Source organism: Micromonospora sp. HM5-17 (assembly GCF_003762835.1).
Taxonomy (GTDB): Bacteria; Actinomycetota; Actinomycetes; order Mycobacteriales; family Micromonosporaceae; genus Plantactinospora.
The window spans coordinates 576,716-634,386 of record NZ_RJWA01000002.1 but is presented as its reverse complement, the minus strand read 5'-3'; the positions used below and the strand labels follow the sequence as shown (position 1 = coordinate 634,386).

The 57,671-nt window shown below is 72.4% G+C and carries 44 protein-coding genes (1 of these 44 cut by a window edge); 17 read left to right on the top strand and 27 right to left on the bottom strand.

Translation table 11 applies throughout. The annotated features are described in order from the left end of the window. The first annotated feature begins 15 nt into the window (after positions 1 to 15). From EF879_RS07995 to EF879_RS07975, 5 genes are all read left to right on the top strand, one after another. Positions 16 to 1,020 carry a LysR family transcriptional regulator gene (locus EF879_RS07995; RefSeq protein ID WP_123556308.1) on the top strand — a complete coding sequence of 335 codons (1,005 nt, stop codon included), beginning with the start codon at positions 16 to 18 and terminating at the stop codon, positions 1,018 to 1,020. 364 nt (positions 1,021 to 1,384) lie between these two features. Next, the gene (locus tag EF879_RS07990) at positions 1,385 to 2,392 is read left to right on the top strand and encodes a 2-dehydropantoate 2-reductase (protein WP_123556306.1); all 1,008 of its coding nucleotides are present in this window, start codon (positions 1,385 to 1,387) and stop codon (positions 2,390 to 2,392) included. Positions 2,393 to 2,703: 311 nt separating this feature from the next. Continuing rightward, positions 2,704 to 4,245 (top strand): aldehyde dehydrogenase family protein, encoded by a 1,542-nt coding sequence (locus EF879_RS07985; protein ID WP_123556304.1) that lies wholly within the window; start codon positions 2,704 to 2,706, stop codon positions 4,243 to 4,245. Positions 4,246 to 4,252: 7 nt separating this feature from the next. Continuing rightward, complete coding sequence (gene gcl, locus EF879_RS07980; protein ID WP_123556302.1) at positions 4,253 to 5,977, top strand: glyoxylate carboligase; 1,725 nt, start codon at positions 4,253 to 4,255, stop codon at positions 5,975 to 5,977. A gap of 366 nt (positions 5,978 to 6,343) precedes the next feature. Next, entirely contained in the window at positions 6,344 to 7,102 is a 759-nt protein-coding gene (locus tag EF879_RS07975) for a GntR family transcriptional regulator (RefSeq protein ID WP_123556300.1), read from the top strand. 269 nt (positions 7,103 to 7,371) lie between these two features. On the opposite strand, the gene oxc is transcribed toward EF879_RS07975, so the two are convergent. Then, complete coding sequence (gene oxc, locus EF879_RS07970; RefSeq protein WP_123556298.1) at positions 7,372 to 9,105, bottom strand: oxalyl-CoA decarboxylase; 1,734 nt, start codon at positions 9,103 to 9,105, stop codon at positions 7,372 to 7,374. Between the two features lie 694 nt (positions 9,106 to 9,799). Here oxc and EF879_RS07965 point away from each other — a divergent pair. Next, entirely contained in the window at positions 9,800 to 10,009 is a 210-nt protein-coding gene (locus tag EF879_RS07965; RefSeq protein ID WP_123556296.1) for a hypothetical protein, read from the top strand. 25 nt (positions 10,010 to 10,034) lie between these two features. Here EF879_RS07965 and EF879_RS07960 read toward each other — a convergent pair whose 3' ends face one another. From EF879_RS07960 to frc, 5 genes are all read right to left on the bottom strand, one after another. Then, positions 10,035 to 11,060 carry a TerC family protein gene (locus EF879_RS07960; protein WP_123556294.1) on the bottom strand — a complete coding sequence of 342 codons (1,026 nt, stop codon included), beginning with the start codon at positions 11,058 to 11,060 and terminating at the stop codon, positions 10,035 to 10,037. Next, complete coding sequence (locus tag EF879_RS07955) at positions 11,060 to 11,635, bottom strand: hypothetical protein (RefSeq protein WP_123556292.1); 576 nt, start codon at positions 11,633 to 11,635, stop codon at positions 11,060 to 11,062. The genes EF879_RS07960 and EF879_RS07955 overlap by 1 nt, the downstream gene beginning before the upstream one ends. A 16-nt stretch (positions 11,636 to 11,651) precedes the next feature. After that, entirely contained in the window at positions 11,652 to 13,205 is a 1,554-nt protein-coding gene (locus tag EF879_RS07950; protein WP_199736227.1) for an Nramp family divalent metal transporter, read from the bottom strand. Positions 13,206 to 13,440: 235 nt separating this feature from the next. Further along, complete coding sequence (locus tag EF879_RS07945) at positions 13,441 to 15,591, bottom strand: acetate--CoA ligase family protein (protein WP_123556290.1); 2,151 nt, start codon at positions 15,589 to 15,591, stop codon at positions 13,441 to 13,443. 93 nt (positions 15,592 to 15,684) lie between these two features. Next, complete coding sequence (gene frc / locus EF879_RS07940) at positions 15,685 to 16,914, bottom strand: formyl-CoA transferase (RefSeq protein WP_123556288.1); 1,230 nt, start codon at positions 16,912 to 16,914, stop codon at positions 15,685 to 15,687. Positions 16,915 to 17,425: 511 nt separating this feature from the next. Between frc and sucC the strand changes: the two genes are divergently transcribed. Together sucC and sucD are read left to right on the top strand one after the other, a co-directional pair. Further along, positions 17,426 to 18,604 (top strand): ADP-forming succinate--CoA ligase subunit beta, encoded by a 1,179-nt coding sequence (sucC, locus tag EF879_RS07935; RefSeq protein WP_123556286.1) that lies wholly within the window; start codon positions 17,426 to 17,428, stop codon positions 18,602 to 18,604. A 5-nt stretch (positions 18,605 to 18,609) separates the two neighbouring features. Continuing rightward, positions 18,610 to 19,485 carry a succinate--CoA ligase subunit alpha gene (gene sucD, locus EF879_RS07930; RefSeq protein WP_123556284.1) on the top strand — a complete coding sequence of 292 codons (876 nt, stop codon included), beginning with the start codon at positions 18,610 to 18,612 and terminating at the stop codon, positions 19,483 to 19,485. 192 nt (positions 19,486 to 19,677) lie between these two features. Here the strand turns inward: sucD and fdhD are convergent, their stop codons facing one another. Further along, on the bottom strand, positions 19,678 to 20,526 hold the full coding sequence (gene fdhD, locus EF879_RS07925; protein WP_123556282.1) for a formate dehydrogenase accessory sulfurtransferase FdhD: 849 nt from the start codon (positions 20,524 to 20,526) through the stop codon (positions 19,678 to 19,680). Positions 20,527 to 20,602: 76 nt separating this feature from the next. Then, positions 20,603 to 21,976, bottom strand: a complete 1,374-nt coding sequence (locus EF879_RS07920; RefSeq protein WP_123556280.1) for an OFA family MFS transporter — start codon at positions 21,974 to 21,976, stop codon at positions 20,603 to 20,605. Positions 21,977 to 22,094: 118 nt separating this feature from the next. On the opposite strand from EF879_RS07920, the gene EF879_RS07915 reads away from it, so the two are divergent. After that, positions 22,095 to 23,264 (top strand): molybdopterin molybdotransferase MoeA, encoded by a 1,170-nt coding sequence (locus tag EF879_RS07915; RefSeq protein WP_123556278.1) that lies wholly within the window; start codon positions 22,095 to 22,097, stop codon positions 23,262 to 23,264. Between the two features lie 7 nt (positions 23,265 to 23,271). Here EF879_RS07915 and EF879_RS07910 read toward each other — a convergent pair whose 3' ends face one another. The 7 genes from EF879_RS07910 to EF879_RS07880 all read right to left on the bottom strand — a co-directional run bounded on the left by EF879_RS07910 (position 23,272) and on the right by EF879_RS07880 (position 31,682). Continuing rightward, complete coding sequence (locus tag EF879_RS07910; RefSeq protein ID WP_123556276.1) at positions 23,272 to 24,519, bottom strand: glycerate kinase; 1,248 nt, start codon at positions 24,517 to 24,519, stop codon at positions 23,272 to 23,274. A 7-nt stretch (positions 24,520 to 24,526) separates the two neighbouring features. Continuing rightward, positions 24,527 to 25,411, bottom strand: coding sequence for a 2-hydroxy-3-oxopropionate reductase (locus EF879_RS07905; RefSeq protein WP_123556274.1), 885 nt, complete (start codon positions 25,409 to 25,411; stop codon positions 24,527 to 24,529). Between the two features lie 78 nt (positions 25,412 to 25,489). Continuing rightward, the gene (locus tag EF879_RS07900) at positions 25,490 to 26,311 is read right to left on the bottom strand and encodes a hydroxypyruvate isomerase family protein (RefSeq protein ID WP_123556272.1); all 822 of its coding nucleotides are present in this window, start codon (positions 26,309 to 26,311) and stop codon (positions 25,490 to 25,492) included. 179 nt (positions 26,312 to 26,490) lie between these two features. After that, positions 26,491 to 26,736, bottom strand: a complete 246-nt coding sequence (locus tag EF879_RS07895; protein WP_199736225.1) for a formate dehydrogenase subunit delta — start codon at positions 26,734 to 26,736, stop codon at positions 26,491 to 26,493. 19 nt (positions 26,737 to 26,755) lie between these two features. After that, the gene (fdhF, locus tag EF879_RS07890; protein WP_123556271.1) at positions 26,756 to 29,569 is read right to left on the bottom strand and encodes a formate dehydrogenase subunit alpha; all 2,814 of its coding nucleotides are present in this window, start codon (positions 29,567 to 29,569) and stop codon (positions 26,756 to 26,758) included. Continuing rightward, positions 29,566 to 31,158, bottom strand: coding sequence for an NADH-quinone oxidoreductase subunit NuoF (locus tag EF879_RS07885; protein WP_123556269.1), 1,593 nt, complete (start codon positions 31,156 to 31,158; stop codon positions 29,566 to 29,568). Before EF879_RS07885 ends, fdhF begins: the two co-directional genes overlap by 4 nt. Next, the gene (locus EF879_RS07880) at positions 31,155 to 31,682 is read right to left on the bottom strand and encodes a formate dehydrogenase subunit gamma (RefSeq protein WP_199736223.1); all 528 of its coding nucleotides are present in this window, start codon (positions 31,680 to 31,682) and stop codon (positions 31,155 to 31,157) included. The genes EF879_RS07885 and EF879_RS07880 overlap by 4 nt, the downstream gene beginning before the upstream one ends. Before the next feature lie 341 nt (positions 31,683 to 32,023). On the opposite strand from EF879_RS07880, the gene EF879_RS07875 reads away from it, so the two are divergent. Continuing rightward, positions 32,024 to 33,457 (top strand): MFS transporter, encoded by a 1,434-nt coding sequence (locus EF879_RS07875; protein ID WP_123556265.1) that lies wholly within the window; start codon positions 32,024 to 32,026, stop codon positions 33,455 to 33,457. A 31-nt stretch (positions 33,458 to 33,488) separates the two neighbouring features. On the opposite strand, the gene EF879_RS07870 is transcribed toward EF879_RS07875, so the two are convergent. The 7 genes from EF879_RS07870 to EF879_RS07840 all read right to left on the bottom strand — a co-directional run bounded on the left by EF879_RS07870 (position 33,489) and on the right by EF879_RS07840 (position 41,772). Next, on the bottom strand, positions 33,489 to 35,258 hold the full coding sequence (locus EF879_RS07870; RefSeq protein ID WP_123556263.1) for a beta-N-acetylhexosaminidase: 1,770 nt from the start codon (positions 35,256 to 35,258) through the stop codon (positions 33,489 to 33,491). Then, on the bottom strand, positions 35,258 to 36,241 hold the full coding sequence (locus EF879_RS07865) for a carbohydrate ABC transporter permease (protein ID WP_233604307.1): 984 nt from the start codon (positions 36,239 to 36,241) through the stop codon (positions 35,258 to 35,260). Before EF879_RS07865 ends, EF879_RS07870 begins: the two co-directional genes overlap by 1 nt. Before the next feature lie 73 nt (positions 36,242 to 36,314). Beyond that, complete coding sequence (locus EF879_RS07860; protein ID WP_233604306.1) at positions 36,315 to 37,208, bottom strand: carbohydrate ABC transporter permease; 894 nt, start codon at positions 37,206 to 37,208, stop codon at positions 36,315 to 36,317. Positions 37,209 to 37,214: 6 nt separating this feature from the next. After that, positions 37,215 to 38,402, bottom strand: a complete 1,188-nt coding sequence (locus EF879_RS07855; protein ID WP_233604305.1) for an extracellular solute-binding protein — start codon at positions 38,400 to 38,402, stop codon at positions 37,215 to 37,217. 315 nt (positions 38,403 to 38,717) lie between these two features. Further along, a complete protein-coding gene (locus tag EF879_RS07850; RefSeq protein ID WP_123556257.1) occupies positions 38,718 to 39,098 on the bottom strand; it encodes a RidA family protein in 381 nt (126 codons plus the stop codon). A gap of 2 nt (positions 39,099 to 39,100) precedes the next feature. After that, complete coding sequence (locus tag EF879_RS07845; RefSeq protein WP_233604304.1) at positions 39,101 to 40,378, bottom strand: amidohydrolase/deacetylase family metallohydrolase; 1,278 nt, start codon at positions 40,376 to 40,378, stop codon at positions 39,101 to 39,103. A gap of 95 nt (positions 40,379 to 40,473) precedes the next feature. Continuing rightward, a complete protein-coding gene (locus tag EF879_RS07840; protein WP_199736219.1) occupies positions 40,474 to 41,772 on the bottom strand; it encodes a helix-turn-helix domain-containing protein in 1,299 nt (432 codons plus the stop codon). A gap of 181 nt (positions 41,773 to 41,953) precedes the next feature. On the opposite strand from EF879_RS07840, the gene EF879_RS07835 reads away from it, so the two are divergent. The 3 genes from EF879_RS07835 (at position 41,954) to EF879_RS07825 (ending at position 44,549) form a co-directional block, all read left to right on the top strand. Continuing rightward, on the top strand, positions 41,954 to 43,222 hold the full coding sequence (locus EF879_RS07835; protein ID WP_123556255.1) for an alanine racemase: 1,269 nt from the start codon (positions 41,954 to 41,956) through the stop codon (positions 43,220 to 43,222). Between the two features lie 150 nt (positions 43,223 to 43,372). Beyond that, on the top strand, positions 43,373 to 43,495 hold the full coding sequence (locus tag EF879_RS07830; protein ID WP_123556905.1) for a ribosomal protein bL36: 123 nt from the start codon (positions 43,373 to 43,375) through the stop codon (positions 43,493 to 43,495). A 169-nt stretch (positions 43,496 to 43,664) separates the two neighbouring features. Next, positions 43,665 to 44,549 carry an ABC transporter substrate-binding protein gene (locus EF879_RS07825; RefSeq protein WP_123556253.1) on the top strand — a complete coding sequence of 295 codons (885 nt, stop codon included), beginning with the start codon at positions 43,665 to 43,667 and terminating at the stop codon, positions 44,547 to 44,549. A gap of 83 nt (positions 44,550 to 44,632) precedes the next feature. Here the strand turns inward: EF879_RS07825 and EF879_RS07820 are convergent, their stop codons facing one another. Then, positions 44,633 to 45,310, bottom strand: a complete 678-nt coding sequence (locus EF879_RS07820; RefSeq protein ID WP_123556251.1) for a response regulator transcription factor — start codon at positions 45,308 to 45,310, stop codon at positions 44,633 to 44,635. A 2-nt stretch (positions 45,311 to 45,312) separates the two neighbouring features. Then, positions 45,313 to 46,599 carry a sensor histidine kinase gene (locus EF879_RS07815; protein WP_158624131.1) on the bottom strand — a complete coding sequence of 429 codons (1,287 nt, stop codon included), beginning with the start codon at positions 46,597 to 46,599 and terminating at the stop codon, positions 45,313 to 45,315. 169 nt (positions 46,600 to 46,768) lie between these two features. On the opposite strand from EF879_RS07815, the gene EF879_RS07810 reads away from it, so the two are divergent. Then, positions 46,769 to 48,931 (top strand): MMPL family transporter, encoded by a 2,163-nt coding sequence (locus EF879_RS07810; RefSeq protein ID WP_123556247.1) that lies wholly within the window; start codon positions 46,769 to 46,771, stop codon positions 48,929 to 48,931. Positions 48,932 to 49,026: 95 nt separating this feature from the next. Here the strand turns inward: EF879_RS07810 and aceB are convergent, their stop codons facing one another. Together aceB and aceA are read right to left on the bottom strand one after the other, a co-directional pair. Beyond that, the gene (aceB, locus tag EF879_RS07805) at positions 49,027 to 50,616 is read right to left on the bottom strand and encodes a malate synthase A (RefSeq protein ID WP_123556245.1); all 1,590 of its coding nucleotides are present in this window, start codon (positions 50,614 to 50,616) and stop codon (positions 49,027 to 49,029) included. Then, a complete protein-coding gene (gene aceA / locus EF879_RS07800) occupies positions 50,613 to 51,962 on the bottom strand; it encodes an isocitrate lyase (protein ID WP_123556243.1) in 1,350 nt (449 codons plus the stop codon). The genes aceB and aceA overlap by 4 nt, the downstream gene beginning before the upstream one ends. Before the next feature lie 196 nt (positions 51,963 to 52,158). Between aceA and EF879_RS07795 the strand changes: the two genes are divergently transcribed. The 3 genes from EF879_RS07795 to EF879_RS07785 all read left to right on the top strand — a co-directional run bounded on the left by EF879_RS07795 (position 52,159) and on the right by EF879_RS07785 (position 56,647). After that, positions 52,159 to 53,550 (top strand): short-chain fatty acyl-CoA regulator family protein, encoded by a 1,392-nt coding sequence (locus EF879_RS07795; RefSeq protein ID WP_123556241.1) that lies wholly within the window; start codon positions 52,159 to 52,161, stop codon positions 53,548 to 53,550. A 179-nt stretch (positions 53,551 to 53,729) separates the two neighbouring features. Next, complete coding sequence (locus tag EF879_RS07790) at positions 53,730 to 55,880, top strand: MMPL family transporter (protein WP_123556903.1); 2,151 nt, start codon at positions 53,730 to 53,732, stop codon at positions 55,878 to 55,880. Between the two features lie 119 nt (positions 55,881 to 55,999). Next, entirely contained in the window at positions 56,000 to 56,647 is a 648-nt protein-coding gene (locus EF879_RS07785; RefSeq protein ID WP_233604303.1) for an acetoacetate decarboxylase family protein, read from the top strand. Between the two features lie 102 nt (positions 56,648 to 56,749). Here EF879_RS07785 and EF879_RS07780 read toward each other — a convergent pair whose 3' ends face one another. Next, positions 56,750 to 57,671, bottom strand: the 3' end of a protein-coding gene (locus EF879_RS07780) for a sorbosone dehydrogenase family protein (protein WP_123556899.1). The gene runs 1,160 nt beyond the window's last position; 922 of the gene's 2,082 nt are visible here — the last part of the coding sequence; the start codon falls outside the window, past its right edge; the stop codon is at positions 56,750 to 56,752.

Sequence of the window (57,671 nt, the reverse complement as noted above, 5' to 3'; positions counted from 1 at the left end):
GGAAGAGGTGGCCAGATGTTCCTTCGCCAGTTGGAGTACCTCACCGCGCTGGCGCGGGAGCAACACTTCGGCCGCGCGGCAGCGGCATGCTGGGTCAGCCAGCCCACGCTCTCGGACGGGATCCGCAAGCTGGAGGCCGAGTTCGGGGTCTCGGTGGTCCGGCGCGGCCACCGATTCGAGGGCTTCACCCCGGAGGGGGAACGACTGCTCGCCTGGGCCCGACGGCTCCTCGCCGACCGGGACCAACTCGTGGCCGAGTTCGGCCGGAGCAGTCACCAGGGTCTGACCGGACGGTTGCGGCTCGGCGCCGTACCCGCCTCGTTGCCGCCGGTCTCGCTGCTGACCGGCCCGTTCTGCGAACGGCACCCGGAAACCAGTCTCACCGTGCTCTCGTTGACCTCCGCCGAGATCCATCGCCGATTGATCGACTTCGAGCTGGACGCCGGGCTGACGTACCTCACCGGGGAACCGCTCACCGGGTTCCGCGCCATGCCGCTCTACCACGAGCGGTACGTGCTGCTGACCAGCCAGGGCGGCGAGTTCGCCGACCGTACCGAGGTGGGTTGGGCGGAGGTGGCGGAGCTTCCCCTCTGTCTGCTCACCCCGGACATGCAGCACCGACGCATCCTCGACGACCTCTTCCTCCAGGCCGGGGTGACGGTCACTCCCCGGATGGAGACGAACTCGGTCTCCACGCTCTGTTCACACGTCCGGAGTGGCAACTGGGCCAGTGTGATTCCGCAGGCCTGGCTGGGCCTGCTCGGCGTACCGCCGGGAACCCGGGTCCTGCCGTTGGTCGAGCCGACCGCGACCAGCACGGTCGGGCTGCTGGTGCTGGACCGCGATCCGCAGCCGCTGGTGACCAGCGCGCTGATCCGGGTGGCGGAGCGCCTCGATCTGCAACGCAGCATCGACGCGCTGGTACCGGTCGAGTCGACCGACCAGTCCGGTCCACCCGCCCCCCGGTCCGAGCCGACCTCGCCCCACGACCGGCCACACCCGGCTGACCAGGAACGATAGGCAGCACCGATCGACCGTTCGGCGACTGCTCATTGTCGCCGTCCACAGTGGTGCAGCACCCTGGAGTCGGGGCGTCACCGCTCGCGTCGCCCCCCCTCGGCCGCCGGCCGAGCAGCCGTCCGGCGGGGGCAGGGTTGGGCATTCGCCGGACCAGCGGGCCCGCGCCGGTGGACGGCCGGTGCGGGCCCTCGATCATGTGTGCCCGGATTCTCGTTCTACAACGGCAGCACGGCATCGAAGAACGTCGCCGAAATACGCGCGATGACCTGTGGCGGCAGCAGAAAGGCTTGCCACCCGTCCCGATAATTGCATACTGTACTCAACATAACGCATACGAGTAAGACCGCTGAGAAGGGAGCTGCCCGTGCGAGTTGCCGTGCTCGGAGCCGGCGCCATCGGCGCCTACGTCGGCGCGTCCCTGTGCCGGGCCGGAGTGGACGTCCATCTCATCGCCCGCGGCGCGCACCTCGCCGCGCTACGGGCCCGCGGGGTCCGGGTGCTCAGCCCACGGGGGGACTTCTCCGCGCATCCGCACGCCACCGACGACCCGTCCGAGATCGGACCGGTGGACTACGTCTTCCTCGGCCTCAAGGCACACTCGTACGCCTCGGCCGGGCCGCTGCTCGAACCGCTGCTGGGCCCGGAGACGGCGCTCGTCGCCGCCCAGAACGGCATTCCGTGGTGGTACTTCTACAAGCTCCCCGGGCCGTACGAGAACCACCGGATCGAGGCGGTCGACCCCGGCGGCGCGACCTCGGCGGTGATGCCGCCGGAACGGACGATCGGGTGTGTCGTCTACCCCGCAACCGTCATCGAGTCGCCCGGGGTGATCCGACACCTGGAGGGAACGCGCTTCTCGATCGGTGAGCCGGACGGGACGATCTCGGAGCGGTGCCGGCGGTTCAGCGAGGTGATGATCGCCGGCGGCCTGAAGTGTCCGGTCGAGCGGCAGCTCCGCGACGACATCTGGATCAAGCTGATGGGCAACGTCGCCCTGAACCCGCTCAGCGCGCTGACCCGGGCCACCATGCTGGAGATGTGCGAGCACGTCGGCACCCGCCGGGTAATCGCGCAGATCATGGAAGAGACGCTCGACATCGCCCGTCGGGTCGGCAGTACGCCGGAGATCTCGATCCAGAAGCGCATCGAGGGGGCCCGACGGGTCGGCCACCACAAGACCTCGATGCTGCAGGACCTCGAGGCTGGCAAGGAGATGGAGCTGGACGCCATCGCCGCGGCCGTGGTGGAGATGGCGGACATCACCGGCGCCCCCGCCCCCACGCTGCGCACCATCTACGCGGCGACGGACCTGCTCGCCCGGACCGCCCTCGCCCGGCGGGCCGACGCCCCGTCGGCCACCCGCGCGGCCTGACCACCGGGGGCGACAGCCGACCGCGCGCGCCCCGGCCGGCCGCGTCGCCGGCCGACGGCACCGCGATCAGCGGGGCACGATTCGACCGTCCGACCACCGGGTGCCCCGGCCGCGGATGGATCGGCACCACCCCCTTGCACCAGCAGTGCAGACCGCATACTGTATGCACACTCCCCGGCTCGTCTCCGCACCGCAGATCCGGTGCCGGTCACCACCGACGGGACGTCGGCGCCCCGGACCACCCATTCCTCCCCCTCCCGGCCCGACGAGCCCGCCCCATCCACCGGACCCCCGACGCTCTGGAGGCTCCCGTGCCCCTGATCCGTAAACCCGGTACCGCGTGGGAGGACTGCTACGCCCGCTGCCTCGAGGCGGCGCCCGAGGCCTTCCACCCCGACCGCCTCCTCAACTACTGGGGCCGGCAGTGGCGCCGGGACGGCGAGCCCGGCCCGGCCACCTCGCCGGTCGACGGTACGGCCATCGCCGGGCCGCCCCGGCTGGACGCGGCCACCGCCACCGCCGCCGTACGCGCCGCCGCCGACGCGCACCGGGACTGGGCTCGGGTGCCGCTGGCCGAACGGAAGGCCCGGGTCTCGGCCACGCTGGACGCCCTGACCGCGCACCGGGACCTGCTGGCCCTGCTGCTCGTCTGGGAGATCGGCAAGCCGTGGCGGCTGGCCACCGCCGACGTCGACCGCTGCATCGACGGGGTGCGCTGGTACGTCGACGAGATCGACGCCATGATGGTCGGCCGGTCGCCCCTACCCGGCCCAATCAGCAACATCTCCAGTTGGAACTACCCGATGAGCGTCATCATGCACTCGGTGCTGGTGCAGGTGCTCGCCGGGAACGCGGTGGTCGCCAAGGCTCCGACCGACGGTGGGGTGAGCTGCCTGACCCTGGCGTGTGCGCTCGCCGCCCGGCACGACCTGCCGGTGACGCTCATCAGTGGCGGCGGCGCGGACCTCTCCCCCGTCCTGGTCGCCGCGCCGGAGATCGCCTGCGTCTTCTTCGTCGGCGGTCGCAGCGCCGGCAGCCAGGTCGCCGCCGGGCTGGTCAACTCCGACAAGCGCCACGTGCTGGAGCAGGAGGGGCTCAACTGCTGGGGCGTCTGGGAGTTCAGCAACTGGGACCTGCTCGCCGGCATCATCCGCAGGTCCTTTGAGTACGGCAAGCAGCGCTGTACGGCGTACCCGCGCTACGTGGTGCAGCGGTCGCTCTTCGACCGCTTCCTCGCCACGTACCTGCCGGCGGTCCGGGGCGTCCGGTTCGGCCACCCGCTCGCCGTCGAACCCGGGCAGGAGGACCTCCCCGATCTCGACTTCGGTCCACTGATCAAGGACGCCAAGGTCAAGGAGCTGACCGACGCGGTCGACGCGGCGATCGCCCGGGGCGGCATCCCGCTGTACCGCGGCTCGCTGGACGACGGGCGATTCCTGCCGGGCCAGGACCGCTCCGCCTATCTGGCGCCGGTGGCGATCCTCGCCCCGCCGCCCTCCTCGCCACTGTTCCACGCCGAGCCGTTCGGTCCGGTCGACACGATCGTGCTGGTCGACACCGAGGCGGAGCTGCTGGCCGCGATGAACGCCAGCAACGGCGCCCTGGTCGCCTCCCTCGCCTGCGACGACGAGGCGACCGCACAGCGGCTCAGCGGCGAGTTGCAGGCGTTCAAGGTCGGCATCAACCGGCCCCGCTCCCGCGGTGACCGGCAGGAGGTCTTCGGCGGTCGGGGCGCCTCCTGGCGGGGCGCCTTCGTCGGCGGCGCGCTGCTGGTGCACGCGGTGACCGAGGGCCCCGCCGGCGAACGCCCCTACGGAAACTTCCCGACTCACGCCCACTACCCGGAGGTCTGACACCCCCATGGCCAAGATTCCCTGTATGGAGGCGGTGGTCGCCGTGCTCGCGTCCGAGGGCGTGGACGTCGCCTTCGGCTGCCCGGGCGCGGCGATCCTGCCGCTCTACGCCGCGCTCCGGAAGAGCGACATCCGGCACCTGATCGTCCGCCACGAGGAGGGCGCCACCCACATGGCGGACGGCTGGGCCCGGACGAACGGACGGGTCGGGGTGGCGATCGGCACCTCCGGTCCGGCCGGGACCAACATGATCACGGGCCTCTACACCGCCCAGGCGGACTCTATCCCGATCATCTGCATCACCGGGCAGGCGCCGACCAACAAGCTGCACCAGGAGGCGTTCCAGGCGGTCGACATCGTGGAGATCGCCAGGCCGGTGACGAAGTGGGCGGTGCAGGTCAAGGAGGCCGCCCAGGCTCCGTGGATCTTCCGAGAGGCGTTCCGGATCGCCCGCTCCGGCCGTCCGGGGCCGGTCCTGATCGACCTGCCGCTCGACGTCCAGCGACAGGAGATCGAGTGGGACCCCTCGATCGACGCGCCGCTGCCGGTGCCGACGGTGGAGCCGCACCCGCCCCGGGTCGAGCGGGCCCTGGACATGCTGCTGGCCGCCGAGCGGCCACTGATCCTGGCCGGCGGCGGCGTCATCATCGGCGAGGCCTGCGACCTGCTGCGCGAGGTCGCGGAGCTGGTGAACGTGCCGGTCCAGGTCACCCTGATGGGCAAGGGCGCGATCCCGGAGGACCACGACCTGTTCGCCGGGATGACCGGCATCCAGACCACCCAACGCTGGGGGAACGCCTCGTTCCTCGAGGCCGACCTGGTACTGGCGATCGGCGCCCGGTTCGGCGACCGGCACACCGGCGACCTGGAGACGTACCGGGGCAACCGGAAGTTCATCCACGTCGACATCGAGCCGACCCAGCTCGGCAAGGTCTTCGGCCCGGACCTCGGGGTGGTCTCGGACGCCCGGGCGTTCCTGGCGGCACTGCTCGACGCGGCGCGGCGCCGGGGGACGCTGCCGGACCGTACCGGATGGGTGGCGCGCGTCCGCCAGCTCCGCGAGACGCTCGGCCGGCGGGACGACTTCGACACGGTTCCGATCAAGGCACCGCGGGTCTTCCGGGAGATCAACGAGTTCTTCGGCCCGGACACCTACTTCGTCACCGCGATCGGTCTCTACCAGATCTGGTCGGGCCAGTTCCAGAAGGTCTTCAAGCCGCGGCACTACCAGGTCTGCGGCCAGGCCGGCCCGCTCGGCTGGGAGATCCCGGCGGCGATCGGGGTGAAGTGCGCCAAGCCCGACGCCGAGGTGGTCGGCGTCGTCGGCGACTACTCGTTCCAGTTCCTGGTGGAGGAGCTGGCGGTCGCCGCGCAGTACAACATCCCGTTCGTGCTCGTGATGTTGAACAACGAGTACCTGGGGCTGATCCGTCAGGCCGAGCTCGGCTACGGCATGAACTACGAGGTCGACATCCACTACGACGAGGTCGGCACGGACAACGTCAAGGTGATGGAGGCGTACGGCTGCTCCGGACGCCGGGTGACCCGACCCGACGAGATCGCCGACGCCCTCGCCTGGGCCCGCAAGGAGGCGCGGCGGACCAGCCGGCCGGTGCTGGTGGAGGTGATGATCGCCCGCGAGGACAACACGGCGCACGGGGTCTCCATCGCGCAGGTCAACGAGTTCGAGCCGGTGCCGGAGATCGAGTACCAGGACAGCCTCGCCGGCTGACGCCGGGACGGCCTGGGCGGGGCGGCATGCGGGCCGGCGCCGACCCGGTGCCGACCGCACCTTCGAGTCACCAGAGCCGGCGAAATCGGTGTCACCCCGCGGCTCGGCGATCCGCACGGTGGGACGTGTGGGCGTGGGCGCCGCGCAGGTCGGGGGGACACGTTCCGACCACCGATCGGGCGGGCGGCGTCGCCGCCCGCCCGATCGGCACCGGGAGAATCCGTTCGTCGTCAGGAGCCGATCTCGCCCGGGGAGTCGCCGCGGTCACCACCGCCGGCGCTTCATTGCATCTCGGCGACTGTATGCTATAGACCACGTTCGGGCGCGACGACGTCCGATCCGACCTATCGCAGCCGGAGGTAGTCGATGACAGATTGGGGAGGGTCGACCTCGTCCGCCACCAGCGGCGGCGGACGCCGCCGGCCCGCCGCCCGCGGCCAGACCCGCGCCGCGCGACAGCCGTTGGAGCGGCCCGCGCCGCTCCGTCAGGCGGTCTATGACGTCATCGCCGAAATGATCATCAATCGGGAGCTGCGCCCGGGCGAGCACCTGGTCGAGAACGAGCTCGCGGCCCAGCTCGGAGTCAGCCGTCAGCCCGTTCGGGAGGCCCTACAGCGGTTGCAGAGCGAGGGCTGGGTCGACCTGCGACCGGCCCTCGGCGCCTTCGTCCACGTACCCACCGAGGAGGAGGCGGACCAGCTCCTCGCCACCCGTACCCTGCTGGAGACCGAGTCCGCCCGGTTGGCCGCCAAGCACGCCACCCCCGAGCACGTCGAGCGGCTGCACGAGTTGCAGGCCGCCGGGGAGAAGGCACTCAGCGACAACGACCAGTCCGGGCTGGTCGCCGCCAACGCCGCGCTGCACGCGTACATCGTCGGGATGTCCGGCAACAAGGTCCTGGCCGAGCTGATCGCGATGGTGGACCGCCGGGTCCGGTGGTACTACGCCCCGATCGCGCAGTCCCGCGGCCGGGAGGCCTGGGACGAACACGCCGCCCTGATCGAGGTGATCGCCGCCAGGAACAGCCGACGCGCGGCCGAGCTGATGCGCAAGCACACCGAGCGGACCCGGGAGAGCTACCACCAGCGCCGTAAGGAGGCCGCCGAGCGGGACGCCCTCGCCTGACGTACGCATGGCGCGGTCGACGCCCGGCTCGTCGGCCGCGCCGATCCGTCCCCGGCGGCGGGACATCCCTGCGGCCGGGGACGGATCGGCGCGTTACATGAACAGTGACGACGGGGGATCGACCCGCGCCCACCCGCACGCGGGGCTGCCACAGTGGAGGCGGGCGTCGCCGCGGACGCGTGAGCCGGCCGAGGCGTCGAACGAGGTCGTCGGGCCGCCGCGGGCGGTACGGTCCGTCGCGCCCCCGGGCTCAGGGCGTCCGATCGTCCTCACCGCTGGACCGTGATGCCCTTCGGGTTGAGGTGGGAGATGTTGCCGCTCTCGGTCCCGTCGGCGGGGTCGATCACGCAGTCGATGAGCGCGGGCTGGCGCAGCGCCAGGGCCTCTCGCAGGGCGGCGGTGACCTCCACCGGCGTCGTCGCCCGGTAGCCCCTGCCGCCGAACGCGGCGATCATGAGGTCGTGACGGGCCCGGAGAGCGGTCGGTGCCGGGTCCCCGGACGCCGACACCTCGTCGCCGCGGTAGACACCGCTGTTGTTCAGCACGACCGTGACGATGGGCAGGTTGTAGCGGCAGATCGTCTCGATCTCCATGCCGCTGAACCCGAACGCGCTGTCGCCCTCGATGGCGACGACCGGGCCTCCGGTCTCGACCGCGGCGGCGATCGCGTACCCCATGCCGATGCCCATCACGCCCCAGGTGCCGCTGTCCAGGCGGTGTCGCGGCACCCGCATGCCGATCGTGTTGCGCGCCAGGTCCAGCGCGTTCGCGCCCTCGTTGACGACGTATGCCTGCGGGTGCTCACGCAGGACGTCACGGATGGCCTGCAGCGCGCCCAGGAACTTCATCGGATGTGCCGTCTCGGCGGCCTTGAGGCGCCTGGCCATCTTGGCGACGTTCTCCGCGGAGCGGGCCGCCAGCTCGTCGCGCCACTCGGTCGGGACCGCGATCTGGCCGGGCCTGATCCGCTCGACCAGGGCCTGCATCACCGAACCGATGTCACCGACGAGCGGCGCCGCGATGGGCTGGTTGCTGTCCAGCTCGGTGCTGGCGATGTCCACCTGGATGAAGGTGGCGTCGGGGCTCCACTGTGGTGCTTCGCCGTGCCCGAGCAGCCAGTTCAGGCGCGCACCGACGAGCATCACGACGTCGGCCCGGCGCAGGGCCAGTGACCGGGCGCTGGCCACCGACTGCGCGTGGTCGTCGGGCAGCAGGCCCTTCGCCATCGACATGGGCAGGTACGGCACACCGGTCAGCTCGACGAACCGGCGGATCTGGTCGTCCGCCTGCGCGTACGCGGCACCCTTGCCGAGCACGATGAGCGGCCGCCGGGCGCGCGCGAGCAGGCTGATCGCGCGGTCCAGGGCCGCGGGTTCGGGCATCTGACGCGGTGCCGGGTCGACGACCCGCCACAGTGACGCGGCACCCAGGTCCGCGTCGATGACCTCGCCGAGGACCGCGGCCGGGATGTCGAGGTAGACGCCGCCCGGTCGCCCGGACACGGCGGTACGGATCGCGCGGGCCACGCCGCGTCCGATGTCCTCCGCCCGGTGTACGCGGTATGCCGCCTTGGCGAACTGCCGGGCCGCCGCCAGCTGGTCCATCTCCTCGTAGTCGCCCCGCTGCAGATCGACGAGGTGCCGCTCGCTCGATCCGGAGATCTGCACCATCGGGAAGCAGTTCACCGTGGCGTTGGCCAGAGCCACCAACCCGTTGAGGAACCCCGGGGCGGACACCGTCAGGCAGATGCCCGGCCTCTTCGTCAGGAACCCGGCCGCCGCCGCGGCGTGCCCCGCGGCGCTCTCGTGCCGGAAGCCGATGAAGCGGATGCCGGACGCCTGCGCGAGCCGGGCCAGGTCGGTGATCGGGATGCCGACGACGCCGTAGATGGCCTCAACGTCGTTGAGCTTGAGCGCATCGACGACCAGATGGATCCCGTCGGTGAGTTCCTTCGCACGTACGGCGCCGCCAGCTTCTGATTCCTGGAGGGAAGCGGTGGTCATGGTCAGAGTCCTCCATCATGGTCTCTATGCATACAGTATACCGCTACTGGGCGTTGAGGCTGGCGAGGTCGGCAACAGCGGACACCGCGCGGAGGCGCACGCGGGAGGGCCACGTCCTTCCATCCTCGCCGCTCCGGGGAGTGCATACCGTATGTGGTAGGCAATAATCGTGGACCATGTGACAGCGGAGTGTCTAGGGGGTAGCAGAGACGTTTTCCGGGCAGCCGGACACGCACCGCCGAGGTGCTGGTCATGGCGGGACCGACCGGGACGGCGGTGGCTTTGGTCACTAGATCGTTTTTTGTATACCGAAGGCGGTATCCTGGGATCGTCACCGGGCCCGGAGGACGAAACCGACACGAAGCGGGTTTGTGATGGAGGGGCGTCGGGTAGCTCCACAAGAGAGGCCGGACGTACCGTTGACGCCGCCGCCACCCGGCACGCAACGACGCGGGAGTCCGGTCGCCGCGGGCATCCCCCGTCGGCCGCCGATCCGGTGGCAGACCCCGCCGCGCCAACCGACGAGACGTCGCGGCGGGCGATCCGGCGACCCCGGATGTGCCCGGCCCCACCAGGCACATCCGGGTGTCCTGCCGGACCACCGGGCCGTACGGCGCCGCGCCGCCGGCCCGGTGCGCACGATCCCGGGAGGCGCCGTTTCCCGGGAAGCCCAACAACCAGGGGTGATGGTGTCATGAATACCTGGCGAACGTTCACACGTGCCCTGAGCCGGTTCTCCGACCGGCTGGCCCTGCCGGGCGGGTTCCCGGCCGACGGCCGGTCCCTCGGTCTCGGCCTGGCGGCCGCGCTGGAGAACCAGCGGCGGGCCGCGGTGCCGAGCGACGAGGAGATCGCGCGCTTCCTCCGGGGTTCCGCATCCGAGGACGACCTGGCCACGGTCTGACACCCGGTCGCACCGGCCCCGGCGGTCAGTGCGGGTCCCGGTCCGCCGCCACGGCGCCGGTGGAAGCGGAGGTCTCCACCTCCGCCCCCACCGTGGCGGCGGACGGCCGTTCGAGCCGCTCCCGCCGGGAGGCGACCAGGCTGGCCACCGTGGTGACCACCAGCGTGCCGGTGATGACCCCGAGCGAGACCGCGATCGGCACCTCCGGCGCCCAGGACACCCCGTCGTGGTGCAGCGCCTCCAGTACCAGCTTGACGCCGATGAAGGCGAGGATGATCGCCAGTCCCTTGCTGAGGTGAACCAGCCGGTCCAGCAGCCCGCCGATCAGGAAGTAGAGCTGCCGCAGGCCCATCAACGCGAACGTGTTCGCGGTGAAGACCAGGTACGGCTCCTGGGTCAGCCCGAAGATCGCCGGAATCGAGTCGAGGGCGAAGAGCAGGTCGGTGGTGCCGATGGCGATCATCACGATCAACATCGGGGTCACCATCAGCCGGCCGTCCACCCGGGCCAGCACGGACGAGCCGCGGTAGCCGTCGGTGGTCGGCAGGATCCGCTTCATCGTCCGCAGCGCGATGTTCTCGGAGAACTCGTCCTCCTGCTGCGGCCCCACGAGCTTGATCGCCGTGTAGATCAGGAACGCGCCGAAGAGGTAGAAGAGCCAGTCGAACCGGGCGATGGCCTGGGCCCCGGCCGCGATGAAGACGCCCCGCATCAGCAGCGCCAGCACGATGCCGATCAGCAGCACCTTCTGCCGGTATCGGAGTGGTACCCCGAAGCGGCTCATGATGATGACGAAGACGAACAGGTTGTCGACGCTCAGCGAGTACTCGGTGAGCCAGCCGGCGAAGAACTGCCCGCCGTACGTCGAGCCCCGGGTCGCCATGATCGCGACTCCGAAGGCGATCGCCGCGCCGACGTAGAAGGTCACCCAGGCGATGCACTCCCGGAAGGAGGGATCACGTGGGTTCCGGGCGACCAGGTAGAAGTCGAAGGCGATCATCACGAGGAAGCCGACGATCGTCGCCGCCCACACCCAGACCGGAAGGTTCATCACTCCCCCTTGCTTCGAAACAGAGCCGGTCGGCCCGGTCCCCGGGCGGCGGCGCGGGCCCGCCGGCGGCTCTCCCGGGCGCGCCACTGCGCCTCGGCGTGGCGCAGGTAGCCGTCGTACAGCCATGCGGCGACGGGGTTGCGGTGCCGGACACGGCGCAGCCAGGTTGGCACGACCCGCTCGTGCAGCCAGCTGAACCCGATCGCGAAGCCGAGGCTGACGATCCCCTGGTAGGCGAGAAATCCCAGGACGTCCGCCGGCAGGGCCGGCCGGCCCGCGACGAGCAGGCCGACCAGCACCTCATGCGCCAACCGGGCGAGCGGGAACGCCACCAGCCAGTAGAGTGCCGCCGGGGCGAAGACGCCCGGGGTGAGGACCCCGGACGCCAACAACACCCCGTAGCCACCGCCGGCCAGGACCAACGGCAGCCCGAGCCCGAACCCGGTGGCGAGGGCCCAGTCGACCGGTTGGCCCGCCACCAGGGCGAGTCCGACGGCGGCCAGCCCGGCGACCGCGCCGATCCCGGCACCGGGCACGGCGAGTTCACCGAGGTGGCGTAGGCGCGTCGTGGTCATGACAACATCTCCCCGCTCAGTCGATGACCACGCCGAACCGGATCAGGCTGTAGAACAACATGCCCAGGTAGAACGTCGCGCCGAAGGCGATCACCGCGTTCTGCAGGAGGTTCGGGCGGATCCGTTTCGGCAGCATCCGGTTGTTGACCAGCAGCAGGACGACGCAGTACGCGCCCATCGCGAAGGTGGAGAGGAAGGCCAGGACGTCGAGAATCGCGGCCGGGCCGTCGGCGGGACCGAAGTTGAGGATCAGGATGCCGAAGATGATGACCCCCCAGAGGAAGGCGGCGTAGAGCTTCGACATGCTGAACCGCTTGGCCCCGGGAACGAAATGGTACGTCATGTCCGCCTGGCCCCGGGAGAACGAGTCGAACAGGCCCAGGGTGGCGTTGAGCCCGATCAGCGCGATGAACCCGAGGAATACGCCGTGCAGCACCGGTGCCCCGGCCGAGGCGAAGGCGTCCGCCATGGCGGTCAGCGCCGCCTCCCGCTCACCGTCCCGGATCACGTCCGCCACGCCCGGGTTCTCCCGGACGGCGGTCTGGGCGAGCACGGTGAACGAGATGGTGACCAGCATCGTGACGCCCCAGAAGAGCAGGAGCGCGTCGAAGGTCACCCAGCGCCGCCACCCCTTCCACTTCTTCATCTCCGCGGGGTTCTCGGTGTCGAACATGAAGCCGCGCGACGGCATGACCTCCTGCTCGCCGGCGTGCCGCAGGCCGCGGATCTTGGGAATGTGCGCCCCCATACCGGCGCCGGAATCCCGCAGATGCAGCGTGTACCACATCTGCTGCATGCCGGAGGGGCCGGCGAAGGCGATCGCCCCGACGATCACCGGGAACCAGGCCGCCGACATCGCCTCGTCCGGCAGGTACCCGAAGTGAAACATGCCGCCGACGGTCGCGGTGACGTCGCTCCACCGTCCGACGATGGAGGCGACGACCGCCGTGCCGAGCACGAGCACCCCGATCAGGATGCCGAGCAGGTTCTCCAACAGCGGATAGATCACCTTGGCCAGGCTGAAGATGACGCCGACCAGGATCAGACCGACACAGGCCGAGACGGTCCAGGGTATTCCGGTCACCTGCTCGAAGGCCGCAGCCCCGGTGGAGAGGTGGCCCGGCCAGATGTAGACCAGGATGGCGGTGACGAAGAAGAACCACATCAGCGGTTTGAAGACCCGGGCGGCACCGAAGAAGATGCTCTCCCCGGTGGCCATCGCGTACCGCGCCATCTCCAGCATGACGAAGGCCTGCAGCGTGACGCCGATGAGGAACAGCCACCGGATCTCCGGTCCGAAGATCAGGACCAGCCGGGGCCACATGTACGACTCCCCCATGCCCACGCCGAGCGCGACGAGAAACACGGTGGGACCGAGGAGGTGGATCGAGGGCGGCGCCTCGGGAAGCTCCCGGATCGGCATCGGCTCGAGCCTGCCGGCACGCCAGACCCGCGGCTCGGTGGTGGCGTCCCCGCCGCCGGAGCGCTGGGCGGGGATCGCGGTGGTGCCGGATGGGACGGGGGTACTGCTGGTCGACGGGGCGGGGGCAGGGTTGTTCGAAGCGTCCACGCTGGACCTCCTAGGGACTTCCGACGACTCGGACCCGGTGGACGGCGCCGGATCCGACGTACATGTCCTTCGATCCCTGGCCGCGGAGCGGGTCGTGGCTGGTGGCCCCTCCAACTGCCTGGTGTGTGAAGTGGTGGTGCTGCAGAGGACCTGGGGTGTCGAGCCTCCCCGGGCGGTCCCCGCCGGGGCGGGCACCGCGGTCCGGGGAGGCTCCCTGGTACGACGACGTGCCCGGCTAGCTGCCGAGCAGCCCGGCGGAGCGCGCCCACCGGTACTTGGCGCCGAGCACCGCGACCGGCTTCTCCGTGGTGTACGGGTAGGCGACGATCCCGTGCCGGTACAGGTGCTCGCTGGCCTGCTCCACCTCGACGTCGCCGGCGAGCGAGGCGACGACGGGCTTGTGGATCCCCTTGTCGCGGAACTCCTCGACCACCTCGACCACCAGCTCGGCGAAGACCATCGGCGGCGTGACGATGGTGTGCCAGTAGCCGAGGATCAGGGCGTGGATGCGCGGGTCGGCCAGGCCGAGCGCGATGGTGTTGCGGTACGTCGACGGCGGCTCGCCGCCCGTGATGTCCACCGGGTTGCCGGCCGCGCCGAACGGCGGAATGAACCGACGGAACGCCTCGTCGAGATCCGGCGGGATCTCCATCAGGGTGAGCCCGTTGTCGACGCAGGCGTCGGAGAGCAGCACCCCGGAGCCACCGGCGCCGGTGATGATGACGACGTTCTCGCCCTTCGGGGTCGGTAGCAGCGGGATGCCCCGGGCGTACTCCAGCAGGTCGTTGAGGCCGGGGGCCCGGATCACCCCGGCGGAGCGGAGGATGTCGTCGTAGACCTTGTCGTCGCCGGCGAGCGCGCCCGTGTGTGAGCTGGCCGCCCGGGCGCCGAGCGAGGTGCGGCCGGCCTTCAGCACGATGACCGGCTTCTTCCTGGAGACCCGTCGGGCCGTCTCGGCGAACGCGCGACCGTCCTTCAGGTCCTCCAGGTGCATGGCGATCAGCTCGGTGTGCGGGTCGCTCTCGAAGAAGGTGAGCAGGTCGTCCTCGTCGATGTCGGCCTTGTTGCCGACCCCGACGATCGAGGAGACCCCCATCCGGGCGGAGCGGCTGAAGCCGAGGATCGCCATCCCGATGCCGCCGCTCTGCGACGAGAGCGCCACCCCGCCCTTGACGTCGTACGGGGTGCAGAAGGTCGCCGACAGGTTCTCCGGCGTGTAGTAGTAGCCGTAGATGTTCGGCCCGAGGATGCGAACGCCGTGCTTGCGGGCGATCGCCACCACCTCGGCCTGGAGCTCGTGGTTGCCGGTCTCGCCGAACCCGGACGGGATCAGGATCGCCCCGGCGACGCCCTTGGCCCCGACCTCCTCCAGCGCGGCGGGGACGAGCCGGGCCGGAATCGCGAAGATCGCCACGTCGACCGGGCCCGGAACGTCGGTGATGCTCTTGAACGCCTTGCGGTCCAGGATCTCGGTGGCCTTCGGGTTGATCGGGTATATCTCACCCTGGTAGCCGCCGTTGATGAGGTTCTTCATCACCGAGTTGCCGATCTTGCCGTCCTCGGCGGAGGCGCCGATCACCGCGACCGAGGCGGGCCGCATGATCCGGTTCATGGCGGCCAGGATCTCGTCCTCGGTGAACCGCTCCGGCTGCTTCGCGGCGGTGGGGTCGATCAGGATCCGGACGTCGACCGCGGTGGCACCGGTCGAGGTGGCCAGCACCGGGTTGAGGTCGACCTCGGCCAGCTCCGGGAAGTCGGTGACCAGGTGGGAGAGGCGGACGATCAGGTCGGCCAGGATCTCCCGGTTGGCCGGCTCGCCGCCGCGTACCCCGCGCAGGATCTCGGCCGAGGCGATGCCGTCGACCATCGACAGCGCCGTCTCGCGGTCGGTCGGGGCGAGCCGGAACGTGACGTCCTTGAGCACCTCGACCAGGACGCCGCCGAGGCCGAAGGCAACCACCTTGCCGAAGGTCTGGTCGGTGACCGTGCCGACGATCACCTCGTGCCCGGAGTCGAGCTGCTGCTGCACCTGGACACCGACGATGGTGGCGTCCGCCTTGTACGCCCGCGCGTTCGCGATGATGGTGTCGTAGCCGGCCGCCACCTCCTCGGCGGTGCGCAGCCCGACGAGCACGCCGCCGGCCTCGGTCTTGTGCAGGATGTCCGGTGACACGATCTTGAGGACGACCGGCAGGCCGATCCGCTCGGCCAGCGCGACCGCCTCGTCGGCACTGGTCGCCAGTCCCTCGCCGGGGGTCCCGATACCGTACGCCTCCACCACCAGCCGGCCCTCGGGCGCGGTCAGCGCACTCCGCCCCTCGGCTCTGGCCTGGTCCAGCACCCGCCGTACGGCCTCGCGGTCGTAGCTGCTGTCGTTCACTGGCATGTCTGTGTCGTCTCCTTAGCAACGCCTCGATCCGCCGGCTCCGGCGGGAAAGGACATCTCGCGGCCTGGGGTGGCCGAGCCGTTCCGGGTCCGTCAGATCGCGCCGGCGACGCGCAGCTCGTCGACCTGCCGCTCGTCGTAGCCCAGCTCGGCGAGAACCTGCGCGGTGTGTTCGCCGAGCAGCGGCGCGCGCTCGACCTCGACGTACGAGTCGGAGAGCTTGATCGGGTTGCCCACCGTCTTGTACCGGCCGCGGGTGGGGTGGTCGACCTCGACGACCGTCCCGAGCTCGGCGAGGGTCTCGTCCTCGATCAGCTCCTTGGTGGAGAGGACGGGCCCACACGGGATGTTGTGGGCGTTGAGCTTCTCCATGACCTCCCACTTGGTGTGCTTCTCGGTCCACTCCTCGATCAGCGCGAACGCCTTGTCGAGCTTGTTCAGCCGCGCCTGCGGGGTGTTCCACGCGGGGTCGTCGGCCAGCTCGGGGCGGCCGATCAGCTCACAGATCGGCTTCCATCCGACGGGCTGGATGATGACGTAGATGTAGTCGTTGGGGCCGCCGGGCGCACACCGCAGCGCCCAGCCGGGCTGGCCGCCGCCGGAGGCGTTGCCGGAGCGCGGCACGGTGTCGCCGAAGCTCTCGTTCGGGTACTCCCCGAGCGGGCCGTGGGCCAGCCGCTGCTGGTCACGAAGCTTGACCCGGCACAGGTTGAGCACCGCGTCCTGCATCGCCACCTGGACCCGCTGGCCGCGTCCGGTCTTGGTGCGCTGGTAGAGGGCGGCGAGGATGCCGGCCACCAGGTGGATGCCGGTGCCGGAGTCGCCGATCTGGGCGCCCGTGGCGGTCGGCGGGCCGTCCTCGAAGCCGGTGGTGCTCATCGAGCCCCCCATGGCCTGGGCGATCACCTCGTACGCCTTGAAGTTGGCGTATCGCCCGGGGCCGAAACCCTTGATGGAGGCGTAGATCAGCCGGGGGTTGATCTCGTGCAGCCGCTCCCAGGGGAATCCGAACCGCTCGATTACGCCGGGGCCGAAGTTCTCCACCAGGATGTCCACCTCGGACACGAGCCGGGTGAAGATCTCCTTGCCCCGCTCGTGCTTCATGTTCAGGGTGATGCTCCGCTTGTTGGCATTGAGCATGGTGAAGTAGAGGCTGTCGACGTCGGGAATGTCCCGAAGCTGGCTGCGGGTGATGTCACCCTGTCCGGGCGCCTCCAGCTTGATGACGTCCGCGCCGAGCCACGCCAGCAACTGGGTGGACGAGGGACCGGACTGCACGTGTGTCATGTCGAGGACCCGTACGCCCTCCAGAGCCTTGCCCATGAGCCAACCTCCTGTGCGCGCCGCGCCATGCGTTGCCGATGGTGAGGCGAGGACCCGGTTCGTGACCGTTGCGGTGGGGCTGGCGTCCCGGTCCCTCACCACCACCCGAGGATTGCATACCGTATGGGGTAGGCAATATCGTGGCTCATGTAACAGCGGGGTGTCTAGGGGGTAGCACCACGTTTTCCGCGTCAGTCCCGGTGGGCCGGCAGACCGGACCCCGCCGGTACGACGTGGACGGCGCGGACAGCCCGGTCCGGGCCGCGCTCCGGGCGCCCTGCGGCGGACCGGACCCCTTCCCGACCCGACAGCTCCTCGGGCCGACCCGACCGTTCCCGGGAGTCCGAGCCGTTCCCACCGCTCCCCCGGAATCCCGGGCAGCCCGCCCGCTCCGTTTCCCGTCGCGGATCCGCCGCGCGGTTCCGTCCACCTCCGAGTCCGACATCCCGTCCCGGTCGGCGTTCCCCGACCGGGCGCAGCCCCACTCCAGCTCGACGAGAAGGGAGGCCCGGTGGATCTCTTCGAGCACCAGGCACAGGAACTGTTCGCCAGACACGGCGTGCCGGTGAGCCGCAACCGCGTCGCCAGCACCCCGGAGGAGGCCGAGGCCGCCGCCGCCGAGATCGGCGGGCGGGTGGTGGTGAAGGCCCAGGTCAAGACCGGCGGTCGGGGCAAGGCCGGCGGCGTCCGGCTGGCCGACGGACCGGCACAGGCCCGGGAGGTGGCCCGCGCCATTCTCGGCATGGACATCAAGGGCCACACCGTCCACAAGGTGCTGGTCACCGAGGCCAGCGAGATCGTGGACGAGTACTACGTCGCGCTGCTGCTCGACCGCGCCGAGCGCGCCTTCCTCGCCATGGCCTCCCGGCAGGGCGGGGTCGACATCGAGCAGGTCGCGGCCGACAACCCCGAGGCCCTGGCCCGGCTGCACGTGGACCCGGCCCAGGGCCTCGACGCCGCCACCGCGGGCCGGCTGGTCGCCGACGCCGGACTACCCGACGAGGTACGCGCCGACGTGGCCGGCATCCTGGTCCGGCTCTGGGACGTGTTCCGGAACGAGGACGCCACCCTGGTCGAGATCAACCCGCTGGCCCGACTCGCCGACGGATCCGTACGCGCACTGGACGGCAAGGTGACCCTGGACGACAACGCCCGGTTCCGGCACCCCGAGCACGCGGCGTTCGTCGACGTCGGCGCCGCCGACCCGCTGGAGACGCGCGCCGCGGAGAAGCACCTCAACTACGTCAAGCTCGACGGCCAGGTCGGGGTGATCGGCAACGGCGCCGGACTGGTGATGAGCACCCTCGACGTGGTCGCCTACGCGGGCGAGGAGTTCGGCGGGGTCCGCCCGGCCAACTTCCTCGACATCGGCGGCGGGGCCTCCGCCGAGGTGATGGCGGACGGGTTGGAGATCATCCTCGGCGACCCGGACGTCCGCAGCGTCTTCGTCAACGTCTTCGGCGGGATCACCGCCTGCGACGCCGTCGCGGACGGCATCGTGCGCGCGGTCGGGCTGCTCACCGTCCGGGGCGAGACGATCACCAAGCCACTGGTCGTCCGGCTGGACGGCAACAACGCCGCACAGGGGCGACGGATTCTCGCCGACGCCGCGCTGGACGGCGTACGGGTCGTGGACACGATGGACGGCGCGGCGCGGCTCGCCGCCGAGCTCGCCGGCAAGGGGGCGTGACAGGCATGGCAATCTTCCTCACCGAGAAGAGCAGGGTGCTGGTGCAGGGCATCACCGGCACCGAGGGAACGAAGCACACCCGACGGATGGTCGCCGCCGGCACGAACATCGTCGCCGGGGTCACCCCCGGCAAGGGCGGCCAGCACGTCGACGCGATCCCGGTCTTCGACAGCTGCGCCGAGGCGGTCCGGGCCACCGGCGCGGACGTGTCGGTGGTCTTCGTGCCGCCCCGGTTCGCGAAGGCGGCGGTGATCGAGGCGATCGACGCCGGGCTGGGCCTGGTCGTGGTGCTGACCGAGGGGATTCCGGTGCACGACACCGCGACGTTCTGGGCGTACGCCCGGGCGACCGGCAACCGGACCCGGATCATCGGCCCCAACTGTCCCGGCCTGATCAGTCCGGGGCAGTCCAACGCCGGGATCATCCCGGCCGACATCACCAAGCGCGGCCGGATCGGGCTGGTCAGCAAGAGCGGGACGCTGACGTACCAGCTCATGTACGAGCTGCGTGACTTCGGCTTCTCCACCTGCGTCGGGATCGGCGGCGACCCGATCGTCGGCACCACCCACATCGACTGTCTCCAGGCGTTCGAGGACGACCCGGAGACCGACGCCATCGTCATGATCGGCGAGATCGGTGGAGACGCCGAGGAGCGGGCCGCGGCGTACATCCGGGAGCACATCCGCAAGCCGGTGGTCGGCTACATCGCCGGCTTCACCGCGCCCCCGGGCAAGACCATGGGGCACGCGGGGGCGATCATCTCCGGCTCCTCCGGCACGGCGCTGGCCAAGCAGGAGGCCCTGGAGGCGGTGGGGGTCAGGGTCGGGCGGACGCCCTCCGAGACCGCCGCGTTGATGCGCGAGACGTTGCTCGCGCGCTGACCGGTCGGGTCGACGTCCGCCGGAGTCGATCCGGCGGCCGGACCCGGCTACCCGAGGTCGGCGCCGGTCCGGGCGGGGGCCCACGCCTCCGCCCGGACCCCGACCACCCGCGGGCCCGGCGGCTCCCGTGGACACGGCGTGGTCCCCCGGCGCGGAAGCCGGGGGACCACGTCATGATCGACGGGCCGACGGTCAGACGGCGGCCCGGGGAGCCTCCCGCCGCGCGATCCGGTGCGCCCCGGCGTAGATGTTCATCGACGAGCCGCGCAGGAACCCGACCAGGGTGAGACCGGCGTCGTCGGCCAGCTCGGCGGCGAGCGAGGAGGGCGCGGAGACCGCGGCCAGGGCCGGGATCCCGGCCATCACCGCCTTCTGGACCAGCTCGAACGAGGCCCGGCCGCTGACCATCAGCACGCTGCCGCGCAGCGGCAGCCGGCCGTTGCGCACCGCCCAACCGACCACCTTGTCCACCGCGTTGTGCCGGCCAACGTCCTCGCGCAGGCAGTGCAGCCGACCGTCGGCGGAGAAGAGCCCGGCGGCGTGCAGCCCGCCGGTACGGTCGAAGACCCGCTGCGCGTTGCGCAGCGTCTCGGGCAGGGTGCTGAGCACGGCCGGGTCGATCCGCACCGGGTCCTCCCGCACCGACCACCGCGCGACGGTCCGCACCGCCTCCAGGCTCGCCTTGCCGCAGAGTCCACAGGACGAGGTGGTGTAGAAGTTTCGTTCCAGCGACGGGTCCGGCGGCGCCACGCCCCGGGCCAGCACGACGTCGACGACGTTGTAGGTGTTGCCCCCGTCCGCCGTGGCGCCCGCGCAGTAGCGGATGGTGGCGAGGTCCGCGGCGGCCCGGACCACTCCCTCACTGACCAGGAACCCCGCCGCCAGGTCGAAGTCGTCGCCCGGGGTTCGCATCGTGATCACCAGAGACCGGCCGTTGACCCGGATCTCCATCGGTTCCTCGGCCGCCAGCGTGTCGACCGGCTCGCTGACCACACCGTCGACGATCCGGACCAGCCGACGCCGACTCGTCACCCGTCCCATCCGCCACCACCGATCCTCTCCGGCCCGACCTGTTCCGGGGCGCCGGCGTTCCGGCACCGCCCGTCCTCTTCCGACGCTAGACGCGATCGACCCCCAGTGGCGACGGCAGCCGTATCATGGCGAGCCCGGGCTGGCGCATCCACCGGGTCAGGGCCGCGCCGAGCAGGCCGAGACAGCCAGCCACCACGAACGGTACGGCAGAGTCGGGGCTGGTCACGACCAACCCGGCGAGGACGATGCCGAGGACGCCGCCGACCGCCTTGCCCGTGTAGACGATCCCGTAGTTCGGCACGGTCGCGTCGTCGCCGAACCAGTCCCGGACCAGGCTGACCAGCAGGGAGTAGCCGGCCCCGGTGCCGGCGCCGGCGAGCGCGGCGAAGCCGACCGCGACCGCCGGGTGGTTGTCGTTCGCCGCGGCGGCGAGCAGCCCGAACTGGGCCACCCCGCCGACCAGCAGGGCGAGGCCCAGTGTCCCGCGCCGGCCGATGCGGTCGGAGAGCGAGCTGGTGACCGCGCGCCCGACCCCGTTCGCCGCCGCCAGCACGCCCATCGCCGCCACCAGGGTCGGCGCGGCCAGGCGTCCGGTGTGGGCGGAGCCGGCCAGGTAGGCGATGTCGAACAGCGCCATCGCGGCGGTGAGGACCACGGCCACGAACATCATCGGCAGCATCCCGCTGCGCCACGCCGCGCGCGGCGGGTACGGCCGGACGGCGGGCCGGTTGTGCGGAATGCTCCGGTTGAGCCGGCGGTCCACGGCCCAGCGCCGCGGATCGATCTCCGCGGGCCACCAGTTCCGGGGCGGCTTGCGCATCAGCAGGCCACAGCCCGCCACGATCAGGAAGACGACCACGGCGGTGGCGTCCAGGACGACGGTCCGGTTGCCGGGGTCGAGGGCGTAGCCGGCGAAGACCACGAACGGGATGGCGCCGTAGCCGAAGGCGGCACCCACCATCGCGACACGGCCGGCGATCCGCTCCGGGAACCACTCGGTGACGGTGGCGACGCAGGTCATGTAGACCAGCCCGGTGCCGATGCCGCCCAGCACCGAGTAGCCGAGCAGGACGGTGCGCAGGTCGGAGCTGTGCGCCAGGGTGACCAGCGCGGTCAGGCAGCAGGCCGCCCCGATCAGCATCGGCGCGGCGAGCCGGACCCGTAGCCGCTGGTAGAGCCAGCCACCGAGCGGCGAGCTGGCCGCCTGGCAGACCACCCAGAGGCCGAGTACGGCGAACGCCTGTCCCAGGCTCCACCCGTTCGCGCCGGTGAGGGTGGGCAGGGCGGCACCGAAGCCGTACTGGAAGAGGCTGACCGCCAGCATCGCGGCCCAGGGCAGCCGGGTCATCCACGCCCGGGAGCGACCCAGCAGGGCGCGGTCGCTCTCGCCGATCCGGTAGCGGCGGCCGTAGAAGTCGCTGATCTCGCGGACCGTGACGGTGTCGGTGCGGGAGTCCATGATGCCTCCGACTTGGCCACTGTATACAGTATGTGGAGTGCACTATTCTCTATCACGGACGTGCGACTGTCCAGACGAGCGGCCCACCGACGGGCCGGCTACGCGGCGAGGAGTGCGAATGAGACTCGGAACCCTGAACTCCACCGGCTGGGCACAGGCCCGACGGATCGCCCGCGAGGTGGCGCGGCCCCTCGATCCGGTCGAGGCCCCGCTGGCGGAGGCGCTCGGCGCGGCCCTGACCCGTCCCCTCGTGGCGCTCTCCCCGCTCCCCGCCTACGACGCCGCCGCGATGGACGGGTACGCGGTCGCCGGGACCGGACCGTGGCACCTCGCCGGCCGCGTCCTCGCCGGTGACCCGCGCCCACCCGCGCCGCTGCCTCCCGGGTACGCCGTCGAGATCGCCACCGGGGCCGTCGTCCCGACCGGTGCCGACGCCGTGCTGCCGTACGAACGGGCCATCCGGCACGGCCAGACCGTGACCGGCGAGATCGAGCCCGGCCGACACATTCGCCGCCGTGGCGAGGACTGTCCCGCCGGCCGCGAGGTGCTCCCCGCCGGCACCGTCGTCAGTCCCGCGCTGCTCGGCCTCGCCGCCAGCCTCGGACACGACACGCTCACCGTGCACCGTCGACCCCGGGTCGGCGTCGTGGTCACCGGCGCCGAACTGCGGACCAGCGGTCTGCCCGCGCCGGGCCAGGTCCGGGACGCCATCGGCCCGATGCTTCCGGGGCTGCTCCACGCCGCCGGTGCCACCCTGACCTGGCAGGCCCGGATCGCCGACGACCGGGAGGCGCTGCTCGCCACGCTGCGCCGCACCGACGTCGAGGTGCTGGTGGTCTGCGGAGCGACCTCGGCGGGCGCCGCCGACCACCTGCGCGGCGCGCTGGAGCGCCTGGCCGCCGAGGTACCGGTCCGGGGCGTCGCCTGCCGTCCGGGGCACCCGCAGCTCCTCGCCGCCCTGCCGGACGGCCGCTTCGTGGTCGGCCTGCCGGGCAACCCGTACGCCGCCCTGGTCGCCACGCTGACCCTGCTGGACCCGTTGCTCGGCGGGCTCGCCGGCCGGGCCGAGGCACCGGTCCAAACCGCCCGCCTCACCGGGCCGGTCACCCCCCACCCCCACGACACCCGGCTGCTGCCCGTGCTCCACACCGGCAGCGCCGCCCGGCCGCTGAACCACGACCGTCCCGGCTCGCTCTGGGGCGCCGCCGGGGCGAACGCCCTGGCCGTCGTGCCGCCGGCCTGGGATGGCCGCGGCGAGGTCGAGCTGCTCCCGCTGCCGACCGGGTGACGCCTGGCTACCGGGCCGGCGAGCGGTGCGGACGACCCGAGGGCTCCAGCCAGTCGCGGGCCACCACCCCGGCCAACCGTTCCAGCAGGCGCGGCGCCTGCGCGACACACACGGCCGGGTCCGGCTCCAGGTCGGTCAGCGGGTACGCACGGTGGATCCCGACGGTCCGCAGGTCGTCCGGCCCGACCGCGACCTGGCCCGCCACCGCCACCGTCGGCACGCCGTGCGCGGCCGCGGCCGACGCCACCCCGACCGGCGCCTTCCCGCGCAGGCTCTGCGCGTCCAGCGACCCCTCCCCCGTGATCACCAGCCCGGCACCGGCCAGCAGCGCCGGGAAGCCGAGCAGGTCGAGCAGGAGCGCGATGCCGGGCCGGAACACCGCACCGAGAAAGGCGAGCGCCGCGAACCCCACCCCGCCGGCCGCGCCCGCCCCCGGCGCCCCGGCGAGCCCGAGACCGCCGGCCGCGGCTTGGCGGTCGTCACTCCCGGCGGGTGCCGGGGCCACGGCCCCCGTCCCGCACGCGGCGGCGACGACCTCGGCCCACCGGGTCAGCCCCGCCTCCAGCACCACGACGTCGGCCTCGGTCGCCCCCTTCTGCGGGCCGTAGACCGCCGCCGCTCCGGCCGGGCCGAGCAGCGGATTGTCCACGTCGCCGGCGAGGACGAACCGGGTACGCCGGACCGCCGGATGCAGCCCGGAGACGTCGATCCGGTCCAGTCGGCAGAGCGCGGCGCCGCCCGGCGGCAGCTCGGCGCCCCGGTCGTCGAGCAGCCGTACCCCGAGGGCGCGGAGCAGTCCCGTGCCGCCGTCGGTGCTGGCACTGCCGCCCAGCCCGAGCACGATCTCCCGGCAGCCGTACCCGAGCGCCGCCCGGATCACCTCGCCGGCGCCGTAGCTGCTGGCGCCGAGCGGATCGGCCACCCCGCCCGGGAGCCGACGCTGGCCACACGCGTCGGCCAGCTCGACGACCGCCACTCCGGACGAGTACGCGAAGGCGGTCTGCACCGGCGCCCCGGTCGGCCCGGTGGCCCGGACCGGTACCCGGGTGAAGCCCGCCGAGAGGGCGGCGTCGAGGGTGCCCTCGCCACCGTCGGCGACCGGGAAGGCACGTACCTCGACGGGTGGGCAGGCCCGACGCAGGCCGGCGGCGAGATGCCGGACGACCTCGACGGCGGTCAGCGAGCCCTTGAACTTGTCCGGGGCGAGCAGCACGTGGCCCCGCCCCCCGCCCGGCGCCGCGACCTCGGCGGACATCCCGAGGTCAGGCCCGGGCCCGGCCCGAGAGCTGTTCGACGAGCTTGAGCAGCGCGGTGTGGTCGAGGCCGCCGTCGCCCTGCGCCCTGAGCGCCGCGATGAGCTGCGCGACCGCCGCGCCGAGCGGGATGACCACTCCGGCCTCGCGCGCCGCCGCGGTGACGATCCCCATGTCCTTGTGGTGCAGGTCGATCCGGAACCCGGGCTGGAACTGCCGGGCCAGCATTCCCGCGGCCTTCCGCTCCAGAATCCGGTTGCCGGCCAGCCCGCCGGCGAGGACCTTCACCGCCGCCTCGGTGTCGACGCCGTACGCCTCGAGGAAGACGATCGCCTCGGCGACGAGCTCGATGGTGCCGGCGACGATGAGCTGGTTCGCCGCCTTCACCGTCTGGCCCGCGCCGTGTGGACCGACGTGGACGACGGTGGCGCCGAGCACGTCGAGGATCGGCCGGGCCGCCGCGACGTCGTCGGCCTCGCCACCGACCATGATGGAGAGGCTTCCCTCGATCGCCCCGGCCTCACCGCCGCTGACCGGGGCGTCCAGCACCCGGACCTGGTACGCCGTGGCGGCCTCGGCGACCCGGCGGGCGGTCTGCGGCGAGATGCTGCTCATGTCGATGTAGAGCTGGCCGGGCCGGGAGTGGGCCAGGATTCCGTCCTCGCCGAGGGCGACCGCCTCGACGTCCGCCGAGTCCCGGACCATGGTGATCACGGTCTCGGATCGCCGGACCAGCTCGGCGACGCCGCCGGCGACGTGCCCGCCGGCCTGTGCCAGGATCTCGTTGCGGGCGGGGTCGTGGTCGTACCCGACGACCTCGTAACCGGCCTTGATCAGGTTGGTGGCCATCGGGGCGCCCATGATGCCGAGGCCGATGAAACCGACGGTGGTCATCTGCGATCTCCTTTGCTGGTCGGATCGGCGGCGGGCGGCCGGGCACGGTCGAGCCGGTCCGGCACGTCCCGCACCGGTTCAGTCGGCCCGTCGCCGCTCTCGGGGCAGCCAGGCGAAGCTCTCCTCGGTCGGTCCGCTCGGGACGTACTCCAGGCCGACCCAGCCGCGGTAGCCGGCCGTCTCCAGCCGGGCGAGGTGGCCGTCGAGGTCGATGCCGCCGGTCCCCGGCTCGTGCCGGCCGGGGGCGTCGGCGATCTGGACGTGCCCGATCTGGTCGGCGTGGTCGACCACCGTGGCGAGGTCGTCGCCGTTGACGGTCAGGTGGTAGAGGTCGGCGAGGAACGCGACGTTCTCCACCCCGCGCTCCGTCCGCAGGACGTCGAGCACCGCGACCACGTCGGCGGCGGTCCGCAGCGGGTACGGCTGTGGCCCGCTCACCGCCTCGACCAGCACCGTGCCGCCGATCCGGGCCACCGTGGCGGCCGCGGCGGTCAGGTTCTCCACCGCCACCTCGTCCTGCTCGGTCGGGTCCACGTCCGGCAGCCGGTTGCCGTAGAGGGCGTTGAAGGAGCGGCACCCGGTGGCCGCACCGATCGCCGCGACCACGGCGACATTCTCCCGGAACTCGGCCGAACGACCCGGCCAGGAGACCAGCCCGCGATCGCCGCCGGGCATGTCCCCGGCGAAGAAGTTGAGCCCGACCAGCTGGACGCCGGCGTCGCGGATCGCAGCGACGAACGCGTCCACCTCGGCCGCGGCCGGCACCGGCTCCGCGAACGGCCACCAGAACTCGACCCCGTCGAATCCGGCCGCCTTTGCCGCCGCCGGCCGCTCCAGCAGGGGCAGTTCGGTGAAGAGGATCGAACAGTTCACGTCGAAGCGGAGGTGGTGTGTCGGCACGGGTCCTCCCGAGCGGCTCGCTGAGCGACGACGATATTCTGTATGCAGTATGTACCGAGGTCAAGGCATCGCGGCGCCGGCGTACGAGAGACATGAGGACGACCGCGCGTCCGGTCGGGTGGGATACATACGGTCGCGCCGGGCTCGGCGGTGCCCGGCGCGACCGTTCGGGAGGAGCGTCAGCCCCGGAGCAGCCGGGCGGCCGCCAGGGCGAGCGGATCGAGCGCCTGCGGCTCGGCCTCGGCCCGCCGCAACAGCTCGGCCCGCATCCGCGGCTCCCAGAACGCCCGGATGTGCGCGGCGATCGCCGCCGCCGCCTCCTCCGGTGGCTGGTGGTGGAACTGGACGGCGATCTCGTTCGCCATCCTGATCTGCGGGGAGATCCCGCCATGCGACTCCGTCCGCGTCTCGGTACGCGGCTCCATCCGCAGCTCCGCCCCCATCTCAGTCCGCCATCGCCGGAAGCAGCTCCTCCGCCCGGGTCGCCGCCTGTCGCCCGGGCGGGTTCTTCAGCCCGACCTGGACCGCCGTCACCTTGTACTCCGGACAGTTGGTCGCCCAGTCGGAGTTCTCGGTGGTCACCACGTTCGCCCCGGTCACCGGGTGGTGGAACGTGGTGTAGACGACCCCGACCGGCATCCGGTCGGAGAGGACGGCCCGCAGCGAGGTCTGGCCGACCCGGCTGGACAGCACGACCTCGTCGCCGTCGCTGATGCCCCGGACCTCCGCGTCGTGTGGGTGGATCTCCAGTACGTCCTCCGGGTGCCACGCGACGTTCGCGGTCCGCCGGGTCTGCGCACCGACGTTGTACTGGGTGAGGATCCGGCCGGTGGTGAGGATCAGCGGGAACTTCCGGGTGCTCCGCTCCCGGGTCGGGACGAACGGTGTCAGGACGAACTTCCCCTTGCCCCGGACGAAGCCGTCCACGTGCATGATCGGCGTCCCCTCCGGGGCTGCGGCGTTGCACGGCCACTGCACACTGCCGAGCTTGTCCAGCTTCTCGAAGGAGACCCCGGCGAACGTCGGGGTGAGGGCGGCGATCTCGTCCATGATCTCGCTCGGGTGCGCGTACCGCATCGGGTAGCCCATCGCCTCGGCGATCTCGCAGGCGATCTGCCACTCGTGCTTGCCGGTCCTCGGCGGCATCACCGGCCGGACCCGGTTGATCCGCCGTTCGGCGTTGGTGAAGGTGCCGTCCTTCTCCAGGAACGAGGTGCCGGGCAGGAAGACGTGCGCGAACCTGGCGGTCTCGTTGAGGAAGAGATCCTGCACCACGACCAGCTCCATCGCCCGCAACGCGGCGGTGACGTGGCTGGTGTTCGGGTCGGACTGCGCGATGTCCTCGCCCTGCACGTAGAGCGCCCGGAAGCTTCCCTCGAGCGCCGCGTCGAACATGTTCGGGATCCGCAGCCCGGGCTCGGACTGGATCTCCCGCCCCCACATCTCCTCGAAGGTCCCGCGCACGACGTCGTCCGAGATGTGCCGGTAGCCGGGCAGCTCGTGGGGGAAGGAACCCATGTCGCAGGAGCCCTGGACGTTGTTCTGCCCGCGCAGCGGGTTGACCCCGACCCCCTCCCGGCCGATGTTGCCGGTTGCCATGGCGAGGTTCGCCATCCCCATCACCATGGTGGAGCCCTGGCTGTGCTCGGTCACCCCGAGGCCGTAGTAGATCGCGGCATTGCCGCCGGTGGCGTAGAGCCGGGCCGCGGCCCGCAGCTCCTCGGCCGGCACTCCGGTCAGCTCCTCCACCGCCTCCGGGCTGTTCTCCGGACGGGCGATGAACTCCGCCCACTCCTCGAAGCCCTCGCAGCGCTCGGCCACGAAGTCCCGGGCGACCAGCCCCTCGGTGAGGACGACGTGCGCCATCGCGTTGATCACCGCGACGTTGGTGCCGGGAGCGAGCTGGAGGTGGTGGGTCGCCTCGATGTGCGGCGACCGGACCAGGTCGATCCGGCGCGGGTCGATGACGATCAGCTTGGCCCCCTCGCGGATCCGGCGCTTCATCCGGGAGGCGAAGACCGGGTGTCCGTCGGTCGGGTTGGCACCGATCACCATGATCACGTCGGCCTTCGCCACCGAGCGGAAGTCCTGGGTGCCGGCCGAGGTGCCGAAGGTCTGCTTGAGGCCGTAGCCGGTCGGCGAGTGGCAGACCCGGGCGCAGGTGTCCACGTTGTTGTTGCCGAACGCCGCCCGGATCATCTTCTGGACGACGTACACCTCCTCGTTCGTGGTCCGCGAGGAGGTGATGCCACCGATCGCGCCGACGCCGTACCGGGCCTGGATCTCCCGCAGCCTCCTGGCGGTGTAGGTGATCGCGGTCTCCCAGTCCACCTGCCGCCACTCGTCGGTGATGCTCTCCCGGATCATCGGGGTCAGCACCCGGTCGGGGTGGGTGGCGTAGCCGAAGGCGAAGCGGCCCTTGACACAGGAGTGTCCCTCGTTGGCGCCGCCGTCCTTGTACGGCACCATGCGGACCAGCTCGGTTCCGCGCAGCTCGGCCTTGAACGAGCACCCGACCCCGCAGTAGGCACAGGTGGTGATGACGCTGCGGGTCGGCATGCCGAGCTGGACCACCGACTTCTCCTGGAGCGTGGCGGTCGGGCAGGCCTGCACGCAGGCCCCGCAGGAGACGCACTCGGAGGACATGAAGTCGGTGCCGCCGGCGGAGACCTTGGAGTTGAAGCCGCGCCCCTCGATGGTCAGCGCGAAGGTCCCCTGGATCTCACCGCACGCCCGGACACAGCGGGAGCAGGCGATGCACTTCGACGCCTCGAACTGGAAGTACGGGTTGCTGGTGTCGGTGGGCTCGGCGAGGTGGTTGGCGCCGGAGTAGCCGTAGCGCACCTGGCGCAGCCCGACCACGCCGGCCATGTCCTGCAACTCGCAGTCGCCGTTGGCCGAGCAGGTGAGGCAGTCCAGCGGGTGGTCGGAGATGTACAGCTCCATCACGCCCTGCCGGAGCTTGGCCAGCTTCGGCGACTGCGTCCGCACCTTCATGCCCTCGGCGACCGGCGTGGTGCAGGAGGCCGGGGTGCCACGCCGCCCCTCGATCTCGACGAGGCAGAGCCGGCAGGAGCCGAACGCCTCCAGGCTGTCGGTGGCGCAGAGCTTGGGGATCTCGATTCCGCTCAGCGCCGCCGCACGCATCACCGAGGTGCCCTCCGGTACGGTCACCGGCAGGCCGTCCACCTCGATCGTCACCGTCGCCAGGCCGGCCTTGGCCGGGGTGCCGAGGTCGGGTTCCTTCAGCAGGCTCATGACTTGGCCTCCTCAAAACGGCCAGCAGATTCTTCCGCGCGCCTCTCGGTGCGGGCGGTGAAGTCGTCCGGGAAGTGCAGCAGCGCGCTCCGGACGGGCATCGGGGTAAGCCCGCCCATCGCGCAGAGCGACCCCTCGGTCATCAGCTCGCAGAGGTCGTTCAGCAGGGCGAGGTTGCCGTCCGGGTCCTGGCCGGCGACGATCTTGTCGATCGTCTCGACACCGCGGACCGCGCCGACCCGGCACGGGGTGCACTTGCCGCAGGACTCCTCGGCACAGAACTCCATGGCGAATCGCGCCATCGCCGCCATGTCGACGGTGTCGTCGAAGACGACGACGCCGCCGTGCCCGAGCATCGCGCCGGCCGCGGCGAACGCCTCGTACTCCAGCGGCAGGTCCAGGCGGTCCGCGGGCAGGTACGCCCCGAGCGGGCCGCCGACCTGGACCGCGCGGACGGGCCGGCCGGAGCGCGTGCCGCCCCCGTACGTGTGAACCAGCTCGCCCAGCGTCATCCCGAACGCGGTCTCGACGACGCCGCCCCGGGCGACGTTGCCGGCGAGTTGGAAGACCTGGGTGCCGCGCGACCGCGCCACACCGAGCGCCTGGTACGCCGCCGCGCCGTCGGCGAGGATCGCCGGGACCGAGGCCAGGGTCAACACGTTGTTCACCACGGTCGGCTTGCCGAACAGCCCGCTGATCGCCGGGATCGGGGGCTTGGCCCGGACCATGCCGCGCTTGCCCTCCAGGCTCTCCAACATCGCGGTCTCCTCGCCGCAGATGTACGCACCGGCCCCGACCCGGACGTGCAGGTCGAAGCGGAGCCCGGAGCCGAGGATGTCGTCGCCCAGCCAGCCCTGCTCACGGGCGATGGCGATGGCCCGTCGCATGGTGCGCACCGCGTCCGGGTACTCGGAGCGGATGTAGACGTAGCCCTCGCTCGCGCCGACCGCGTACGCGGCGATGGTCATCCCCTCGATGAGGGTGAACGGGTCACCCTCCATCAGCATCCGGTCGGCGAACGTGCCACTGTCGCCCTCGTCGGCGTTGCAGCAGACGAACTTCAGCGTGTCGGGGGTGTCGGCGACGGTCTTCCACTTGATCCCGGCCGGGAAGCCCGCGCCGCCCCGGCCGCGCAGCCCGGACTCGGTGACCTCGGCGACCACCTCGGCCGGGGACGTGGCGAGTGCGGCGCGCAGCCCGGCGAGCCCGCCGTGCGCGACGTAGTCCTCCGGCGAGAGCGGGTCGATCACCCCGACCCGGGCGAAGCAGAGCCGGGTCTGGTTGCGCAGCCACGGCAGCTCCTCGACGACGCCCTGGCAGAGTTCGTGGTCGGCGCCGTCGAACAGCCCGGCGGCGACCAGCTCGCCGACCCGCTCCGGCGCCACCGGCCCGTACCCGATCCGGCCCCGCTCGGTGACCACCTCGACCAGCGGTTCCAGCCAGAGCATGCCGCGGGATCCGTTGCGGACCACCCGCACCGACCTCCCCGCCTGGGCGGCGACCCGCTCGAGCTCGGCGGCGACCAGGTCGGCGCCGACCGAGAGCGCGGCGGAGTCCCGGGGTACGTAGACTGTGACCGGCGTCGTCATGAGTTCACCGTCTTTCCGCTGGTCGTGACCTCGTAAGCGGCCGGCGCCGCCGCTCGCGACGCGGCCAGCAGGGCGTCGAGACGGGCCGGGGTGAGCCGTCCGTGCAGCTGCCCGTCGACCTGGCCCGAGGGGCCGAGGGCGCAGTTGCCGAGGCAGAAGACCTGCTCCAGGGTGACCGCACCGTCCGGTGTGGTCTGTCCGAGTGCGACACCGAGGGACTGTTCGGCGTACGCGATGAGCCGCTCCGCGCCGACCGCCTGGCACGCCTCGGCGCGGCAGAGCCGGACGACGGTCCGGCCGGCGGGTTCGGACCGGAAGTCGGTGTAGAAGGTCACGACGCCGTGCACGTCGGCCCGGGAGATGTTGAGCTCGGCCGCCAGCACCGGTACGTCGTCGGCGTCGATGTAGCCGAACTCCTCCTGGATCCGGTGCAGGATCGGCAGCAGGGCACCCCGGTCACCCCGATGTGCCGCGACCAGCGCGCGTACCCGATCCGCTCTCGTCGCGGCGCCCGGACTCTCCACGGTGTTCCACCCTCCGCTCGCAGATCGACCGATCGGCTCCACGATACGGCGGCGTGAATACAATATGCACATTGGTAGGTCCGATTGATCAATAGGTATCGCCTATCAAGGCTGATGCCGTACCGGGACCGAGCCGGGTCCCCGTGCGCGACCCGGCCGGACCCGCGACGACCCGCGGGGGCATGCCGACCGCGCATCCGGGATCTTTCCCCGGCCGTGCCCGACGGGCACACACGGACACCGTCCGGCGGAGATGCGACGAATCCCACTGGCGCACGGCGCACCGACTCCCTACCGTCGAGCCGGCCGGACAACAGAACAGCTTCCTCATCGGAGGACGGGTGCGGACAGTTCGGGGCTGGTTGCGCGACACCGCCGGAGGGCTCCCGGCGACCTTCTGGTACCTCTGGTCCGGTCTCCTGATCAACCGGGTCGGCGCCTTCGCCATGCTCTTCCTCCCGCTCTACCTCACCGAGGCGCGCGGGGTCGGCGCGGCGCTGACCGGGTTGGCGGTCGGGGCGTACGGCATCGGCGGAGTGGTCGGCGTCCTGCTCGGCGGGGTCCTCACCGACCGCTGGGGACGGCGCCGGACGCTGTTCTGGGCGCACCTGGTCGCCGCGATGCTGATGGGCGGGATGGCGGTCGCCACCAACGTGCCGATCATCGCCCTGCTCGCCGCGCTGGTCGGGATCGCCCACTCGATGCCGGGCCCGGCGTTCGTCGCCGCGATCGTCGACGTGGTGCCCCTGCCCCGCCGGTCCCGCGCGTTCAACCTCCAGTTCTGGGCCTTCAACGTCGGGACGGCCCTGGCGTCCGCGCTGGCCGGGCTGCTCGCCGAGGCGAGCTACCTCGCGCTGTTCCTGGTCGACGCCGGCACCACGCTCTGCACCGCCGTCATCATCGCGTGGAAGGTCCCGGAGACCCTTCGCCCCGCCGTGGCCCGCCCGAGCACCGTCGACCATGGCGGTACCGCCGGATCCGGTGTCGCCGTGCCGCTCGACGAGACGGGGCGGAGCCGGCGACCGCGACGGGGTGTCGGCCGGGGCGGGCTGTGGGTGCCGCTCACCGACCGGATCTTCCTGGCCTTCGTCGGGCTGACCTTCGTGCAGGCGATGCTCACCACCCAGAACTCCACCGTCATGCCGCTGGCGATGCGCGCCGACGGGCTCAGCTCCTCGGCGTACGGCCTGGTGGTCGCGCTCGGTGGCGCGCTCATCGTGGCCGGGCAGCTCTTCGTGCCCCGGCTGCTGGACGGGCGTCCCAAGCACCGGGTGCTGGCCACCGCGACCACGCTGATGGCGCTCGGGTACGCCAGCCTGGCGCTGGCCGACCGGCTTCCCAGCTATTTGCTGGCCGCCCTGGTCTGGACGGTCGGATCGATGCTCGCCGCCCCGCCGAACGCCGAGATCAACGCCGAGCTGGCCCCGCCCGCGCTACGCGGTCGCTACCAGGCCGTCTTCTACCTCACCTTCCCGGCCGCCGCCTTCGTCGCCCCGAGCATCGGCGGAACCAGCCTGCAGTACCTCGGCGACGGCCACTGGCTGGCGGTCGGCGCGGTCGGGCTGCTCGCGACCGCCGGACACCTTCTCGCCGGCCCGCCCCGGGAACGCCGGGTCGCCGCCGGGCTGGGCCCGGCCCGCGCCCAGGGTCACGCTCCGGAGGCGGGACCGCCCCACGCCCCGACCGGTTCCCCCGCCGCGGCTCCGGTCGACGGCGCTCCCCCGGACCCGGGGCCGGCCGGCACGCCGGGGACCGTCCGCGCTCCGTCGCCCTGAACGGGCCGTCGTCCGGCTGGTCGGGGCACGCTCACCGGGCGGAGGCGACACCTCCACCCGGCCGCGCCGACACCACGTTGCGGGTCAGCTCAGCGAGTTCGGCCGCCCGGTCGGCGCGCTGGCGCGGCCAGCCGGCCGCGTCCGGGCGCCGTTGCCAGGGCAGCGGCCCACCCGGCGGCCGGTACTCGACGCCCATCGCGTCGAGCCGGCGTAGGTGCGCGGCCAGGCGGCGGTCGAAGCCGGCGGTCGTCCCGGCCGGCGACCAGACCGCCTCGGCGAAGGCCGAGAGCCGGGGAAAGGCGAGGTAGTCGACGGCCCGAGGGCTGTCGGCGTGCTCGGTCCAGAGGTTGCACTGGGCACCGAGGACGCGGTGCCGCAACCCGGCCGGCAGGGTCGGCGGTACCGGCTCGAAGGCCCGGACGTCGGCGACGGTCAGCAGGGTGCCGACCGGGATCGGCTCGTCCGGGTGCTCGGACTGGCGATAGTCCAGGTACGCGGCGCTGTCCCAGCAGGCGACGACGTCGTGCCCCGCCTCGGCCGCGGCTACCGCCACGGCGGGACCGCGCCAGGCCGCGACGGCGGCACCCGGCGGGAGACCGCCCTCCAGGATCTCGTCCCAGCCGTACAGCACCCGGCCGCGGGCGGCCAGGTGCTCCTGGAACTGCCGGACGAACCAGGCCTGCAGCTCGTCCTCGTCTGCCAGGCCGAGGTCGCGGATCCGCCGCTGCGCGGCGGGACTGGCCCGCCACTCGTCCTTGCGGCACTCGTCGCCGCCGATCCCGATGTACCGGCTCGGGAAGAGTTCCATGACCTCGTCGAGGACGTCACGGAAGAAGCCGATGGTCTCGTCGGAGACGTTGAGCACCCGTGTCGAGATCCCCCACCGGGTGGAGACCGCCACCGGCTCCTCGGGGTGGTTGCCGAGTTCCGGATACGCCGCGATCGCCGCCTGGGTGTGGCCGGGCAGATCGATCTCCGGTACCACGGTGACGAACCGCTCGGCCGCGTACGCGACGATCTCGCGGATGTCGTCCTGGCGGTAGTAGCCGCCGTGCGGCCGGCCGTCGAACCGCTCGTGCTGGCGCGATCCGACCATCGACTCGGCCCGCCAGGCCCCGACCTCGGTGAGCCGCGGATAGCGCCGGATCTGCAGTCGCCAGCCCTGGTCGTCGGTGAGGTGCAGGTGCAGCACGTTGAGCTTGTGCGCGGCGAGCAGGTCGACGATCCGCAACACCCCGGAGACCGGCATGAAGTGCCGCGCGACGTCCAGCATGAACCCGCGCCAGCCGAAGCGCGGCCGGTCCTCGACGTCGAGACAGGGGACGGTCCAGGGGCCGGAGCGCACCGGCGCCCGCCGGTACACCGCCGGTGGCAGCAGTTGACGCAGGCTCTGTGCCCCGTAGAAGACGCCCGCGGGTGAGCCGCCGGTGATGGCGATGCCGTCGGGGCGTACCCGGAGCCGGTATCCCTCCGCGGGGAGCGCCGGGTCGAGGGCGAGCGTGACGGCACGGGCCGACCCGACGTCCGAAGCACCGGACGTCGGGTCGGCGGCCACCGTCATCCCGGACGCCGCCCCGGCGGCGTGGGCCTGGCCGGACTCCGGCCCGGCGGCCGTGACCGGACCGATCCGCTCCGGCAGCGGCAACCCGGTGGCGCGGGACAGGATCTCCCGCAGCCACCGGGCGACGCCGGCGCAGTCCGGGACGGCCCGCAGCACGGTCGCGGACGTGAGGGTGCAACCGCCGGCACCGGGCCGGACGGTGACCGGTTGCGGCAGCAGGGTCGCCACGGGATCGGACATCAGTCCTTCACCGCCCCACCGAGCCCGGAGACCAGGCGGCGCCGAACGAGGATGAAGAAGATCAGCACCGGGATCGTCATCAGGGTGGAGGCGGCCATGATGCCACCCCAGTCGTTCTCGTCCGGCTTGAAGAAGACGAGCAGCGCGGCCGGCAGCGTCTGGTTCTCGGTGGCGCTGATGATGAACGTCTTGGCGAAGATGAAGTCGTTCCACGCGGTGATGAAGGAGAAGACGCTCGTCGCGGCGAGACCGGGCGCCACCAGCGGAAAGAGGATCCGCCACAGGATGGTGAACCGTCCCGCCCCGTCCAGGGTCGCCGCCTCCTCCACCTCCGGCGGGATCGCCGCGACGAAGCCGCGCAGCATCCAGATCGTGAAGGGCAGGCTGAACGCCAGCTGCACCAGGATCAGCGCACCGAGCGTGTTGAGTCCCACTCCCGGTACGACCCGGCCGAGATCCCGGATCTGGAAGAAGAGCGGGATGCTCAGCGCCTCCACCGGCACCATCTGGGCGATCAGGAAGAGCACCAGGATCGTGCTGCGGGCCCGGAACCGGTAGCGGGTCAGCGCCACCGCGGCCAGGAACGAGACCACCGCGCTCAGCACGACCACCGAGAGCGCCACGACCAGGCTGTTCAGGAAGTAGCGGCCGAACCCGCTCACCCCGAGCGCCGCCCGGAAGTGGTCCAGCGTCGGGTGCAGGGTCCACGGTCGGGGATCGGCCGAGAGGATCTCGCCGGTCGGCTTCACCGCGGAGAGCACCATCCAGTAGATCGGGAAGACGGTCACCGCGGCGACCGCGATCGCGATCGCGTCGCCGAGCCGGCGCGAGACCCGACCTCCGCCCCGCGACCGGCGCCGCGCGACTCCGCCGCCCGGACGCTGTCCCGCGCCCGCCGCACCACCCCGCGGCCAGGTACGCACGGCGCGTACCCCCGGCGCGCTTCCCGTCACCATCGTGCCGCCCTCCGTTCTCGCGCTCACCGCGACCTGCCCGCTACCACCGCGCCGTTCCGCCCGGGCCGCCGGCCCGGCTCACCCGGTCCGCTCCCCGCGCTCACAGCGACTCTCCGGTACGACGCAGCGCCCGCAGGTAGAGCAGCGTGACCACCAGCAGGATCAGGGTCATCACGACCCCGATCGCCGAGCCGAGGCCGTACTGCGCGGAGGCGAACGCCTTCTGGTACGCGTACACGTTGAGCACCAGGTTCTGGCCGGCGATGCCGCCGCCGCGGGTCATCACGTAGATCTGGGTGAACACCTTGAAGTCCCAGATGATCGACTGGATCACCACGATCGTGAGGAGCGGCCGCAACATCGGGACGATGATCCGGCGGAACGTGGCGGCGGGACCCGCACCGTCCAGGGCCGCGGCCTCCAGCACCGAGTCGGGGATCGCCTTGATGCCGGCGTACAGGGTGATCATCACGAACGGGAACGAGTGCCAGACCACCACCGCGCCGACCAGGACGAACGCCACGGTCCGGTCGTAGAGCCAGTTGTACGCGCCCAGCCCGAGCAGCTCGTTGACCAGACCGAGGTTGCTGTCGAAGAGGAACATCCAGACCACCGAGCCGGTCATCGCCGGGGCGGCCCAGGCGGTGAGCGCCGCGAGCGACAGCGCGATCCGGGCCACCCGGCCGACCCGGGTCAGCAGCACCGCGAGTGCGGCGCCGACCGCGAGCGTCGCGACCACGCAGCCGGCGGCGAAGAGCACCGTCTGGCCGAGCACGGTCCAGAACGCCGGGTCGGCGACGAGGGTCCGGTAGTTCCCCGCGCCCAGGAACCGGGCCGGCTCGCCCCCGCTGACCTGGGGCTGCCCGTAGTCGAACAGGGAGAGCAGCCCGAGCTGGTAGAGCGGGTACGCGAACATCGGCACCAGGACGGCGAGCGCCGGCAGCAGCAGCCACAGGGGCGTGAGCCGCTGCCGGCGGAGCGTGGCGGTCGACACCGGTCGCTACTTTCCGAACGCCGCGGTGATCTGCTGGTTCGCCTCGGCGGCCGCCGCGTCCACACTCGCCTTCTTCGTGATCACCTTCTGGAGCATGGTCGGGATGATCCGCTCGGCGTCGATGGTGGTCCACGCCTTGTCGACCGGTACGAACCTGGTTCCGGCGTCCATGGTGTCGAGGAACGGCTTGAGGAACGGCTGGGTGCTGACCACCTCGGCCCGGGCCGACTTCATCGCGGGCAGGAAGCCCATCGCCTCGTACAGCTTCAGGGTGTACTTCTTGCTCGCCAGCAGGTGCATGAACTCGACGGCGAGGGTCCGGTGCTTCGTGGAACGGAAGACCCCCAGGCTGCTGCCGCCGGCGAAGGCGGGAGCGATCGAGCCGGGCTTGGCGCCGGGGAGCGGCACGACGGCGTACTTCCCCTTGACCGCGCCGGCGTCCACCGCCGAGCGGTTGAAGTTGCCGAGAATGGCCATCCCGGCCCGACCCGCCGCGAACGCCTCGACGGTGCCGCCGCCGGTCAGGTCCACACACTGCTGGGCGGGGCAGATGTCGTCGCTGAACAGGTCCGTGTACGCCTTGATGCCGGCCTTGGCCGCCGGCGAGTCGATCGCCGCGGTGTAGCCGTCGCCGGAGCTGGTGGCGATGTCGCCGCCGGCGTCCCAGATGAACGGCAGCGCGCCGAAGGTGTAGAGCCCGCCGACCGCGATCCCCAGCATCTCCGGGTGGGCGGCCCGGACCTTCTTGGCCGCGCTGACCAGCTCGGCGTACGACGTGGGGGGCTGGAGGCCGAGTTCGTTGAAGATGTCGGTGCGGTAGTAGAGGGCCCGCACGCCGAGCCACCACGGCACACCGTACTGCTTCCCCTGCACGGTGACGGTGTTGACCAGGTCGGCCGGCAGGTCGGCCGCCTCGGCCCACCTGCCGTTGTCCGCGGTGACGTCGATCATTCCGTTGGAGGCGACGAAGCTCGCCAGGTCGGTGTTGCCGATCTCGGTCACGTCCGGCGCGCTCGCCGGGTCGTTGAGCGCGCCCTTGTACTTCTCGGCGCGGGTGTCGGTGGCCAGGTAGCTGACATCGACCGTGACGTCGTCGTGGCGCGCCGTGAACTCGGCGATGGCCTCCTTGATCACCGCCTCCTTGGCGGCGCGGTTGGCCTCGTCGAAGAGCCAGACCCGCAGGGTGCCGGTCATGGAGTCGGTGCTGTCGGTCGATTGGCCGGTAGAGGGTGCGCAAGCAGCGACGCCCAGGGCGACGGCGCAGAGCGCGGTCAGGGCGAGAAATCTCCGCACGGGTGGTCTCCCTCGGGAAAGAGTTCTATAACGAGCCATGTTCGTAATTAGGTCGGTAATGATGTCCTTCAGGCTGGGGCGGCCTACCCGGTCGCGTCAAGTCACAATTTCCCAGCTCAGAAGCGGTTTCTGGGCACGTCGTACCGCCCGCCCGGCGCACCGGGCGGTCAGTGTTTCACCGGTTGCGGACAGCGCCCCGCTGACCGTCCGGTGCCCCTAGTCCCCGAGGTACAGGACCGCGTCGACCTCGATGTCGAAGCCGTTCAGGGCGACCGGCAGGGTGGTCCGGGCCGGCAGGTTCTCGGTGCCGAAGTACTCCTGGTAGATCTCGTTCATCGTCGGAAAGTCGGCGAAGTCGCGCAGGTAGACGCCGACCCGGACGGCCTTGCTGAGGTCGCCGCCGGCCGCCTCGGCCACCGCCGCCAGATTGTCGAACGCGGCTCGGGCCTGGGCGGCGAAGTCCCCGGTGACCCAGGTGCCGTCCGGCAGCACCGGGCAGGCACCGGCCAGGTACGCGAAGTCTCCGGCGACCACCGCGTGCGAGTACGGCCCGCCGGGTGGCGCCGCCCGGTCGGCGACGATGATCTTCTTGGGCATGGTCAACCTCCGTCTCGGGGAAACTGTTCGGTGAGCCCGTCGGGGCCCACCAGGGGTGTGGTCAGCAGTCGACGGACCGCCCGGTCCCGGTCGGCCAGGGCGGCACGCTGGGCGTCGGTGAGCGGGATCCACGGCGGGGGTGGCGGCGAGAGCCGGGGTGGTAGCGGCCGACCCGCCCGATAGGTCGCCTCGTTCACCAGCCGCAGCGGGGCGGTACGGCGCTGCCCGTGCACGTCGGACAGCTCGAACCGGCCGTGCTCGACGGTGAAGACGGCGAGGTCGGCCGGCCCGCCGACCGCAAGCGTGCCGACCCCGGCCGGCAGACCGAGTGCCCGGGCCGGGCCGATGGTCGCCGCCGCGACCACCTGCTCCAGGCTCATCCCGACGGCGAGTGCCTTGGCCATCGTCGTCGGCAGGTCGAAGACCGGGCCGTGCAGCGAGCGCGCGTGCAGGTCGGTGGAGACCACGTGCGGCGGCATCCCGGCGGCCAGCTGCGCCTCCAGGACGTCGAAGGCGAAGCCGCCGGAGCCGTGCCCGAGGTCGAAGACGATCCCCGCCTGGTACGCGTCCTTGGCGGCGGGATCGAACCCCGCCGGACCGGCGGCGATACCGCTGGCACAGTGCGTGATGATGTCGCCCGGACGCAGCAGCGGCAGCAGCTCGCCGATCGACGGCGGCGCCGCTCCGATGTGGACCATCACCGGCAGGTCGGCGGCCTCGGCCGCCGCGACCGCCCGGCGCAGCGGGGTCAGCCCGTGCGTGCCGATGTTGTGCCGGTCCATCCGGACCTTGATCCCGACGATGCTGTCCCGGTACGCCCGTACCGTGGCCACCGCCAGCTCGACGTCGCAGTTGGCGAGGTCCCGCGCCTCCCCGACGCGGGCGACCAGTCCCACCGTCGAGATGTTCAGCAGCGCGGGGACCCGAACCCGGTAACCGGCCGCCGCCGCCGCGAAGGCCGGAAACGAGTAGGCACCGGCCGAACCGGCGTCGACCCAGGTGGTCACCCCGGAGCGCCACGCCACCGGGTCGGGGTCGATCCCCCAGTACGTCGCACCGGCGTACACGTGGGTGTGCAGGTCGACCAGCCCCGGGGTGACGAGTCGCCCGCCCAGGTCGACGACCTCGGCCGCGCCGTCGCGGGGCAGTCGCGGCGCCACCGCGGCGATCCGCCCGTCGCGGACCGCCACGTCGTGTGGACCGCGCCGGCCGCCGCCCGGGTCGAGCAGGTCGCCGCCGGTGAGCAGCAGGTCCCACCGCGCCGCCCGCTCCCCCGGCACGTCCCCGCGCTCCCCGCACACGTCCCCGCGCTCCCCTCGCATCTCCCCGCGTGTCTCTCGCACGTCTCCGCACACCGCGTGCTCCACCGGCCCGTTCATCGGTCCTCGATCGCGGCCGCGATGCGCAGCCGGTACAGCCGGGCGGGTCGGCCCTTGCGGTGCAGCTGCGTGCTGCCCTCCGCCTCGACCAGCCCGGACTCGCTCAGCTTGCGGATCAGCCGCCGACCGCTCGGATCGGTGATGCCGAGCTGCTGGGCGAGGTCCCCGGGGGAGATGGCCCGCCCCTCCAGCGCCCGCTCGACCGCCGCCAGCCGGGAGAGCGTCGCCGCACTCAACCCCACCTCACCGGCGAGCCGCTCCAGCTCGGCGCCGTGCCCCCGGTAGGTGAAGGCGACCGCGGTGCCGACCGGACTCATCGGGCCGATGATCACCCCGCTGTCCTCGACCAGGTACGCGCTCGGTGCGTCCTCCTGCTCGGCGCGGGCGGCGGCCCGCTCGGCCAGGTGCAGACAGCTTCGCGCCGAGGCGCCCACCCCGAACCCGGCAGCGACCCGGATGCCGAGGGTCTCCTGGGCCTGGCCGAGCGCCGGCAGGGCCACCCAGTTGCGGGTCGCCTGTTCGAACAGCGCCTGGTGGGCGAAGACCACCACTCCGCGCCGGCCCCGGTTCTCAATCCACGCGTCGCCGAACTCGGGGGTGTTGAGCAGCAGGTTCATCAGGCCCACCCGGGCCCGGTCGAGGTCGAGCTGCGGCCCCGCCCGGCTGACCAGGAAGACGCCGGCGGCGAACCGCAGCGCGCTCGCCCGCTTCGACTGCACCCGCAGCGCCAGCTCGTGCAACTGGGCGCGGAGGGTGGCCGGTCCGGGCAGCCCGCCGAGCACCCGGGTGGTGCCAGCCAGCTGCTCCGCGACCGCGGTACGCAGGCTGATCACGTAGTCGGCGCCGGTCCGGGCCAGCGCGGCGCGGTGGAACGCCACGATCTCCGCCACGCTCTGCTCCGGGTCGTACGGCAGGCAGCTGATCCCGGCCGGGTCCAGGTCCAACGCCCGGACCACCTCGTCAACCGTTCCGACGTCGTAGGTGTCGATGCTGACCGGGGTCGGCCGCCAGCCCCGGGACAGCGCCTTGAAGAAGGCGAGCGACAGGTCCAGGCCGGCCGACCGCAGGATGGCGACCGGAAGGTCCGCCGGGAGCAGGTCGGAACACTTCGCGTACGGGACCGGGCCGAGCATCAGTCCGTCGACGCGCTGCCGGGCGAGCAGGTCCCCGACGAGGTCCCGTACCGCGTCCTCGTGCTCGTAGACCACCCACTCCAGGGTCACCCCGGCCAGGGTCCGCGCCGCGTCCTCGAAGACGGCGCGGTGGCTGGCGTGGATGACCAGACCGATCACCATCGGTCCTCCAGGTTCGAAAATGGTCCGTTAAACGTGGCCGAGATAGGGTGCGCCCTCGCGACAGCTCCCGTCAAGTGCTTGACGTTGACCCGGCCGAGCCGGCACGCTGGGCAGCCGACAGCGAGCCACATCCGAACCTGTGGGGATCCGACCGGGTTCGGTGCGACCCGAGGGAGAGTCGATGGGCGAGCACCTCCGGGCGGCCCCCGCCCCCGCGCCCGGTGTCGGGACAGCCGTGGACTGGCGGGCGAAGGGGATCTGGCAGCCCGGTCCGCCCGTCCCGGCCGCCGCGTTCGCCGGCGCCAATCACCACCTCTTCGGCGGCGCGTTCACCTGGCCCGTGTTGGTTGCCCGGCGTGCCGCCCTCGACCGGAACATCGCGACGCTGGCCCGGTTCTGCGCCCGGCACGGCCTGTCGTTCGCGCCGCACGGTAAGACCACCATGGCGCCGTCGCTGTTCGCCCGGCAGCTCGCCGCCGGCGCCTGGGCGATCACCGTGGCCACCGCCAACCAGCTGCTCGCCTGTCGCGCGCTCGGGGTGCCCCGGGTGCTGCTCGCCAACCAGCTGCTCGATCCGGTGCCGCTGCGCTGGCTCGCGGACGAACTGGACCGGGGCTTCGAGGCGTTCCTCTTCGTCGACTCGGTCGCCGGCGTCGAGGCGATCGGCGCCGCGCTCGCCGGGCGGCCGGGCAACGCCGCGGTACCCGTCCTGGCCGAACTCGGCTACCCCGGCGGGCGTACCGGCTGTCGGAGCCTCGATCACCTGGTCGAGGTTGCCGAGGCGGCCGCCGCCACCCCTCGGGTCCGCCTCGCCGGGGTCGCCGCGTACGAGGGCGGACTCCCCGACGCCGACGCGGTCGGGGCGTACCTGGACCGGACCCGGGCGGCCACGACGGAGCTGGCCCGCCGGGGACTCCTGGCCGACGAGGTGATCGTCAGCGCCGGGGGCAGCGCCTGGTTCGACGTGGTGGCCGACCGGCTCGCCGGCGACTGGCTCGCCGGCCACCGGCTCCGGGTGGTGCTCCGCAGCGGTGCCTACGTCAGCCACGACCACGGCTTCTACGCCGACCACACGCCGTTTCGCCGCATCCCGGACGAGGACGGGCTGGCCCCCGCGCTGGAACTCTGGGCGCAGGTCACCTCCGTCCCCGAGCCGGGCCTGGCGATCGCCGGGATGGGCAAGCGGGACGCCCCGTACGACGAGGGACTGCCGATCCCGCTGCGGGTCCGCCGGGTCTCGGGGGCGGTCGAGCCGGTCGCCGGGGTGGTCGTCACCCGGCTCAACGACCACCACGCCTTCCTCGCCGTGCCCCCGGACGCCGACCTCCGCCCGGGAGACCTGCTCTGTTTCGGCATCTCGCACCCGTGCACCGCCTTCGACAAGTGGCGGTACATCCCGGTCGTCGACGACAGCGACACCGTCGTCGACGTCCTGGAGACGTACTTCTGATCGGCGATTCGGGCGACATACGGAGATCGTTGGCTGAGAACGGACATCCCCGGCGGGAGCGGGGCTGGCCGCCCCGGAATGCCGCCTCCTCGGGTGATGTTGTGCACCCGGACGGCCACACGGGCCGGACCTCAGCCGAGGAGGATGATCATGAGGGTTCGTCGCTCCCTGCGGGTGCTGAAGCGGAAGCCGGGCTCGGTGGTGGTACGCCGACACGGCCGGGTGCTGGTCGTCAACCGCACCAACCCCCGCTGGAAGACCCGGCAGGGCTGAGTCGCCGAGCGGAAGGGCCGGGCAGGTGGCGCCCGGCGGCGGAGCGGGACGCCCGTCAGGGGTGGGCGTCCCAATGGGAGGCCGGCCCGGACCGGGCCGACCCGGGGTCGCCCGGCCGGAGCAGGGCTCCGGTCGCGGTGGCCCGGGATGACCCGGGCACGATGGGAGGATGCGTCTGGTCTCCCTGCTGCCCTCCGCGACCGAGATCGTCTACGCCCTCGGCCTCGGTGACGACCTCGTCGGGGTCACCTTCGAGTGCGACGAGCCACCGACCGCCCGGATCGACAAGCGCATCGTGGTCGGCGGCCGGGACACCCGGGGCATGAGCCCGGGCGAGATCGACGACTACGTGAAGTCGCGGATGGCCGCCGGCGAGGACCTCTACACGCTGCACGCCGACGCGCTGGCGGAACTCCGTCCCGAGCTGATCCTGACCCAGGACCTCTGCCGGGTCTGCGCCCTTCCCTCCGGCCACGTCGAGGACGCCCTCGACTACCTGGGCTGCCGGGCCGACGTACTCGCCCTCGACCCGCACACCCTGGCCGAGGTGCTCGACACGATCCACGCGGTCGGGGAGCGGACCGGAGTGCCGGAACGCGCCGAGGCACTCGTCACCCGCCTGCGTGCCCGGCTCGACGCGGTCGCCGCCGCCGTCGCGGGCCGAACCCGCCCGCGCGTCGCGGTCGTGGAGTGGGTCGAGCCGCCGTTCACCGCCGGCCACTGGGTGCCGGACCTGGTCCGGGCCGCCGGCGGCGAGCCGGTCGCGGCCCGTCCCGGGGCCCGGTCGGTGGAGACGACCTGGCGGGAGTTCGCCGACGCCGGCCCGGACGTCGTCCTCGTCGCCCCCTGCGGTTTCCACCTCGACGGCGCGGTCGCGCAGGCCCGGATCGTCGCCGAGCGGCTGCCCGGCGTACCGGTCTGGGCGATCGACGCGGACGGCCTCGTGGTCCGCCCGGGTCCCCGGCTCGTCGACGGTGTCGAGGCGATGGCCGCGCTCCTGCACCCCGGCGTGGTACCGGACCCGCCGCCGGGTGCGATCGCCCGGGTGGCCTGACGGCCGCCACGGGCCGCGGGGTCGGCCCGGCGGCCGACACACCGGGCACGTCGTGCCACCCGATGCCCCCGGCCACCGCCGGGTCAGCGCGTCGGCGTCCCGTGCGGTTCACCCGGTACGACGAGGCCCGCCTCATAGGCGAAGATGACCGCCTGCACCCGGTCCCGGAGCCGCAGCTTCGCGAGGATCCGTTTGGTGTGCGTCTTCACCGTCGACTCCTCGATCCGGAGGCGGCCGGCGATCTCCGCGTTGGACAGCCCGCGGGCGACGAGGTGCAGGACGTCCCGCTCCCGCGGGGTCAACGCGTGGAGCCGCCGCTGTGCGCCCGGGTCCCGCCGGGGCTGGCTGACCAGACGGCTGATCACGGTCGCGGTCACCGACGGCGAGAGCAGCGAGTCACCCGCGGCGACCGTGTGGAGCGCGGCGATGAGCTGCTCCGGCCGGGTCCGCTTGAGCAGGAAGCCGGAGGCACCGGCGTGCAGCGCGCCGAGGACGTACTCGTCGTCCGAGAAGGTGGTCAGGATCAGGACCCGGGTGCCGGGCACGCTCTCGACGATCGCCGCGGTCGCGGCGATCCCGTCCATGTCGGGCATCCGGACGTCCATCAGCACCACGTCGGGGCGGTGTTCCCGGGTCCGGGCCACCGCCTGGCGTCCGTCGCCGGCCTCGCCGACGATCGCGATCGACTCGTCGGTGGAGAGCACGGCACGCAGGCCGGCGCGCATGAGGTCGTCGTCGTCCACCAGGACGACCCGGAGCACGCTCACCGGACCGGGCCGTCCGGTCCGCGCGACGACCCGGAGCCGACGGCCACCGGCGACCGGGCCAGCGCTTCCACCCCGGCGGACGTCTCCACCCCGGCGGGTGTCCCCCGCCCGGCAGGCGCCTCGGCGGGCGGCAGGGGCAGTCGTACCCGGACCTCGAACCGGCCCCCGACCGGACCGACGACGCAGGTCCCGCCGAGCAGGGTCGCCCGCTCCCGAATGCCGACGATGCCGTGTCCCGCGGTGCCGTCCCGGCGCTCGTCGTCCCCCGGCCTCCTCCGGTTGACCACCACGATCTCGACCGCGTCGGTGGCGTACCGCAGTGCGACCCGGGCGGCGCCGTCGCCGTGCCGTGCCGCGTTGGTGAGCGCCTCCTGGAGGATCCGGTACGCCGCCTGCGACACCCCCCGGGTGAGGCCGCGCGGCTCCCCGACGACGTCGAGGTCGACGGTCAGCCCCGTCGCCCGGTGCCGTTCGAGCAGTTCCCCGAGCGCGCTCAGGTTCGCGGGCGTCCGCGGGTCGACGTCGTCGTGGCGCAGCGCCCGCACCAGGCGGTCGATCTCACCGGCGATCTCCCGGGCGACCTCCTCGATCGTCGTGATGGCCTGGCGCGACCGGCACGGATCCCGTTCGTGCAGCAGCCGGGCCGCCGCGGCCTGCACCAGGATCACGTTGATCGCGTGGCCCGCCGAGTCGTGCAGCTCCCGGGCGATCCGGGTCCGCTCCTCCGCGGCGGCCAGCCGCCGCTCCCGTTCCGCGTCCCGCTCGGCCCGCCGGGCGCGTTCTTCCAGGTCGGCGACGCGCTCCCGGCGCAACCGGGCCCGATCGCCGAGCAGCCAGAACCCGCCGAAGGCGAGCAGCCAGAACCCCAGCTCGGTCAGCAGGGCCAGCACGTCGACCCCGACCGCGGCGTACCCGAGCGCCACCGCCGGAACGAATCCGACGACCGCGCCGAACGCGGCCGCCCGGCGCCGTCCCGGGGCACCGGAGTAGACGTCGGCGAGGCTGTAGGCGGCGACGGCCGCCCCGACCGGAACGTCGAGCGGGTACCTCAGGGTGGTGAGCGCCACGCTGGCCAGCGCCACCACGGCGAAGACCACGGCCGGGGCCCGGCGGCGGGCCGCCAGGGGCAGTGCGGTCGCCACGGCGAGCAGCAGGCCCGGTACGTCGAGGCTCCGGCCCGCCGGGTCCTGGGTACCCAACCCGCCGCCGGCCAGGAGGCCGACGGTGACCGCCAGCGTCACCGCCGCGGCGGCGACGTCGAGGAGGGGCCGGGTGCGCGTCACGGATCCAGCGTAGGCCGCGGGCAGGCCGGGCCTCGTCATCCCGAGGCGGGAGCACCGCTACCTCCCGGGAGGTAGCCCCGGGTCGCGCCGGAGAGTGTTTCCCCACGCTGTCTGGCGTTCCTACCGTCCGGCGGGTCAACGTTCCCGCACGACGAGGGAGTCCGGCGTCATGCCCGACACACGGTCCATCTTCGCCCGGCTCGCACGGTGGTCGTACCGACGCCGCTGGTGGGCGGTGCTGCTCTGGGTCGCCGTACTGGTGACCGGCACCGTCGCCGCGCAGGTGGCCGGAAGCGCGTACCACAACGACTTCTCCCTGCCCGGCACCGACTCGCAGCGGGCCCTCGACGTCCTGCGGGACCGGGCCCCGGACCGGACCGGCGCCACGGTCGACATCGTCGTCCAGGCACCGGCCGGGCTGGTGGCGCCGGAGGTCCGGCCCAGGGTCGACGGGCTGCTCGCGGAGGTACGACGGCTGCCCCGGGTCGTCGAGGTCGGCGACCCGTACGCCGACCCGGCGTCGGTGTCCCGGGACGGCACGACCGGGTACGCCCGGGTGACCCTCGACGCGCCGGCCGAGGAGCTGCCGGCCGAGGACGTACGCCGGCTGATCGACACGGCGGAGGCGGCCGGCGGCGACGGGCTGCGGGTGGCGGTGGGCGGCGACCCGGTCCGGGGCGTTCAGGAGGGTGGCGGGCCCTCGGAGGGGATCGGTTTGCTCGCCGCGCTGGTGGTCCTCGTCCTGCTCTTCGGCTCACTCCTCGCCGCGAGCCTGCCCATCGTGATCGCGATCTTCGCGGTGGGGACCGCGATCGGGGCGACCGTGCTGGCCTCGCACGCCGCCACCGTCGCCGACTTCACCGCGCCGCTGATGGTGCTGGTCGGCCTCGGCGTCGGGATCGACTACGCGCTGCTGGTCTTCTCCCGCTACCGCGCGGAACTCGTCGCCGGACGAGCGCGGGCCGAGGCCGCGGAGACGGCGCTGGACACCGCCGGGCGGACCGTCTTCTTCGCGGGCTGCACGGTGATCATCGCGTTGCTCGGCCTGGTCGCGCTCGGACTGGGCTCGTTGCAGGGCGTTGCCGTGGCGGTCGCGCTGACCGTGCTGATGACCATGGTCGCCACGCTCACGCTCCTACCGGCACTGCTCGCGGTCGTCGGTCCGCGCCTGGAGCGCGCGGTGGCGCGGCGGGCCGCGCGGGCGGGCCGCGCGGCGCGTGTCGAGGGCGCGACCTGGCGGCGCTGGTCCGCCGCCGTACGCCGGCACGCCGGGCTGGTGGCGGTGCTGTCGGTGCTCGCTCTGCTCGGGCTCGCCGCACCGGCGCTGGACCTGCGGCTCGGCTTCGCCGACGCCGGCACGGACGCCGAGGGCTCGACCAGCCGAACCGCGTACGACCTGCTCGCCGAGGGGTTCGGCCCCGGGGTGAACGGGCCGCTGGTGGTGGTCGCCCAGGGCGGCCCGGCGGTGGCGGAGGCGGCCCGGAACGCGCTCGCCAGCACCGCCGGGGTCGCCTCGGTCGCCCCGCCGCAGCCGGTGGGCGACGGCACCGCGCTCCTCGTCGTCGTCCCGACCTCGGCACCGCAGGACGAGGCGACCGCCGAGCTGGTGACCCGGCTACGCGCCGAGGTCCTGCCGCCGGTGGCCCGGAACAGCGGTGGCACCCTGCTGGTCGGCGGCAGCACCGCCGCGGTGACCGACTTCGCCGACGCGGTCGCGGCCCGGCTGCCGCTCTTCGTCGCGGTCGTCGTCGGGCTCTCCGCACTGCTGCTGCTCGTCGTCTTCCGGTCGGTGTGGATCCCGGTCAAGGCGGCACTGCTCAACCTGCTCAGCGTTGCCGCCGCCACCGGCGTCATCACCCTGGTCTTCCAGCACGGCCTGCTCGGCGCCGAGCCGGGGCCGATCGAGGCGTACGTCCCGGTGATGATCTTCGCGATCATCTTCGGCCTCTCGATGGACTACGAGGTCTTTCTGCTGGCCCGGATGCACGAGGAGTGGACCCGGCACGGGGACCCGACCCGCGCGGTCACCGAGGGCCTGGCCACGACCGGTCGGGTGGTGACCGCCGCCGCCACCATCATGGTGGTCGTCTTCGGGGCGTTCCTGTTCGACCCGAGCCGGATGCTCCAGCAGTTCGGCCTCGGACTGGCGGTCGCCGTCGCGGTGGACGCGGTGCTGATCCGGTGCCTCACCGTACCCGCGGTGATGCACCTGCTCGGCCGGCACGCCTGGTGGCTGCCGCGCTGGCTGGAGCGCCGGCTGCCGCACGCGCCGCTCGCGCACGCCCCTGCGCCGGCACCGGCCGAGGCCGTCACCGCCGCCCACCATCCCTGACCGCTCCCCCACCGATCCCCTGATCTCGGCCCTGGGCTCGTCGCCACGATCCGCACCGGATCCCGCGACGGCCCAGGGCCGACGGGTACGGGGGGCTACGGGCGGGTCACCAGGTACCGCGCGTACGCCTCGGTGGTGAAGAACGCCGGTAGGTCCTCGGCGAGGGCGGTGCGCTCCAGGATCTCCACCGCGCGGGCGATCCGCTCCCGGTCGGCGGTGGGTCGCTCCGCGCAGAGCCTCGCCACCTCCTCGACCAGCATCGACCGGACCAGGTCGTCGGTGACCCGGCCGCCGTCTGCCAGCGGCGTGGCGTGGTGCCGCCACTGCCACACCTGGCAGCGGGCGATCTCCGCGGTGGCGGCGTCCTCCATCAGGTTGAAGATGGCGGCGGCGCCGGTGCCGCCGAGCCAGGCGTCGAGGTAGCGCAGCGCCACCGCGAGGTTGGTGCGCAATCCGGCCCGGGTGACCCGCCCCGGGGTCTGGTCGACCGCCAGCAGGTCGTCGGCGGTCACCGAGACGTCGTCGCGAAGCCGGTCGATCTGGTGCGGGCGGTCGCCGAGCACGGCGTCGAAGGCCGACCGACAGACCCCGACCAGCCCGGGGTGCGCGACCCAGGAGCCGTCGAAGCCGTCGGCCGCCTCCCGCTCCTTGTCCGCCCGGACCCGGGCCGTCGCGACGGCGTTGACCCGCGGGTCGCGGCTCGGAATGAAGGCGGCCATCCCGCCGAGGGCGTGTGCCCCGCGCCGATGGCAGGTCCGGACCAGCAGCTCGGTGTACGCCCGCATGAACGGCACCGTCATGGTGATCTCGGCACGGTCGGGGAGGAGGAAGTCGTCCCGGTAGCCGACGTTCTTGATGATGCTGAAGATGTAGTCCCAGCGGCCCGCGTTCAGCCCGGCGGCGTGCTCCCGCAGCTCGTAGAGGATCTCCTCCATCTCGAAGGCGGCGGTGATGGTCTCGACCAGCACGGTGGCCCGGATCGTCCCCTGGGGAATCCCGACGTACCGCTGGGCGAAGCGGAAGATGTCGTTCCAGAGCCGCGCCTCCCGGTGGTCCTCCAGTTTGGGCAGGTAGAAGTACGGACCACTGCCGGCGTCGAGCTGCCGCTGGGCGCAGTGGACGAAGTAGAGCCCGAAGTCGACCAGGCTGGCCGAGAGGGCCCGGCCGTCGACCACGAGGTGCTTCTCCACCAGGTGCCAGCCGCGGGGTCGGACGACGATGGTGGCCGGGTCGGGCCCGACGACGTACCGCTTCCCCCGGTGGTCGGTGACGTCGATCCGCCGGTCAATCGCGTCGATCAGGTTGAGCTGGCCACCGATGACGTTGTCCCAGGTCGGAGCGAGGGCGTCCTCGAAGTCGGCGAGCCAGACCCGCGCCCCGGAGTTGAGGGCGTTGACGGTCATCCGGCGGTCGACCGGACCGGTGATCTCGACCCGGCGGTCGACCAGGCCCGGGGCCGGCGGGGCCACCCGCCAGGTCGGGTCGGACCGGATCGCCGCGGTCTCCGGCAGGAAGCCGGGAAGCTGCCCGGTGGCGTACCGGGCCCGGCGGGCGCGGCGGGTGTCCAGCAGGGCCACCCGGCGGGCGGCGAACTCCCGGTCGAGGGCGACCAGGAAGTCGAGCGCCTTCGGGCTGAGGACCTCGTCGTAGCGGTCCCGCAGCGGGCCGGTGATCTGGATGCTCATCGGAACTGCTCCTCCTCGGTCGAGCCGCGCAGCGCGGTGGTCTCGGCGGCGGGATTGAGGACGGTGCTGATCAGGTCGAAGTAGCCGGTGCCGACCTCCCGCTGGTGTTTCACCGCGGTGTAGCCGTCGGCCTCGGCGGCGAACTCCCGCTCCTGCAGGCCCACGTACGCCGGCATCCCCGCGGTGGCGTAACCCCGGGCCAGCTCGAACATCGAGTAGTTGAGCGCGTGGAAGCCGGCCAGCGTGATGAACTGGAACCTGTAGCCCATGTGTCCCAGCTCGCGCTGGAACGTGGCGATGGTGGCGTCGTCGAGGTGGCGGCGCCAGTTGAACGACGGCGAGCAGTTGTACGCGAGGAGCTTGTCCGGATACTCGGCCTTGATCGCCTCGGCGAAGCGGCGGGCCAGCTCCAGGTCCGGGGTGCTGGTCTCCATCCACAGCAGATCGGCGTACGGGGCGTAGGCGAGCCCCCGGGCGACGCAGGGTTCCAGTCCGCTGCGGACCCGGTGGAACCCCTCGGCGGTCCGCTCGCCGGTGAGGAAGGGCCGGTCCCGCTCGTCGGTGTCCGTGGTGAGCAGGGTGGCGGCGTGCGCGTCGGTCCGGGCGATGACCACCGTCGGGACCCCGGCGACGTCGGCGGCGAGCCGGGCGGCGGTGAGGGTCCGCACGTGCTGGCCGGTCGGGACCAGCACCTTGCCGCCGAGGTGGCCGCACTTCTTCTCGCTGGCGAGTTGGTCCTCCCAGTGCACCCCGGCGGCTCCGGCCACGATCATCGCGGTCATCAGCTCGTACGCGTTGAGCACACCGCCGAAGCCGGCCTCGGCGTCGGCGACGATCGGCGCCAGCCAGTCGACGCCGTCCTCGTCGGTGGGCCCCGCCGGGCCGGTCCGCTCCATGACCGCGATCTGGCCGGCGCGCAGCAGCGCGTTGTTGATCCGGCGCACCGCCGCCGGCACCGAGTTCGCCGGGTAGAGGCTCTGGTCCGGGTACGTCTGCCCGGCCAGGTTCGCGTCGGCGGCGACCTGCCAGCCGGAGAGGTAGATGGCCTTCAGCCCGGCCCGGACCATCTGCACGGCCTGGTTGCCGGTGAGCGCGCCGAGGGCGGGTAGGTACTCCTCGGTGTGCAGCAGGTGCCAGAGCCGTTCGGCGCCACGGCGGGCGAGGGTGTGCTCCTCGGTGAGTACGCCGCGCAGCCGGACGACGTCCTCGGGCCGGTAGGGGCGGACCACGCCCCGCCAGCGCGGGTTGGTGGCCCACTCCGTCCGTAGCCGCTCGGCCGCGTCCCACGGGTGGTCGGCGCGGGGGTCTGCGGTGGCGTCGCGTCGGTGGTCGACCGTCGTGCTCATGGCGATCCTCCTTCGGAGTCGGTCGATGACGCGCCGTACTCCGGTGCGTGTCGAAAACCATGACACGGTGCCGATCGGCCGGTCGAGATACGGAAACAGCGAATTATTGAAAACCCGCCGACCCATTCTGCGAAATTGCGAATGCCACTCTTTTCAGGTGTGTTAATGTGACCTGATCCAGGCGTAGGGAGGCGCCATGGGCAGGATGTTCGCGGGTGCGCGGCTGCGCCGGCTGCGCGAGGAGCACGGCATCAGCCAGATCGAACTCGCCCGGCGGCTCGGGATCTCCCCCAGCTACCTCAACCAGCTCGAGCACGATTCCCGACCGTTGACCGTGCCGGTGCTGATCCGGATCACCGAGCTCTTCGGCGTCGACACCGCGTACTTCGCGCCGCACGACACGCCCCGGCTGGTGGCCGAGCTGCGCGAGGCACTGCCGGCCCGGGCAAGCCTGACCGACCTGACGGAACTGGCGAGCAGACTGCCCGAGGTGGCGGAGGCGGTCATCGACCTCTACCGCCGCTACCGGCAGGTCAACGACCAGTTGGCCGAGGTGGTCGGCGACCGCGAGCTGATACCCGGGCGCAGCCCGCACGACCAGGTGAGCGACTTCTTCTACCGCCGGCAGAACTACGTGCCGGACCTGGACGAGGCGGCCGAGGCGCTGGCCGCCGAGATCGGCGTCCGACGCGGCGAGGCCCGGGCCGCGCTGACCGACCGGCTCGCCGAACGGCACGGGGTACGGATCGTCCGGCAGGACACCGACGCGCTCGCCGGCGACCTGCACCGGTACCGACCGCAGACCCGCACCCTGCACCTGTCGACGTCGCTGCGCCCGGGTCAGGAGGCGATCCGGATGGGAGCCCAGATCGCCCTGCTGGAGTACGCCGACGTCATCGACGAGATCATCGAGGAAGAACAGATCTACGACGTACAGACCCAGATTCTCCTGCGGGTCGGGTTGGCCAACTACTTCGCCGCGGCGCTCATCCTGCCGTATCGCGAGTTCCTCGACACCGCCGAGCGGATGCGGTACGACATCGAGCTGCTCACCAACCACTTCGCGATGGGGTGGGAGAGCGTCTGCCACCGGCTGAGCACGTTGCAGCGGCCCCGGGCCCGGGGTGTGCCGTTCTCCTTCGTCCGCGTCGACCGGGCCGGCAACATGTCGAAACGCCAGTCGGCGACCGGTTTCCCCTTCTCCCGTTCCGGCGGCACCTGCCCGCTGTGGAACGTCTACGAGGCGTTCAGCGCCCCGGGTCGGGTGATGACGCAGGTCGCGGCGATGCCGGACGGCCAGCGGTACCTCTGGATCGCCCGCACGGTGATCCGGCACCACGGCGGGTACGGCCAGCCCGGCAAGGTCTTCGCGATCGGCCTCGGCTGCGAACTCCGGCACGCCGGACGGCTGGTCTACTCCGCCGGCCGGGACCTGCAGGCGACCGAGGCGGCGACCCCGATCGGTCCGGGCTGCAAGACCTGCGAGCGGCTGACCTGCCCACAACGCGCCGCCGCCCCGATCGGCCGCCAGCTCGACCTCGACGAGAACCGGAGCACCTTCATCCCGTACCCACTGAAGGCGGAGTAGCCGGCAGCCGGCCGAGGATCGGCGTTTCCCGACCACGCGTTCGCGCCGTTCGGTCACCCAGCCGATCGGGCATCCCACCTGCGCGTACCGGACAAAGCTGCATTATTTTCCCACACCCAACGGGGCGACCCGCTACGTTGATCACGGACAGGGTCCATCGGATCACGGAAGGTGTCGTGGTGTTCGCCCCGCTGGGACGCGTCGTGGTCCGCCATCCGATCTGGGTGGTCGTTGCCTGGGTGGTGCTCACGGTGGTGGTGGTCGGCGCCGCGCCGCGGCTGACCGCCGTCACCGACGAGGCGTCGTTCCTCCCCGCCCACCACGAGTCGATCCGGGCGGCGGAGCTGCAACGGAGCGCCTTCCCGCAGGCCGCCACCCCGGCGGCGCTCATCGTCTTCACGCGTCGCGACGGGGCACCGCTGACCGACGACGACGCGGCCACGGTGGCGGCGATCGGCCAGCGCCTCGCCGGACAGCGGATCCGCGACGTCGTCGCCCTCGCCCCGACGCCGCCCTCACCCAACCGGCTGGTCCAGGTCGTCGCGGTGCGGCTCACCCCGCAGCGGGGCCCGGGCGACCGGAACCAGACGAAGGCGGTGCAGGCGCTCCGGGACGCGCTACCGGACCAGCTCGCCGGCTCCGCCCTCAGGGCCGGGGTCACCGGTACGGCCGCCCAGGCCCTGGACGCCGAGAAGTCCGGCGACCGGGCGAACCTCATCATCGGGATCGCCACCATCGGGCTGATCCTGGCCCTGCTCCTGATCATCTTCCGCAGTCCGATCATCGCCCTGCTACCGGTGCTCACGATCGGCCTGATCTCCCAGATCGCCACCGGCCTGATCGCCTGGGCGAACGACGTGTTCGACCTCAAGACCGACAGCTCGGTGAGCGCGATGCTGATCGTCGTCCTCTTCGGCGTCGGCACCGACTACATCCTGTTCCTGATGTTCCGCTACCGGGAGCGGCTGCGCCTCGGCGAGGATCCGAAGACCGCCATGGTCAGCGCGGTCGAACGGGCCGGGGAGGCGATCGCCTCGGCGGCCGGTGCGGTCATCATCGCCTTCCTCGCGCTCACGCTCTCCACACTCGGCCTGTTCCGCTCCCTCGGACCCGCGCTCGCCATCGCCGTCGCCACCACCCTGGTCGCCGGGCTCACCCTGATCCCGGCGGTGGTGTCGCTGCTCGGCACGCGGGTGTTCTGGCCCTCGACCGCCTGGCGGCACGAACCGCGCGGCGCCCGGTTCGCCGCGATCGGGCGGTCGCTGGGCCGGCGGCCCGCCTGGTACGTGGTGGTCTCCGGCGCCGCGCTCGTCGTCCTCGCCGTCTTCGCCCTCGGGTTTCACCCCACCTTCGACCTCGGCAGCGGCTCGACCGCGGCCGAGTCCGAATCCCGCGTCTGGAGCCGGGAGCTGCTCAGGGGCCTGCCGGCCGGGGCGACCGAGCCGTCGCACGTCATCCTCCGCTCCGACACCGGTACGCCGCTGCCCGTCGACCGACTCGGCACGTACCGCGCCGAACTGGCCCGGGTCCCCGGGGTGGGCCAGGTCGGCGAGCCGATGCTCTCCGCGGACCGCACCGTGGCGGCCCTTCAGGTGACCCTGGCCGACCCGCCGCAGTCCGCGGCCGCCCTGCACACGGTGCGGGACCCGCTGCGTGGCACCGCGCACGCCGCCGCACCCGCGGGGACGAGCGCGTTCGTCGGCGGCGTCACCGCGGTCTTCGTCGACATCCAGGCCGCGGTCAACCGCGACTACGCGGTCGTCTTCCCGGTCGCCGCGATCCTCATCATGGTGATCCTGGGGCTGCTGCTGCGCAGCGTCGTCGCCCCCTGGTACCTGATGCTCACGGTCGGACTCGGCTTCGCCGCGACCCTTGGCGCCACCGTGCTGGTCTTCCAGGCCGGCCTCGGCGAGGCCGGCCTGATCTTCATACTGCCGGTGGTCATGTACCTGTTCGTCGTCGCCCTCGGCACCGACTACAACATCCTGATGGTCGCCCGGCTCCGCGAGGAGGCGCGGGAGGGGCGTACCCCCCGCGACGCCGCCGCGATGGCGGTCCGGCACGCCGGACCCACGGTCGCCGCCGCCGGGCTCATCCTCGCCGGTACGTTCGCCTCGCTGATGCTCGCCGGCAACAGCACCCTCACCCAGCTGGGCTTCGCCATCTCGGTCGGCATCGCCCTCGTCGCCTTCGTGATGTCGCTCTTCCTCACCCCCGGGATCACCGCGTTGCTCGGCCACGCCGCCTGGTGGCCCGGCCACCAGGACGCCCCCACCGACCGCCGGGCCGCCCACGCCGCGCACCGGGCCGGCCCCGAAGCGCCGGGGTGAGCGGCACGGTCACGGCAGGTGAGGGTGTGCCATGGTGGGTCACGGGCCACGGGCGCGCCCGATCGGATGAGCCGGCCGACCGGGACCCTCGTGGACCGGACGAGAGCAGGGGGTACGTCGTGACCTACCCGCCCGAGCCGTGGGTCCTACGCGGCCAGATGTACGTCTCGCTCTGGTTGGTGCCCCGGGCCGCCCTGCCGCCGTTGTCCGACGGCCTCGCGCGGGACGTCCGACCGGTGACGATCGGCGGCCGGGCCGTGGTCGGCACCGCCTGGGTGGGGTACGAGCCCGGCGGGGTGCTGCACTACCGCGAGGTCCTCGCCGCCATACTGGTCCGCGCCGGACTCCGCCCCCGGGTGAGCATCACCCACATCTGGGTCGACGACCCGGTCTCCCGCGAGGGCGGGCGGGCGCTCTGGGGCATCCCCAAGGAACTGGCCGACATAGCGCTCACGGCCCCGACCGACGGCGCGTGGGGCACCGCCACGGCCCGAACAACGGCCGGAGTCTTCGTGCGGGCGCTGCTCCGGTCCGGGCGCCGGCTGCCCGGGCGGTGGCCCGTCCGGTTCACGGTCACCCAGCGGCTCGACACCCGGACCCGCAACACCCCGGTACGGTGCCACGCCAGGCTCGCCACCGCCGCGGCGGCCTGGGAGGTCGAACCGACCGGGCCGCTGGCATACCTGGCCGGCCGACGTCCCCTGCTGACGGTACGGCTGCGCGACGTCCGGCTGGTCTTCGGCACGGGACCGTCGTCCCGGTCCTGAACAACGTCGACAGCCGACGGGCGGACCGGCACCGCCGACGACGGGCGCGCCGGCGCCGAGAGACCTCGGCACGTGCCGGCGCGCCCGTCCGTACGCCGACGGTCAGGCCGGCGTACCCCGGACGGTCAGGTGACGGAGGCTGCCGACGTTGTCGAACGAGCCGAAGCCGACCCGGCCGGACGGGAACGTGGTGTCCCGGGCCGTCATCAGCGGGTCCCGGGCGCCGTCGACGTAGACGGCGATCTCCCCGGTCGCCGGGAGGTGCCTCACCCGCACCCGGTGCCACGCCGCGTCGGTGATCGCCGGCGCCGCGCCCTCCGAACGCCCGTTCCACTGGTGGTCGATCCGCTCCCGGTCGGCGTTGTCCACCTTGAAGATGCCGTTGTGCGGATAGATGGTGTTGTCGGTCGAGAGGTGCGCGTAGTAGAACTCCGTGTCCGAGCGCCAGCCGAAGACGATGATCACGTCCCGGTTGGTCACCTCGACCGGGGTGTCGAGCCGCACCTCCGCCCGGATCTCCACCGCGCCGAACTCCGGGCCGGCGGTGAGGACGGCGTACTCGAACGGGCGGCGCGGACCGGGCCGGGCGACGCCCGCCTCCGCGAGGATCACCTCCCGGCCGGTGAACCGCCACTTGGCCGGGGTCACCGGCGCCCAGTTCTCCGCCCGCATCGTGCCCCGGACCGTCGTCCGGCCGACCCTCGCATGCGCGAACTCCCGGGTCCCGGTGACCTTCCAGATCCTGCCGTTGGCCTTGGCCAGCAGGTACAACTCGCCCTGGGCGTCGGTGCCGAACCGCAGGTCGACCCGTTCCGGGTCGCCGGGCGCGCCGGGGGCGGAGAGGTCCTGCATCCGGACCGGGTTGCCGGCCGCGTCGAAGAGCGCGAGCCGATGGATGGGGGCGGGGTCGCCGCCCCGCCGCATCTGGCTGACCTCGGTGTAGAACACCCGGCCGTCGACGAGGTCGCCGAAGACGTACCTGCCGCGCAGCGCCGGAACGTCCCGACCCCGGTAGACGAAGCCG

What these genes read in the sequence shown, in the direction of transcription:
- aceA (WP_123556243.1), bottom strand. Translation starts at nt 51,962, where the DNA reads ATGAGCACGACGGTCGACCACCGACGCGACGCCACCGCAGACCCCCGC.
- aceB (WP_123556245.1), bottom strand. Translation starts at nt 50,616, where the DNA reads ATGAGCATCCAGATCACCGGCCCGCTGCGGGACCGCTACGACGAGGTC.
- EF879_RS07995 (WP_123556308.1), top strand. Translation starts at nt 16, where the DNA reads ATGTTCCTTCGCCAGTTGGAGTACCTCACCGCGCTGGCGCGGGAGCAA.
- frc (WP_123556288.1), bottom strand. Translation starts at nt 16,914, where the DNA reads ATGGGCAAGGCTCTGGAGGGCGTACGGGTCCTCGACATGACACACGTG.
- gcl (WP_123556302.1), top strand. Translation starts at nt 4,253, where the DNA reads ATGGCCAAGATTCCCTGTATGGAGGCGGTGGTCGCCGTGCTCGCGTCC.
- EF879_RS07830 (WP_123556905.1), top strand. Translation starts at nt 43,373, where the DNA reads ATGAGGGTTCGTCGCTCCCTGCGGGTGCTGAAGCGGAAGCCGGGCTCG.
- EF879_RS07795 (WP_123556241.1), top strand. Translation starts at nt 52,159, where the DNA reads ATGGGCAGGATGTTCGCGGGTGCGCGGCTGCGCCGGCTGCGCGAGGAG.
- EF879_RS07895 (WP_199736225.1), bottom strand. Translation starts at nt 26,736, where the DNA reads ATGGAGCCGCGTACCGAGACGCGGACGGAGTCGCATGGCGGGATCTCC.
- EF879_RS07915 (WP_123556278.1), top strand. Translation starts at nt 22,095, where the DNA reads ATGAGACTCGGAACCCTGAACTCCACCGGCTGGGCACAGGCCCGACGG.
- EF879_RS07905 (WP_123556274.1), bottom strand. Translation starts at nt 25,411, where the DNA reads ATGACCACCGTCGGTTTCATCGGCCTCGGCATCATGGGCGCCCCGATG.
- sucD (WP_123556284.1), top strand. Translation starts at nt 18,610, where the DNA reads ATGGCAATCTTCCTCACCGAGAAGAGCAGGGTGCTGGTGCAGGGCATC.
- fdhF (WP_123556271.1), bottom strand. Translation starts at nt 29,569, where the DNA reads ATGAGCCTGCTGAAGGAACCCGACCTCGGCACCCCGGCCAAGGCCGGC.
- EF879_RS07835 (WP_123556255.1), top strand. Translation starts at nt 41,954, where the DNA reads ATGGGCGAGCACCTCCGGGCGGCCCCCGCCCCCGCGCCCGGTGTCGGG.
- oxc (WP_123556298.1), bottom strand. Translation starts at nt 9,105, where the DNA reads ATGACCACCGCTTCCCTCCAGGAATCAGAAGCTGGCGGCGCCGTACGT.
- EF879_RS07825 (WP_123556253.1), top strand. Translation starts at nt 43,665, where the DNA reads ATGCGTCTGGTCTCCCTGCTGCCCTCCGCGACCGAGATCGTCTACGCC.
- EF879_RS07960 (WP_123556294.1), bottom strand. Translation starts at nt 11,060, where the DNA reads ATGAACCTTCCGGTCTGGGTGTGGGCGGCGACGATCGTCGGCTTCCTC.
- EF879_RS07910 (WP_123556276.1), bottom strand. Translation starts at nt 24,519, where the DNA reads ATGTCCGCCGAGGTCGCGGCGCCGGGCGGGGGGCGGGGCCACGTGCTG.
- EF879_RS07945 (WP_123556290.1), bottom strand. Translation starts at nt 15,591, where the DNA reads ATGCCAGTGAACGACAGCAGCTACGACCGCGAGGCCGTACGGCGGGTG.
- fdhD (WP_123556282.1), bottom strand. Translation starts at nt 20,526, where the DNA reads ATGGGACGGGTGACGAGTCGGCGTCGGCTGGTCCGGATCGTCGACGGT.
- EF879_RS07810 (WP_123556247.1), top strand. Translation starts at nt 46,769, where the DNA reads ATGCCCGACACACGGTCCATCTTCGCCCGGCTCGCACGGTGGTCGTAC.
- EF879_RS07850 (WP_123556257.1), bottom strand. Translation starts at nt 39,098, where the DNA reads ATGCCCAAGAAGATCATCGTCGCCGACCGGGCGGCGCCACCCGGCGGG.
- EF879_RS07965 (WP_123556296.1), top strand. Translation starts at nt 9,800, where the DNA reads ATGAATACCTGGCGAACGTTCACACGTGCCCTGAGCCGGTTCTCCGAC.
- EF879_RS07975 (WP_123556300.1), top strand. Translation starts at nt 6,344, where the DNA reads ATGACAGATTGGGGAGGGTCGACCTCGTCCGCCACCAGCGGCGGCGGA.
- EF879_RS07870 (WP_123556263.1), bottom strand. Translation starts at nt 35,258, where the DNA reads ATGTCCGATCCCGTGGCGACCCTGCTGCCGCAACCGGTCACCGTCCGG.
- EF879_RS07920 (WP_123556280.1), bottom strand. Translation starts at nt 21,976, where the DNA reads ATGGACTCCCGCACCGACACCGTCACGGTCCGCGAGATCAGCGACTTC.
- EF879_RS07855 (WP_233604305.1), bottom strand. Translation starts at nt 38,402, where the DNA reads ATGACCGGCACCCTGCGGGTCTGGCTCTTCGACGAGGCCAACCGCGCC.
- EF879_RS07840 (WP_199736219.1), bottom strand. Translation starts at nt 41,772, where the DNA reads ATGGTGATCGGTCTGGTCATCCACGCCAGCCACCGCGCCGTCTTCGAG.
- EF879_RS07955 (WP_123556292.1), bottom strand. Translation starts at nt 11,635, where the DNA reads ATGACCACGACGCGCCTACGCCACCTCGGTGAACTCGCCGTGCCCGGT.
- EF879_RS07885 (WP_123556269.1), bottom strand. Translation starts at nt 31,158, where the DNA reads ATGACGACGCCGGTCACAGTCTACGTACCCCGGGACTCCGCCGCGCTC.